Origin of the sequence: Pontibacterium sp., from assembly GCF_964228735.1 — a bacterium.
In the GTDB taxonomy this organism is placed as follows: domain Bacteria; phylum Pseudomonadota; class Gammaproteobacteria; order Pseudomonadales; family Balneatricaceae; genus Pontibacterium.
On sequence record NZ_CAXRBQ010000106.1, the window covers coordinates 1 to 57671 of the forward strand.

49 protein-coding genes and 2 riboswitches (1 of these 51 running past the window's edge) are annotated in these 57671 nt (G+C 53.7%); of the genes, 36 read left to right on the forward strand and 13 right to left on the reverse strand.

The window, feature by feature from the left end; genetic code table 11:
- Positions 1-192: 192 nt before the first annotated feature.
- Positions 193-1371, reverse strand: coding sequence for an NnrS family protein (locus tag ACEQ15_RS11915; protein ID WP_370279412.1), 1179 nt, complete (start codon positions 1369-1371; stop codon positions 193-195).
- 158 nt (positions 1372-1529) lie between these two features.
- Between ACEQ15_RS11915 and ACEQ15_RS11920 the strand changes: the two genes are divergently transcribed.
- From ACEQ15_RS11920 to ACEQ15_RS11940, 5 genes are read left to right on the forward strand one after another with little or no spacing between them, the layout of a single operon-like run.
- Positions 1530-2429, forward strand: a complete 900-nt coding sequence (locus ACEQ15_RS11920; protein ID WP_370279413.1) for a cobalamin-binding protein — start codon at positions 1530-1532, stop codon at positions 2427-2429.
- A 9-nt stretch (positions 2430-2438) separates the two neighbouring features.
- Positions 2439-2954, forward strand: a complete 516-nt coding sequence (gene cobU, locus ACEQ15_RS11925) for a bifunctional adenosylcobinamide kinase/adenosylcobinamide-phosphate guanylyltransferase (RefSeq protein ID WP_370279414.1) — start codon at positions 2439-2441, stop codon at positions 2952-2954.
- A complete protein-coding gene (gene cobT / locus ACEQ15_RS11930) occupies positions 2951-4024 on the forward strand; it encodes a nicotinate-nucleotide--dimethylbenzimidazole phosphoribosyltransferase (protein WP_370279415.1) in 1074 nt (357 codons plus the stop codon). Before cobU ends, cobT begins: the two co-directional genes overlap by 4 nt.
- A 3-nt stretch (positions 4025-4027) precedes the next feature.
- A complete protein-coding gene (locus ACEQ15_RS11935) occupies positions 4028-4636 on the forward strand; it encodes a histidine phosphatase family protein (protein ID WP_370279416.1) in 609 nt (202 codons plus the stop codon).
- Positions 4637-4666: 30 nt separating this feature from the next.
- Positions 4667-6181, forward strand: coding sequence for an HDOD domain-containing protein (locus ACEQ15_RS11940; RefSeq protein WP_370279417.1), 1515 nt, complete (start codon positions 4667-4669; stop codon positions 6179-6181).
- Between the two features lie 18 nt (positions 6182-6199).
- Here ACEQ15_RS11940 and ACEQ15_RS11945 read toward each other — a convergent pair whose 3' ends face one another.
- From ACEQ15_RS11945 to ACEQ15_RS11960, 4 genes are all read right to left on the reverse strand, one after another.
- The gene (locus tag ACEQ15_RS11945) at positions 6200-6490 is read right to left on the reverse strand and encodes a hypothetical protein (protein ID WP_370279418.1); all 291 of its coding nucleotides are present in this window, start codon (positions 6488-6490) and stop codon (positions 6200-6202) included.
- A 105-nt stretch (positions 6491-6595) separates the two neighbouring features.
- On the reverse strand, positions 6596-7168 hold the full coding sequence (locus ACEQ15_RS11950; protein ID WP_370279419.1) for a cob(I)yrinic acid a,c-diamide adenosyltransferase: 573 nt from the start codon (positions 7166-7168) through the stop codon (positions 6596-6598).
- A gap of 53 nt (positions 7169-7221) precedes the next feature.
- The gene (locus ACEQ15_RS11955) at positions 7222-9036 is read right to left on the reverse strand and encodes a TonB-dependent receptor domain-containing protein (protein WP_370279420.1); all 1815 of its coding nucleotides are present in this window, start codon (positions 9034-9036) and stop codon (positions 7222-7224) included.
- A gap of 32 nt (positions 9037-9068) precedes the next feature.
- A riboswitch (cobalamin riboswitch) is annotated at positions 9069-9281 on the reverse strand.
- A 73-nt stretch (positions 9282-9354) separates the two neighbouring features.
- Positions 9355-10266 (reverse strand): 2-dehydropantoate 2-reductase, encoded by a 912-nt coding sequence (locus ACEQ15_RS11960; RefSeq protein WP_370279421.1) that lies wholly within the window; start codon positions 10264-10266, stop codon positions 9355-9357.
- Between the two features lie 126 nt (positions 10267-10392).
- Between ACEQ15_RS11960 and ACEQ15_RS11965 the strand changes: the two genes are divergently transcribed.
- Positions 10393-10878, forward strand: a complete 486-nt coding sequence (locus ACEQ15_RS11965) for a YajQ family cyclic di-GMP-binding protein (protein ID WP_282350551.1) — start codon at positions 10393-10395, stop codon at positions 10876-10878.
- Between the two features lie 50 nt (positions 10879-10928).
- Positions 10929-12512 carry an MFS transporter gene (locus ACEQ15_RS11970; protein ID WP_370279422.1) on the forward strand — a complete coding sequence of 528 codons (1584 nt, stop codon included), beginning with the start codon at positions 10929-10931 and terminating at the stop codon, positions 12510-12512.
- Between the two features lie 140 nt (positions 12513-12652).
- Here ACEQ15_RS11970 and ACEQ15_RS11975 read toward each other — a convergent pair whose 3' ends face one another.
- Entirely contained in the window at positions 12653-13420 is a 768-nt protein-coding gene (locus ACEQ15_RS11975; protein ID WP_370279423.1) for an SDR family oxidoreductase, read from the reverse strand.
- Positions 13421-13852: 432 nt separating this feature from the next.
- Here ACEQ15_RS11975 and ACEQ15_RS11980 point away from each other — a divergent pair, with 432 nt between their 5' ends.
- From ACEQ15_RS11980 to ACEQ15_RS12060, 17 genes are all read left to right on the forward strand, one after another.
- Entirely contained in the window at positions 13853-14404 is a 552-nt protein-coding gene (locus tag ACEQ15_RS11980) for an FxsA family protein (RefSeq protein ID WP_370279424.1), read from the forward strand.
- Between the two features lie 151 nt (positions 14405-14555).
- Entirely contained in the window at positions 14556-14849 is a 294-nt protein-coding gene (locus ACEQ15_RS11985) for a co-chaperone GroES (RefSeq protein ID WP_370279425.1), read from the forward strand.
- 61 nt (positions 14850-14910) lie between these two features.
- The gene (groL, locus tag ACEQ15_RS11990; RefSeq protein WP_370279426.1) at positions 14911-16560 is read left to right on the forward strand and encodes a chaperonin GroEL; all 1650 of its coding nucleotides are present in this window, start codon (positions 14911-14913) and stop codon (positions 16558-16560) included.
- A gap of 256 nt (positions 16561-16816) precedes the next feature.
- A complete protein-coding gene (locus ACEQ15_RS11995; protein ID WP_370279427.1) occupies positions 16817-18373 on the forward strand; it encodes an ABC transporter substrate-binding protein in 1557 nt (518 codons plus the stop codon).
- Between the two features lie 196 nt (positions 18374-18569).
- Positions 18570-19547: an ABC transporter permease gene (locus ACEQ15_RS12000; RefSeq protein ID WP_370279428.1), complete on the forward strand. Its 978-nt coding sequence runs from the start codon at positions 18570-18572 to the stop codon at positions 19545-19547.
- Positions 19547-20506 carry an ABC transporter permease gene (locus ACEQ15_RS12005; protein WP_370279429.1) on the forward strand — a complete coding sequence of 320 codons (960 nt, stop codon included), beginning with the start codon at positions 19547-19549 and terminating at the stop codon, positions 20504-20506. The genes ACEQ15_RS12000 and ACEQ15_RS12005 overlap by 1 nt, the downstream gene beginning before the upstream one ends.
- Positions 20507-20511: 5 nt before the next feature.
- A complete protein-coding gene (locus ACEQ15_RS12010) occupies positions 20512-21516 on the forward strand; it encodes an ABC transporter ATP-binding protein (RefSeq protein WP_370279430.1) in 1005 nt (334 codons plus the stop codon).
- A 78-nt stretch (positions 21517-21594) separates the two neighbouring features.
- Positions 21595-22593: an ABC transporter ATP-binding protein gene (locus ACEQ15_RS12015; RefSeq protein WP_370279471.1), complete on the forward strand. Its 999-nt coding sequence runs from the start codon at positions 21595-21597 to the stop codon at positions 22591-22593.
- 64 nt (positions 22594-22657) lie between these two features.
- A complete protein-coding gene (locus ACEQ15_RS12020; RefSeq protein WP_370279431.1) occupies positions 22658-23797 on the forward strand; it encodes a M14-type cytosolic carboxypeptidase in 1140 nt (379 codons plus the stop codon).
- Positions 23798-23856: 59 nt separating this feature from the next.
- The gene (locus ACEQ15_RS12025) at positions 23857-24807 is read left to right on the forward strand and encodes a LysR family transcriptional regulator (RefSeq protein WP_370279432.1); all 951 of its coding nucleotides are present in this window, start codon (positions 23857-23859) and stop codon (positions 24805-24807) included.
- A gap of 9 nt (positions 24808-24816) precedes the next feature.
- A complete protein-coding gene (gene pepQ, locus ACEQ15_RS12030) occupies positions 24817-26142 on the forward strand; it encodes a Xaa-Pro dipeptidase (protein ID WP_370279433.1) in 1326 nt (441 codons plus the stop codon).
- Between the two features lie 141 nt (positions 26143-26283).
- Positions 26284-27228 (forward strand): hypothetical protein, encoded by a 945-nt coding sequence (locus ACEQ15_RS12035; protein WP_370279434.1) that lies wholly within the window; start codon positions 26284-26286, stop codon positions 27226-27228.
- Positions 27229-27256: 28 nt separating this feature from the next.
- A complete protein-coding gene (locus ACEQ15_RS12040; protein WP_370279435.1) occupies positions 27257-27874 on the forward strand; it encodes a glutathione S-transferase family protein in 618 nt (205 codons plus the stop codon).
- 106 nt (positions 27875-27980) lie between these two features.
- Positions 27981-28544, forward strand: coding sequence for an RNA 2',3'-cyclic phosphodiesterase (gene thpR, locus ACEQ15_RS12045; RefSeq protein ID WP_370279436.1), 564 nt, complete (start codon positions 27981-27983; stop codon positions 28542-28544).
- Positions 28545-28605: 61 nt separating this feature from the next.
- Positions 28606-29985, forward strand: a complete 1380-nt coding sequence (gene yegQ / locus ACEQ15_RS12050; RefSeq protein ID WP_370279437.1) for a tRNA 5-hydroxyuridine modification protein YegQ — start codon at positions 28606-28608, stop codon at positions 29983-29985.
- Positions 29986-30002: 17 nt separating this feature from the next.
- Positions 30003-30899: a prenyltransferase gene (locus ACEQ15_RS12055; protein WP_370279438.1), complete on the forward strand. Its 897-nt coding sequence runs from the start codon at positions 30003-30005 to the stop codon at positions 30897-30899.
- A gap of 218 nt (positions 30900-31117) precedes the next feature.
- The gene (locus tag ACEQ15_RS12060) at positions 31118-32626 is read left to right on the forward strand and encodes a fumarate hydratase (protein ID WP_370279439.1); all 1509 of its coding nucleotides are present in this window, start codon (positions 31118-31120) and stop codon (positions 32624-32626) included.
- Positions 32627-32802: 176 nt separating this feature from the next.
- Here the strand turns inward: ACEQ15_RS12060 and ACEQ15_RS12065 are convergent, their stop codons facing one another.
- Positions 32803-33594: an ABC transporter substrate-binding protein gene (locus ACEQ15_RS12065; protein WP_370279440.1), complete on the reverse strand. Its 792-nt coding sequence runs from the start codon at positions 33592-33594 to the stop codon at positions 32803-32805.
- Positions 33595-33886: 292 nt separating this feature from the next.
- On the opposite strand from ACEQ15_RS12065, the gene ACEQ15_RS12070 reads away from it, so the two are divergent.
- The 5 genes from ACEQ15_RS12070 (at position 33887) to ACEQ15_RS12090 (ending at position 42697) form a co-directional block, all read left to right on the forward strand.
- A complete protein-coding gene (locus ACEQ15_RS12070; protein ID WP_370279441.1) occupies positions 33887-37288 on the forward strand; it encodes an EAL domain-containing protein in 3402 nt (1133 codons plus the stop codon).
- Positions 37289-37431: 143 nt separating this feature from the next.
- Complete coding sequence (locus tag ACEQ15_RS12075; protein ID WP_370279442.1) at positions 37432-38823, forward strand: MFS transporter; 1392 nt, start codon at positions 37432-37434, stop codon at positions 38821-38823.
- Positions 38824-38902: 79 nt separating this feature from the next.
- Entirely contained in the window at positions 38903-40243 is a 1341-nt protein-coding gene (locus tag ACEQ15_RS12080; RefSeq protein WP_370279443.1) for an ATP-binding protein, read from the forward strand.
- The gene (locus ACEQ15_RS12085; protein WP_370279444.1) at positions 40236-41231 is read left to right on the forward strand and encodes a HupU protein; all 996 of its coding nucleotides are present in this window, start codon (positions 40236-40238) and stop codon (positions 41229-41231) included. The genes ACEQ15_RS12080 and ACEQ15_RS12085 overlap by 8 nt, the downstream gene beginning before the upstream one ends.
- A gap of 14 nt (positions 41232-41245) precedes the next feature.
- A complete protein-coding gene (locus ACEQ15_RS12090) occupies positions 41246-42697 on the forward strand; it encodes a nickel-dependent hydrogenase large subunit (protein ID WP_370279445.1) in 1452 nt (483 codons plus the stop codon).
- 58 nt (positions 42698-42755) lie between these two features.
- Here ACEQ15_RS12090 and ACEQ15_RS12095 read toward each other — a convergent pair whose 3' ends face one another.
- Entirely contained in the window at positions 42756-43010 is a 255-nt protein-coding gene (locus ACEQ15_RS12095) for a zinc ribbon domain-containing protein (RefSeq protein ID WP_370279446.1), read from the reverse strand.
- Positions 43011-43520: 510 nt separating this feature from the next.
- On the opposite strand from ACEQ15_RS12095, the gene ACEQ15_RS12100 reads away from it, so the two are divergent.
- On the forward strand, positions 43521-45581 hold the full coding sequence (locus tag ACEQ15_RS12100; protein WP_370279447.1) for a TonB-dependent receptor plug domain-containing protein: 2061 nt from the start codon (positions 43521-43523) through the stop codon (positions 45579-45581).
- Between the two features lie 57 nt (positions 45582-45638).
- Here the strand turns inward: ACEQ15_RS12100 and ACEQ15_RS12105 are convergent, their stop codons facing one another.
- A complete protein-coding gene (locus tag ACEQ15_RS12105) occupies positions 45639-45950 on the reverse strand; it encodes a hypothetical protein (protein WP_370279448.1) in 312 nt (103 codons plus the stop codon).
- Positions 45951-45989: 39 nt separating this feature from the next.
- A riboswitch (SAM-I-IV-variant riboswitch) is annotated at positions 45990-46096 on the reverse strand.
- 63 nt (positions 46097-46159) lie between these two features.
- Here ACEQ15_RS12105 and ACEQ15_RS12110 point away from each other — a divergent pair.
- On the forward strand, positions 46160-46993 hold the full coding sequence (locus ACEQ15_RS12110; protein WP_370279449.1) for an AraC family transcriptional regulator: 834 nt from the start codon (positions 46160-46162) through the stop codon (positions 46991-46993).
- Positions 46994-47047: 54 nt separating this feature from the next.
- Positions 47048-47683, forward strand: coding sequence for a LysE family translocator (locus ACEQ15_RS12115; protein ID WP_370279450.1), 636 nt, complete (start codon positions 47048-47050; stop codon positions 47681-47683).
- An 11-nt stretch (positions 47684-47694) separates the two neighbouring features.
- Here ACEQ15_RS12115 and ACEQ15_RS12120 read toward each other — a convergent pair whose 3' ends face one another.
- The 4 genes from ACEQ15_RS12120 to ACEQ15_RS12135 form a co-directional block, all read right to left on the reverse strand.
- Positions 47695-48237, reverse strand: coding sequence for a hypothetical protein (locus ACEQ15_RS12120; protein ID WP_370279451.1), 543 nt, complete (start codon positions 48235-48237; stop codon positions 47695-47697).
- A gap of 6 nt (positions 48238-48243) precedes the next feature.
- Positions 48244-49311 carry a cache domain-containing protein gene (locus ACEQ15_RS12125; RefSeq protein ID WP_370279452.1) on the reverse strand — a complete coding sequence of 356 codons (1068 nt, stop codon included), beginning with the start codon at positions 49309-49311 and terminating at the stop codon, positions 48244-48246.
- A 358-nt stretch (positions 49312-49669) separates the two neighbouring features.
- The gene (locus tag ACEQ15_RS12130) at positions 49670-51184 is read right to left on the reverse strand and encodes a diguanylate cyclase domain-containing protein (protein ID WP_370279453.1); all 1515 of its coding nucleotides are present in this window, start codon (positions 51182-51184) and stop codon (positions 49670-49672) included.
- A 208-nt stretch (positions 51185-51392) separates the two neighbouring features.
- Complete coding sequence (locus ACEQ15_RS12135; RefSeq protein ID WP_370279454.1) at positions 51393-52859, reverse strand: HD-GYP domain-containing protein; 1467 nt, start codon at positions 52857-52859, stop codon at positions 51393-51395.
- A gap of 253 nt (positions 52860-53112) precedes the next feature.
- Here ACEQ15_RS12135 and ACEQ15_RS12140 point away from each other — a divergent pair, with 253 nt between their 5' ends.
- The 4 genes from ACEQ15_RS12140 to ACEQ15_RS12155 all read left to right on the forward strand — a co-directional run.
- Positions 53113-54732, forward strand: coding sequence for a diguanylate cyclase (locus tag ACEQ15_RS12140; protein WP_370279455.1), 1620 nt, complete (start codon positions 53113-53115; stop codon positions 54730-54732).
- A 328-nt stretch (positions 54733-55060) separates the two neighbouring features.
- Positions 55061-56632 (forward strand): diguanylate cyclase, encoded by a 1572-nt coding sequence (locus ACEQ15_RS12145; protein WP_372530380.1) that lies wholly within the window; start codon positions 55061-55063, stop codon positions 56630-56632.
- 70 nt (positions 56633-56702) lie between these two features.
- The gene (locus ACEQ15_RS12150) at positions 56703-57443 is read left to right on the forward strand and encodes a response regulator (RefSeq protein ID WP_370279457.1); all 741 of its coding nucleotides are present in this window, start codon (positions 56703-56705) and stop codon (positions 57441-57443) included.
- 143 nt (positions 57444-57586) lie between these two features.
- Positions 57587-57671, forward strand: partial view of an ATP-binding protein gene (locus tag ACEQ15_RS12155; protein WP_370279458.1) — the beginning only. It continues 1217 nt past the right edge of the window; only the first 85 of its 1302 coding nucleotides appear in the window; its start codon is at positions 57587-57589; its stop codon lies off the right edge, out of view.

The window sequence follows — 57671 nt, forward strand, 5'->3', positions numbered from 1 at the left end:
AGGCAACTGGGAGAGCAGGGCTGCCTATGAGGGCCGGAAACGCACATTCATCGTTAAGGCTTCACTGATCGCTGGAAACCGTGCGATAAGCCTTTAAAAGAGAGAACCCCGCTAAAAAGCGGGGTTCGTCAGCAACCTGAAAGCCTGTCTTTATGACAGGCTTTTTTGTGTCTGAAATGGATGCATGCTGCGTTAGCCAAACAATCCATCGGCGCGTGGTTTAACCAGTATCGGCAGGTAACGGACCAGGAACAAAATCCACGCCAGCATCCACAGGGTGCCAGACAGGTGCAGACCAGCCAGATACGGGATCGGCAGATGAGTGATTGATACCCGGATCACTGCAGCCAGGGTCATCAATACAAACGCGGCCACGATCATTGGGGTAACTGCCAGCGGACGGCCCGTATGGCCGAGGGAAACACGAGCCATCATGCCCAATGTAATCAGCCCAATCGCACCTGCCGCGAAGCTGTGGATTGCAATTGAGCCACTGGTCTGTCCTGCCGCAGCCAGCGCGGTCAGGGCATAACCCAGCGGGATAAAGAGGTAACCCAGCTGCAGAATCCACACCAGAGGTACTTTGAAAATTGCCGGACTGAACCAGCCGTACAGGCGAATTGCGCTTATCAAAGCCAGCACAGCAGAGGTTGCGATCTGCAAAGTAGCGTAGCTGGTCAGCATTGAGATCAGCCAGAGGGCTGTTGCGGGCAGGATTGTCTTTTCAACCCAGCTGTATCGGCTACAGGAAACCCCTGCAACACCCCGTTCGGTGAAGAACGGGATCACGCGACCTCCAATCACAGTAATAACCATCACAACCAGGTACAGTGCCAGATGCAGGCCGCTCATCGCGGTATTGCTGGTTACCCCCAGAGTCTCGAGATGCACCATCAGGTTGGCAGCGAAAAATGCAGCCAGGATAGGGATAAACATCAGGTTGCGGTAATTACCCGAACGAATGATCGGAATGCCGATGCCGACGGCAACTACCGGGGCAAATGCCAGATCGATAACCGCAACGACCTCGCCAGGCATGTCGGGTATAAAAGGCAGGATACGGGCAGCCAGCCAGAGTAGGAAAATTCCCGCCAGGGTGTTACCGAATGGGGTCTGGACGTTGGTCCAGTTACGCACGGCGGTCAGCAGGAAACCAGCGACAATCGCCATGCTGAAACCAAACAGCATCTCATGGGCATGCCAGTACATGGTGTTGCTGTAATAACCCACGCCAAGGCCGCTGCTGTAAAACACCAGCCAAAGGCCAAGCAGAATCACGGCGGCAACAGCGCCAAACAGGAAGAAAGGGCGGAACCCTAAATTAAACAGGGCAAAAGGCGAACTTTTGCGGGGCTCACCGATCGGGATCATCAATGCGGTCTCCGGGAAGATAAATGCGATGGTATACTGCGGGCAATCCTGCCGTCTGAATCATGTGTACCTGTATGTTTACGATCCTGTGCAACCAACATCATTATGCTGTTTTTCAGGTACGGTGAGCATTGTTTCATAATATGCATAAAAAATACATGTTAAATCTTATCGTGTTTGCCTGGTTGTCGCTGCTTTCTGCAACTGTATTGAGCGAAGTCAGGGTTGTGGATGATCTGGGCCGGCCTCTGGTGTTGCCTCAGGCCGCCAAAAGGGTGATCAGCTTGGCGCCCCATATCACGGAAAACCTTTATAGCGTTGGTGCGGGTGAACAGGTAGTGGCTGCGGTCAGCTACAGTGATTACCCGGAAGCTGCCAAGGTGCTGCCGCGGGTGGGCGACTTTGCCAACCTGAATATTGAACGGATCTTGTCCCTAAAACCGGATCTGGTGGTCGCCTGGATTGATGGCAGCTCCTCCGCCCAACTGGAGCGCCTGGAGCAACTGGGTATTCCCGTGTTGCGGGAGTCTCCGGATAGTTTTGCCGAGATTGCGAACAGCCTGCGCCGTCTGGGGGCCGTCACTGGGCATGACCTCGAAGCGGAAGAGGTGGCGGCCGATTTGGAAGCTCGGGTCGGCCATCTGCGTGAGCGCTTCCAGGAGCAAACAGTGCTGACCGTGTTTTATCAGCTTTGGCACCAGCCGCTGATTACCAGCAACAGCAGCCAGTTGATCGATCGCATCGTGCGCTTGTGTGGCGGCCGGAACATCTTTGCTGAGCGTCCTGAGATTGCGCCCCGGGTGAATATTGAAGCGGTGATCGCCGCCGATCCGGATGTAATTCTCTCAGGAGTTGAGAAACACGATCCCCAATGGCGTGAACACTGGCAGCGCTGGACGCAGATGAAAGCCGTAAAGCATGGCTTGCTGTTCGCCACCGACGCCGATCAGATACACCGTGCTACTCTGCGTGCCGTTGCCGGGGCGGAAGCCGTGTGTGAACAGATTGATCAGGCCAGACAAACGCTCACCGCTAAGCAGCAATCAAATCAGGATTAGAAGCCGTTTATGAAGCAGTTGATATTGGGTGGTGCCCGCTCCGGAAAAAGTCGTCTTGCGGAAACACGTGCTGAAGCCTCTGGCAAGCGTGTGATATATGTCGCCACCGCTCAGGCTTGGGATAAGGAGATGGAGGAGCGCATCCTACGTCACCGGGAACAGCGTCCATCCCAGTGGCAATTGATTGAAGAACCGGTTGCTTTGGCCGATGTAATGCGCACACATGCTACAGCAGACACCTGCTTGCTGGTGGATTGCCTAACTTTGTGGGTGACAAACCTGCTGTTGGCAGAGCCAGGGACGCTGGAGCGTGAGTTGGAGGCACTTTATAAGGTGCTGGGAGATTTGCCGGGCGAACTCATTCTTGTCAGCAATGAGGTCGGTTGGGGCATCGTTCCGATGGGTGAGCTGAGCCGGCAGTTCCAAGATCAGGCGGGCTGGCTGCATCAACGCTTGGGCGAGATCTGTGAGCGGGTGACGTTGACCGTTGCCGGAATACCGATGGAGATTAAACAACCCTCATGAGTACAGATGCCGATATGCAGTGGCTGGATCAGCCGATAAAGCCGATCTGTAAGCAAAGTATGCAAACTGCGGCTCAGCACCAGACGCAACTGACCAAACCGCTGGGGGCGTTGGGTGAGCTTGAAACTGTTGTGGTGCGTCTTGCTGGCATGCAGGGCAGAGTTAAGCCGGATATCGATGGCGTGCAGATCTCGGTTTTTGCGGCCGATCACGGCATTGCCGCGTCCGGTGTATCTGCCTATCCGCAGGAAGTGACTGCGCAGATGGTGATGAACTTCGCCATGGGTGGGGCGGCGGTGTCGGTGCTGGCGCGACATCTGCAGGCGGAGTTTGAAGTGGTTAACTTGGGTACGTTAACCGAGTTACCACCACATGATGCAGTGGTGTCCCGCGTTATCGCTGCAGGCACCCTGGACTTCTCTAGTGAAGCGGCTATGTCAGACGCGCAGGTACACCAGGCACTTGCGGTGGGGTGTGAACGTATCGATGCTTGTGCGGAGAAGCATCCTGACCTGTTCATCGCTGGGGAGATGGGTATTGGCAACACCTCTGCAGCCAGTGCAATCGCAGCTGCCTTGCTGCAGTTACCCGCAGCACAGCTGGTGGGACCGGGCACCGGCCTGGATCCTGAACAGGTGGCCCTGAAAGCGGCAAGAATTCAGCAGGCTCTGGATTTTCATACACTTCGTGCGGATCAACCGCTGGAGATTCTGCGTTGTGTGGGCGGCTTTGAGATTGCCGCGATGACCGGTGCCTATATCCGTGCCACACAGCAGGGCATTCCGGTGCTGATTGATGGTTTTATCAGTACGGCTGCGGCGATGGTTGCTGTGGCGCTTAAACCTGACGTGAAAGACTGGTTGCTCTATGGGCACTGTTCGGAAGAACCTGCCCATCGGCTGCTTCTGGATCACCTGGAGGGCACACCTTTGTTGTCGTTAGGCATGCGCCTGGGTGAGGGCAGTGGCGCCGCGTTGGCTGTAGATATCCTGCGCTCCGCGTGTCGCTTACATGCAGAAATGGCGACCTTTGCTGACGCGGGTGTCAGCGATAAAGAGACTGAGGCCTGAGTAATGCGCACCCTGACGCTGGACCTATTGCGCCACGGTGAAACCACTGCATCGGGCATTTATCAGGGACGAACCGATGTGCCGCTGTCTGAAAAGGGCAGTCAACAGATGCGGCAAGCGCTGAGTAAAGGAGTGAGCTGGCAACGGATATTGTGCTCGCCGTTACAGCGCTGCCGTTGTCCTGCAGAAGACGCTATCGGCAGATCAGGGTTGGCATTGCAGTCGGAGGATTGGCTGCAGGAATATGATTTTGGTGACTGGGATGGGCGGGCATTGGCTGATGTTTATAACGAGCAGCCCGAGCAGGTTGATGCTTTCTGGCGCGATCCTCAAACTAATCCGGCATCCGGCGGTGAACGGATTGATGACTTCAGTAAGCGTGTATTGATCGGGCGGGATCGTTTGCTGGACGCGGGAGATAGTCACCTTTTGCTGGTCACCCATGGTGGTGTCATTCGCGCCTTAATTGGCGATTGTTTAGGGATGAAACCGGCACAGTGGAGCCGTTTAAAGCTGGATCATGCCCATTTTACCCGCCTGAACTACTACACTGACCGGGATCAGGTTTGGCCTGAGCTGGTATGCTGCAATACGGCTACACTTCCTGATTAAACGTTGTAACAGATTGATGGAATACCTCTGGTGAAGTTCTCAGATACGCTGCGCATTATTTATGAAAAACTCGACAAGCTCGGAGACCTGCCGGTATTCAGCGCGACCGTCAACCGTATTCAGCAGGTCAGCAGCTCGGAAGAGAGTGATGCCATGGCGTTGGCGATGGCAATCATGAAGGACGCTAACCTCTCAGCCAAAATTCTGAAGATCGCCAACTCCTCGACCTATCACCGCGGCGGTCCAGCCATTACAGTGGTATCCCGTGCGGTGGTCCTGATTGGCTTCGCTAAGATCAAAAATATCTGTCTCACATTGAAGCTGATCGAAGGGTTCCACCAAAGTCACCCCGACCTGAATGTGCCGGGGTTGCTGATGCGCTCTTTCCTTAACGCCAATATAGCCAGTGATCTGTCGATGCGCAGCCGCCACCAGGGTGACCCTGAAGAGGCGTACATCAATGCTCTGTTGTTTGGTCTGGGGGAAATTGTCGTGGCCCACACCATGCCAAGCGCCTACCGCAAGATGCTGGTTGAGCGACGCAAGGGCACACATCCCTGGCAGAAGATTCAAAAGGCGATGCTGGGTGGTACCTTCAGTGATATCGGCCAGGACCTGGCGCGCAGCTGGGGCCATCCACCCCAGGTCGTGCAGGCGATGGCCCAGAAAGATGAAGTGACCGAGGGAGAGGAGGCTACGCAGATTGCCGGTTTGAGTTATGAGCTGTTGGAGCAGCTGTACGGCTTGGATGATATGGGGGAGCACAGCTTCGGCGAATCCCTGGACGACCTGGGTACCGTGACCGGGCTGAGCGCTGAGGAGATCACCGAATCCGCCCTGCGTTGCTACCAGCGGGTATCACAAACCGCGTCTGACTATGGATTGAGCTGCGGTAGCATGGTGCGCAACTATGTGCCAACCGGTGATGACGCTAAAGATGAACTGATGCGCCAGATGGCGTTTATTACGGCGCAGAGCGTAGAAGACGAACGAGAGATTGAAGCGCCTCAGGAAAGGGTTAAGGGCAGCCGTTATAACCAGGCGGAGCAGCAGCTGGACTATCTGAATCAGGTCACCGAGATGATCAATCAGGGCGAAGCACTGCCTAAGATCCTGAAAACGATTGTTACCGCAATGGAGAAGTGCTCTCAGCTGGATCGCGCCCAGTTGTGCCTGGTTAACCGTGCTGGGGATCAGCTGGAGGTGAAAATTGCCGAAGGCGAAGCGTTGGATCCGATTCAGTCTTACTTTACCCGCCGCAAGGATGGCAGCCAAAACGATATGTTTTTCCGGGTGATGTCGCGGGGTGCAACCTTGTTGGTGAGTGACCTGGATGAGAACGGTTGGCTGGAGCGTATTCCACCAGAGTTTGTTCAGGAGGTGGAATGCCAGGGCTTCGTGGTGGCACCGGTTGTGGTGAAAGACCGGGTGATTGGGATGTTATACGGTGACCGGCTGAAGGGGCGTGGACCGCTGGATGAACAGGACTTTAAAGTGTTCAGCCAGTTTGCCAGTCAGGCGCGGCTGGCGTTGCTTAACGCCTAGCCGCTACGGCAGGAGCAGTTATTCAGTTGCACCCTTGATAAATGACTTGGTGTTTTCCCAAGCGGACTGGCCCGTTTCAACGACAGCGTCAGCCCCTTTTTTACCCGCTTCCATCACGGTTTCCGCACCGGATTCGGTAGAGCATACTGCGCGCTGAGCGATGCACTTGGATTTGCAGCCTGCGTATGCGGCATCGTCTGTCAGGTGTGCAACTTTGCACTTGGTTTCACAAAAAGTCTGTTCGGTACCGCAATCGGCAAAGGCCGGGCTGGCAACCAGCAGGGCTGCGGACAGCAAAAAATAACGCATGGATTTCCCCTCAAACATGTTCAAAACCGGGTTTATGATCTGACCGGATCTTTTGCCGCCATTATAGGGGGCGGGCCTGAATATGTCCTTAATTTAGGCAACCCGTTAGTTGGCATCGGTGTCACGCTGCTTGCGTGGTTGCCATAATACTTCACCATCTCCTTCACGCGCCAGAATACGAGCCGCCACAAACAGCAGGTCCGACAGGCGGTTGAGGTAGGCGGCCCCCTGTGGATTGATGTATTCCTCGTGCCCCAGTTCGACCATACGGCGTTCCGCACGACGACAGATGCTGCGTGCCAGTTGACAGTTAGCAGCAACCCGGCTGCCACCCGGCAGGATAAACTCCTTCAGTGGTGGCAAGTCTTTGTTCAGTCGATCCAGGACCGCTTCCAGGTCAGCAACCACCTCTTCAGTGATCACCTGATATGACTCGTCGGCGACCGCAAGCTCACCACCGAGGTCAAACAGGTCGTGTTGCAGCGGTTGCAAGTCCTTCAGCAGTGGGTGATCGGGTGTCAGATCGGCAATTAAGACACCCAACAGGGAGTTCAGTTCATCCACCGTACCCAGCGCTTCGATACGAGGGTGGGTTTTGGCGACACGCTGTCCGTTAGCCAGTGCGGTGGTGCCTTTGTCACCGGTACGGGTGTAGATTCGGTTCAGACGATCAGACATTCTCAGCCCCATATGAAACAGGGCCTGATCAGGCCCTGTTATTAATAGTTATGTTAGAAACTATAGCCTAACGTCAACATGAGCTGACGATCAGGTGCATTGAAACCCTGATTGCTTTGGTATTGTTTGTTCAATACGTTATCTACACGTACGCCCAGTTCCAATTTTGGATAAGGCGTATAGCTCAAGTAAAGGTTGACCAATGTGTTTGATGGTAATGACGTGGTGTTTGCAGCGTCTGTAAAGCGCTTACCTTGATATAGCAAGTCACCACCTACAGAAAAGTTTTGCTTTACAGCGTATGCCATCTGCCACTTCAATTGCCGCTCAGGGCGATTGACCAAATCTTTGCCAGTTTGGTCATCGGTTGGATCTAACAAATCTAGTGCGACAGTGTGATCAACAGATGCAAAGTTGAAGCTTGTCGAGACTTCGAGGCCCTTTATGTTGGCGTCATTAACGTTGGAGGGTTTCCAGAAACCCGGTGGATCTTCAGTCCAGACAATCAGATTGTGAATATCAGTCTCATATAGACTTATGGCCCAACGCACTTGCTCTCCGCCGCTAAGAGACAGTTCTGTAGATTTGGATTCTTCAGGCTTAAGGTCTGGATTACCTGCGCCGAAAGCGTTCGCAGGGAAGTATAAGTCGTTGAATGTGGGTGCTTTGAAACCAATGCCCCGACTAAGGCCCAACTGCACTCCATTATCAAAATTCCAAGAGCCAGCAAGGCTCCAGGTATTCTTGAATCCAAACTGCTCGTCTTTTGTGCGACGTACGCTGCTTTCCAGATCAAACGGCCCGACAGAGTGAATGACGCCTGCAAAAACACTAGTCGTATCGCGTTCTTCGACATCGTAAGTCTGAGAGCTGTTACTAACATCATCCTGTTTGAAGTCAATCCCTGCGGTCAGGTCGGTATAGTCTCCTACAGTGATATTATTCAGCCAGTTCACTTCTTTATGCTGCGTAACGAACTTTGAGCCATTGGCTTTAGTTGTACCATTACCAAAAGTGAGCGAATCATCCTGACTGATACCCAAGGACAGGCTGCTGGCCAGATTTGATCTCAAATATGATAGCTTCAGGCCATGCGCATAGTTATTAAACTCCGTTTCATCGCCTCCAAAGTTTGGATCAAACTCGTAGTCGCCTTTCCATAGGTCGCTATTCGCTTGTATATCGAATTGTGCATTGATCTGGTGATTGATTGAGGCACTGAGGGTGCGTATGGAATAACCGTCGTTGTCTGTGCTCTGGCTATCTCGTACATCGTAACCGCCACTTTGTTCATCCGATACATGAACAGAGTAATAGGTTTGATCATTAATCTGTCTGCGCACAGAACCAGATACTATCTGCGTATTATCACTACCTGCACTTACAGATACCTTCGCGACGTTTTCGGAAGGTTTTTGGTTGGTAAATATTTGCAGAATTCCGCCGATTGCGTCTGAACCATATAGTGTGGAACGAGGACCCCGAACGTACTCGATACGATCAATCTGATCGACAGGGATCAAGTTGAACATTGTTGTTCCGAGAGTCGCAGAATTAATGCGCTGGCCGTTCAGGAGAATAAGTGTATGGGAGCTGTTAGTGCCGCGTGTAAACAGAGAGGTTGATTGTGCCTTACCGCCACTACTAATAATTGATATGCCGGGCAAAGTAGTAAGGGCCTGTTTCAGAGATGTGATATTTTTCTCTTCAATCTCTTCACGCGTTATCACAGAAACCGGTGCGAGCGTTTCTGTGATAGGTTGCTCAATACGGTTTGCCGATACAATTACCGTATCCAGTTCGGTTTCCTGCGCATACGCAGGCAGAGCCGCCAGCAGGGCTGCTGACAGAGACAGAGTAGTTTTCATTATTCCCCTCGAGATGTGCCCACCGCACATGGTCTGAATATGAGGTTACTGGTCGGTCTCCGGGCTTACGACCTGCATCAATGGATGCAGGCAACAGCACCTTCCCAGATCCGAAAATCCAGTGGTATCCAGCTGTTGTTATGGTCGTTTACCGTTGCGGGGGCAGCGTTGGACTTGCACCAACTTCCCGATTCTCCCAACTGTTGGTCCGTCAATGTGCGGGCACCAGTAACAGGCGGCGCTAGTGTAGGCATTGCGGCGCTGGCGAGCAATTGAAACTGGATCAGTTAACTATGAAGTTTATTCAAGAACTAGCAATTACTTGGTTGTTTCTTTCAAGTGTTCGTACAGTTTCTGGTTTTCTGGCAGCGTCAGTCCGGCCTGTTTGGCCTTCTGGAGAAGGTAACCGGTGATGTAGTCCAACTCCGTTTTTCGCTGATGCCGTACATCCTGCAGCATTGAGGAGAAGTTGGCGCCGGTTGCACGGGCCACCGATTCAGCCTGTTGGATCGCCGGGCCATCAAACAGCTGCAGATTGAGCTGCTGGCACAGTTGGTCGATCTCAGCGCAGACACGGCTCATATGCTGAAACTTTTCCGGATCTTCCGTCAGTTCACCGTTTCGGCAGTCGTAGAAGGCGGTCAACGGGTTGATCGCGCAGTTGATGGCCAGCTTACGCCACAGGCTCAGTTCGATCTGCTCGTCAGCAACCAGCGTCAGGTCTGAGGGGGTTAACTCTGGCGGGATGGCCGGTAACGCTGTCGTTGCCTGCGAAAGTGGACCTGCCTTGGTTTCACCGCTGCCGGCAAACACCACATGGAAGGGGGCTTTCAGCCAGGCACCGTCGGTGGTGGACGCCGCCCAGACGTTGATGGGTGCAAGGCGGGTTGCTGCTTCCTGTTGGGCGCCCATACCGTTCTGCATCACTACAACACAGGCATCCTGTCTTATCTGACTGGCAACGGGCTCGAGGGCGGGCAGGGTGTCGTAGGCCTTGGTGGTTATCAACAGGTTGCTGATCGGGCCGCAGTTGTCGGGTAGGCATGCGTCTACTGGATAATAATGATGCGTATCTTCGCTTTCCAGTACGACCGCACCTTTAGCATTAAAGGTATCCAAACGTTCAGGGCTACGGAGGATCAGGGTTACCTGGTGACCTGCTTTGGCCAGGTGTGCTGCCCACAGGCAACCAATCGAACCTGCGCCAAGAATATGCCAGTGTGCTGCCATTGATCTGATCCTTTCTAGATGTGGAGAGTAAACAGTCGCTAATGATAACTATCTGAGTCTTTGGGTGAAATGGCTTGTGGCCTCATATAAAATTCATGCATTACACAAGAATTTCAGGAGCAATCGATGCCATCTTTTGACGTTGTATCCGAGCTGGATACCCACGAACTGACCAACGCTGTAGACCAGGCCAACCGCGAAATCGACAAGCGTTACGACTTCAAAGGTGTTGATGCCAAGTTTGAACTGAATGACGACTCCATCGTGATGACCGCTGAGGTGGACTTTCAGCTGCAGCAGATGATGGATGTTCTGCGTACCAAAATGGTGGCGCGTAAGATTGATGTGCGCTGCATGGACGTGAAAGACCCGGAAATGGCAAATATGCGTGCCCGCCAGACCATTGTTCTGAAGCAGGGCCTGGACCAGCCAACGGCGAAAAAGATCACCAAGATGATCAAGGAAGATAAAAAGCTGAAGGTACAGACCCAGGTACAGGGTGAGCAGGTACGTGTAACCGGTAAGAAGCGTGATGATCTGCAGGCGGTTATCGCAATGCTGCGTGAAGCCGAACTGGAAATTCCACTGCAGTTCAACAACTTCCGCGACTGATTGTGGTCACATCACAAGAACCTGTCATTGATTGAATCAGGGAGCTACCTATGCAGGGGCCTCAAGCCAGCTGGCGTGAATCGCTTGGGGCTTTTTTTCACCCTCGGGTGATTGTGATGTTGTTGTTGGGATTCTCCGCCGGAATCCCAATCCTTCTTATATTCTCCTCCCTTTCCCTGTGGCTGCGAGAAGCGGGTATTGAGCGTGCCGCGATCACCTTCTTCAGTTGGGCCGCACTGGGTTACTCTTTTAAGTTTGTTTGGGCGCCGTTGGTGGATCAGCTTCCCGTGCCCTGGCTCTCCCGCGCTCTGGGTCGTCGACGCAGTTGGTTGCTGCTGGCACAGCTAGCGATCATTGCTGCGATTGGGGGGATGGCGAGCATTGATCCAGCGCTTGGGGAGGGCAGCCAGACTGCCATGGCGTTGGCGGCAGTTGCGCTGGGTTTTTCGTCGGCCACGCAGGATATCGTGATCGACGCCTACCGTATCGAGGCGGCTGATACCCGATTGCAGAGTATGATGTCGGCGGCCTATATCGCCGGTTACCGCGTGGCAATGGTGGTGGCGGGTGCCGGAGCTTTGGTGTTGGCTGCTGGTTTTGGTACCGAATTGGGTAACTATCAGTACGCTGCCTGGAGCAGCACCTACTGGATTATGGCTGCAGTGATGCTGGTGGGGGTGTTCACCACCCTCAATATCCGGGAACCTGAAGTCAGTGCACAGCGCAGCTATAACCACAGCGCCGTCGAATATGGCCGCTTTGTTGTACTGTTTGCCTTGGCGCTGGTCGGTTTTATCCTCTGCTTCTACTTCACCTCTGAGCCCGCACGCGAACTGAAAAAGGCACTGGCTGAGCTATTGGGTAACCATGCGTTGGGTTCTTTCCTGATTGAAGCGTTGCGCCTTGGTTTGGCTGCGTGTGTGAGTTTTATCCTGGCCCGGGCGTTGTTAAAAACCGGACTGGTTGAACGCTCGATGGTGGATGAAACTTACGTCGCGCCGGTACGTGATTTCTTTGATCGTTATGGTGTAAAAGCGGCCCTGTATCTGTTGTTGCTGGTGGGCAGTTACCGTATATCCGATATCGTCTTGGGTGTGATCTCCAACGTGTTTTATCTGGATATGGGCTTCAGCAAAGAGGAGATCGCTACCGCGGTTAAAACCTTTGGTGTAGTGATGGCGATTGTGGGTGGCTTTCTGGGCGGTCTGTTGGCCATGCGCTGGGGGGTGTTGCGTATTCTCTTCCTAGGAGCGCTGCTGTCGGCGGCAACCAATCTGCTGTTTATGATTCTGGCGGATAAAGGTGCTGACCTACTCTGGCTGTATATTGTGGTGGCAGCGGATAACCTGTCGGCAGGGCTTGCTGGCGCGGCCTTCGTGGCATTCCTCTCCAGCCTGACCAGTATCTCGTTTACAGCGATGCAATACGCAATTTTCAGCTCGTTAATGACGCTGCTGCCCAAGGTTCTGGGTGGTTACTCCGGCTCCATCGTGGATAGCGTCGGTTACGACTGGTTCTTTATCTTTACCGCACTGATTGGTTTGCCGGTGTTGGTGCTGATTGTGATGGCGCAGCGTTGGCTGGGGTTTGAAGAGCCAGAAGCCGTTAGTACTGAAAAGGCTGATTCTGTGTAGGTTGGGTCGAGGCGTAGCCGACACCCAACACCACTGCGTGATCGAAGAATTGCTGGGTGTCGCTTTACTCGACCCAACCTACCTAAAACAAAAAAACCGGCCAATTGGCCGGTTTTTTTAGAAGGAGACAGTTCGAAGGATTAGATGCGCAGTGCGCCGTCTACTTCGATGCAGCGACCGTTTACGTAGTCGTTTTCCAGGATAAAGGAAACGGTACGTGCGATCTCTTCAGGTTTACCCAGACGCTTAGCAGGAATGCCCGCAGCGATCTTGTCCAGTGCTTCCGGTTTCATGCTCATTACCATCTCGGTACCGATGTAGCCCGGTGCGATGGATGCTGCACGGATACCGTAGCGCGCCAGTTCTTTCGCCCAGGTTACAGCCATCGCTTCTACGCCTGCTTTAGTCGCGGTGTAGTTGGTCTGGCCCATGTTGCCGTGACGGGAGATGGAAGAGATGTTGATGATGCAACCTTCAACACCCAGGTCGATCATCTGAGCTGCGGCTTCACGAGCACACAGGAAGGTACCGGTCAGGTTAACATCCATCACCAGGTTCCACTGGTCCATGCTCATCTTGCTTTTAACTTTGCCAGTCTCACGGTCAACCTTCAGGAACAGGCCATCGCGGGTAACACCGGCGTTGTTTACAACACCGTTAAGTGTGCCGAAGTCGGCAACCACATCCTGGAACAGTTTTTCTACATCTGCTTCGTCCGCAACGTTACAGATATAGCCGCGTGCTTCCACGCCTTTTTCCATGCAAAGACCGACAGTCTCGTCGATAGCTTCCTGACTCAGGTCAGCCAGTGCCAGCTTTACACCCTTACCAGCGAGTTCCAGTGCCATTGCGCGACCCAGACCGCGACCACCGCCAGTAATAACAATAACTTTATCTTTCAGTTCCATCGTGGGGTTACCTTATTCTCGGTTAACTCTTTTTTATTGTGCGTTGCGTCATTTTGCGTACGGAAACGTTATATCGCTTTTGCACAAAAGTCTAGAATCTGCACAGTTAAAATTAGGCGCTTTCCCGTATTTTTCAATCGCAAAGCCGCATGGTGTCGTTTGTTGCGGCTGCTAAGATTATGAAATTAATGGCTTTTTGCAGTTGCGTGAATTTTTTGTGCAGGTGCAGCGTGCATGAATTTTTATCCCAAAGTAGGGGGTGAAAAATGGGCATTTAACCCCATATAAAAGTACTAATGGCGGGGGAGAACAAAACGTTGCCGGACTGGGGTAGGAGGCTTGGTCTACAGGTTTCTATAGTACTGCCCGATAAGGGTGAAACCCGTTATAGTCTGGTGGTCCCGTCTATCTGATTGTATCCAGAGGTTATGAATGCGGTTTCTTTTTCTTCTCTTCATCATTGTCCCGATCATTGAGATCACACTGCTGATTCAGGTAGGTCAGGCGATTGGCGCCTGGTATACCGTTGGTTTGGTGCTGCTGTCTGCGTTTATTGGTGTAAATATGCTGCGCTATCAGAGTGTATCTACCTTGGCGCGAGCCCAGCAGCGCGCTAATCAGGGGGAAATCCCAGGGCGGGAGATGGTCGAAGGGATTGTGCTGGCGGTCGGTGGTGCCCTGCTTGTAACGCCGGGTTTTGTGACCGACGTGATCGGTTTCTGTTGTCTGATCCCTTATACGCGCCAGGCATTTGCAAATGCGATGATCAGTCGATTTACAGTTGTAGCGATGAACAGCCGTCAGGCTTCGTTTGAGAGCACGTTCGGCGGCCCGGGTTTTGATCCGTCGTCTCCGGAAGGGTTTGAGTCTAAAGAGCAATCCCAGCAGGAAGGTGCCCACTACGCGGATTCTCCGTTCCGTAAAGATAAGCCGCAGTCACACGGTGGTGATGTGATCGACGGTGAATATCAGCGCAAAGAGTAATAGAAAAAAATCAAAAAATTTTGCGGTGGGGTGTTGAAAACAGTTTTGACGGCCCCATCTTTGAAACAACCGATACGGAACGGTATTCCGTTTCGATACAAAACAACTAATTCAATTGTTTTTCGATCAGTTAGATCAGGAGAATGAACTAATGAAAATCCGTCCACTTCACGACCGTGTTGTTATCCGTCGTAGCGAGGAAGAAGCGACCACAGCGGGTGGCATCGTACTGCCAGGTGCAGCAGCAGAGAAGCCTAACCAGGGTGAAGTTGTTGCAGTAGGTACAGGCCGTGTCCTGAATAGCGGTGACGTACAGCCACTGACCGTTAAAGTGGGTGACAAAGTTCTGTTCGGTGCTTACGCAGGCTCCAATACCATCAAAGTTGAAGGTGAAGAGCTGCTGATCATGACCGAAGGCGAAATCTACGGCGTACTGGAAGACTAATCGTCTCCATCTTTATTTGTCGTTTTTTTAAGAATTTATCGATTACAGGATTATTTGAATCATGGCTAAAGACGTACGTTTTGGTGATGACGCTCGTCAGCGCATGCTGGCTGGTGTGAACATTCTGGCTGACGCTGTAAAAACTACCCTGGGTCCTAAGGGCCGTAACGTTGTACTGGACAAAGCGTTCGGTGCTCCAACCGTAACTAAAGACGGTGTATCTGTAGCGAAAGAGATCGAGCTGGAAGACAAGTTCGAGAACATGGGCGCGCAGATGGTTAAAGAAGTAGCGTCCCAGGCTAACGATGTAGCAGGTGACGGTACTACGACTGCAACTGTACTGGCTCAGGCGATCGTTAACGAAGGTCTGAAATCCGTTGCGGCTGGCATGAACCCAATGGACCTGAAACGTGGTATCGACAAAGCAACTGCTGCTGTTGTTGAGCAGCTGCAGGGTATGGCTGTGCCATGTGCTGATTCCAAAGCGATCGCTCAGGTAGGTACTATCTCCGCTAACTCTGACACTCAGGTTGGTGAGATTATCGCAGAAGCGATGGAAAAAGTAGGTAAGGAAGGTGTTATCACCGTTGAGGAAGGTTCCGGTCTGGAAAACGAACTGGACGTTGTAGAAGGTATGCAGTTCGACCGCGGTTACCTGTCTCCTTACTTCATCAACAACCAGGACAACATGAGCGCAGAGCTGGAACAGCCGTTCATCCTGCTGGTTGACAAGAAAATCTCCAACATCCGTGATCTGCTGCCAGTACTGGAGCAGGTTGCTAAGTCTTCCCGTCCACTGCTGATCATCGCAGAAGACGTTGAAGGTGAAGCGCTGGCTACTCTGGTAGTAAACAACATGCGCGGTATCGTGAAAGTTGCAGCTGTTAAAGCTCCAGGCTTCGGTGATCGTCGTAAGGCTATGCTGGAAGACATCGCGATCCTGACGGGCGGTACTGTGATCTCTGAAGAAGTGGGTCTGAACCTGGAAGGTGCGACCCTGGAGCAGCTGGGTCAGGCGAAGCGTGTTTCTATCACTAAAGAAAACACCACTGTTGTTGACGGTGTTGGCGCGCCAGAAGCTATCGAAGCTCGCGTTAACCAGATCCGTGCACAGATGGAAGAAACGTCTTCTGACTACGACCGTGAAAAACTGCAGGAGCGTGTTGCTAAGCTGGCAGGCGGTGTTGCAGTAATCAAGGTTGGTGCTGCGACTGAAGTAGAGATGAAAGAGAAGAAAGCACGCGTAGAAGACGCTCTGCACGCAACCCGTGCGGCAGTAGAGGAAGGCGTGGTTCCTGGTGGTGGTACTGCTCTGATCCGTGCCCTGGACGCTGTTCAGGACCTGGAAGGTTCTAACCACGACCAGCGCGTAGGTATCGAGCTGGCGTTCCGTGCTCTGGAAGCGCCTCTGCGTCAGATCGTTGGTAACTGCGGTGAAGAAGGTTCCGTAATCGTATCCAACATCCGCGAGAAGGGTGAAGGCAACTACGGTTACAACGCTGCTACCGGTGAATACGGCGACATGCTGGAAATGGGTATCCTGGATCCAGCTAAAGTAACCCGTTCCGCACTGCAGGCTGCTGCTTCCGTAGCAGGTCTGATGATCACTACCGAAGCGATGGTTGCTGATAAGCCATCTGAAGGTGGTGCTGCAGGCATGCCAGACATGGGTGGCATGGGTGGTATGGGTGGCATGGGCGGCATGATGTAATCATCCCCCACGACACTTATGTCAGAAAAAGCCCGGCTTGTGCCGGGCTTTTTTGTGTCTGGAGGAAATGTAGAAACTCAGCGCTGATAGGGGGTGTAGCCTGATACGTATCGTGTATACAGATTCTCTATACGCGATACGTATAGCCCTTTCCGTAATTCCGATTGGTGTCGTATTGGCCATCATTTAGTCTGTTTCTTGAACCTTAATTGAGTAATCACTCAACCCTAAGAAGAACAAACAAGGGACACACAAAATGAAAAAGACCGCTTCGATTCTCGCCGGAGCCATGTTGAGCTTGGGTCTTATGACCGGGGCACAGGCCGCAACCCTGAAAATGGCATACGATGCCGATCCGGTTTCCCTCGATCCTCACGAACAGTTGTCCGGTGGTACCCTGCAGCTGTCCCACATGACGTTTGACCCGCTGGTACGCTGGACCCGTGATCTGGGCTTCGAGCCACGCCTGGCTGAAAAGTGGGAGCGTGTTGATGATCTGACGATGCGTTTCCACCTGCGTAAAGGTGTGAAATTCCACAGCGGTAACGACTTTACCGCACAAGACGTTGCCTTCACTTTCGAGCGTCTGCGCAACTCTGCTGACTTCAAGGCGGTTTTCTCGCCGTTCAAAGAGATCAAGGTTGTTGATGAACACACCATTGATCTGGTGACCAATCAGCCGTTTCCGCTGGTGCTGAACAACGCAACTTACCTGTTCCCAATGGATAGCAAGTTCTACACCGGTACCGATGAAAACGGTAACGCCAAGGACATGCTGGTGAAGCACGGTAACTCCTTTGCATCCCGCAACATCTCCGGTACCGGTCCTTACACTGTGAGCTACCGCGAGCAGGGTGTGAAAGTTGAATTCGCACGTAACATGGATTACTGGGATAAGTCCTCCCCAGGTAACGTTGAAAAGATCGTGCTGACGCCGATCAAAGAAGCCCCAACCCGTGTCGCTGCACTGCTGTCCGGTGACGTGGACTTCATCGCACCGGTACCACCAACCGACCACAAGCGTATCGGTAGTTCCAAGAAAGTGGACCTGGTAACCATGGGCGGGACCCGTGTAATCACCTTCCAGATGAACCAGGAGCGCGTTGAAGCGTTCAAGGATGCACGTGTACGCCAGGCGATCGCTTACGCGATCAACCAGGAAGGTATCGTGAAGAAGATCATGAAAGGCTTCGCGACCCCGGCGGCACAGTTCTCTCCTAAGGGTTACCTGGGTTACAACGAAGCGCTGACTCCACGTTACGATGTGAAGAAAGCGAAACAGCTGATGAAAGAAGCCGGTTACGAGAAAGGCTTCAGCATCACCATGATGGCGCCAAACAACCGCTACGTGAACGATGCGAAGATCGCTCAGGCTGTGGCTTCCATGCTGTCTAAGATCAACATCAAGGTTGACCTGAAGACCATGCCTAAAGCGCAATACTGGCCGGAGTTCGATGCTCGTGCGGCTGACATGATGATGATCGGCTGGCATGCGGATACCGAAGACTCCAACAACTTCTTCGAATTCCTGTCTACTTGCCCGAACAAGGACAGCGGTGCTGGCCAGTACAACAGCGGCAACTACTGTAACCCTAAAGTAGATGCGATGGTTGCACAGGCAAACGCTGAAACTGATCCGGCAAAACGTGCTGAGATCATGCAGGGCATCGAGAAGATCATTTACGACGAAGCGGGTTTCATCCCTCTGCACTGGCAGAACCTGGCGTGGGCTGCGAACAAAAACGTAGACCTGGAGCCTGTTCTGAACGTGATGAACTTCCCATACCTGGGTGACCTGGTCGTAAAAGACTGATTGCAGGTAGACCGAGTCTTCGGTCATGGTGACAACCCCCGTGCGGGGGTTGTCCTCTTTTTCCAAGCTTCTGCCTGTGGTTGGGGGATAGCGACCCTGACCGCCTGTGGATACACTCCACACATTGCATTCGCTACATAACTCAAAGAATAAAAGTCCGTTCAGGGAAGTGCGGGCGCATCAAGGCTGAAATACCATGATTGCTTTTCTGATTAAACGGTTGGTTCAGGCCGTAGTCGTAATGTTTGTTATAAGCCTGATCAGCTTTTCCATTCAGGATAACCTGGGTGACCCGTTGCGTGAGCTGGTGGGCCAGTCCGTTTCCGAAGAGGAACGACAGGCGCTGCGTGACGAGATGGGCCTGAATGATCCTTTCCTGGTGCAGTATGCGCGCTTTGCCACGAATGCCCTGCAGGGCGATCTGGGCACCTCCTACTTCTTCAAGGAGCCGGCGCTGGAGGTCATACTGAAGAAACTACCAGCCACGCTTGAGCTGGTGTTTGGCGCCACCCTGATTATCGTGTTTGTGTCGGTGCCATTGGGTGTTTACTCGGCCATCAATCCCCAAAGTCTATTCTCGCGGGCGGTCATGGGGATGAGTATTGTCGGGATCTCCATCCCGGTATTCCTGACCGCGATCGGTCTGATTTATCTGTTTTCGATTGAGCTGGGCTGGATGCCATCCTACGGCCGCGGTGAGACCGTGTCGGTATTCGGCGGCTGGGAAACCGGTTTTGCCACTGGCGATGGCCTGGCACACCTGGTGCTGCCGTGTTTCACCCTGGCATCAATCATGCTGCCGCTGTTTATCCGTCTGATCCGCGCCGAGATGATGGAAGTACTGCAGTCCGAATACGTACGTTTTGCTTGGGCCAAGGGCCTGCAGGCGCGTCGCATCTATTTCCTGCACGCACTGAAAAACACCATGCTACCGGTTATCACTGTTGGTGGTGTGCAGATCGGCACCATGGTGGCGTACACCATTCTGACCGAAACCGTATTCCAGTGGCCGGGCATGGGTTTCCTTTTCCTGGAAGCCGTCAACCGCGTGGACACGCCGCTGATCGTGGCATACCTGATTGTGGTGGGTGCGATCTTCGTGATCACCAACACCATCGTGGACCTGATCTACGGCCTGGTTAACCCGACTGTAAAACTGGCAGGTAAGAAATAATGAACGATCAATCTCAGATTCTTGAAGCCGCGCCAGCTGCACCTTCTGCCTGGGAGCGCATGAAGGACAGTCACCTGTGGCACAGTTTTAGCCGTGACCGTGTTGCTCAGCTGAGCTTTGCGATCTTTATGACCTACGCCATCCTGGCGTTGTTCGCGCCACTGTTGGCGCCGTTTGATCCGTATGATGTGGCCTCTATCGACATCATGGATTCGGAAATTGCACCAAGCTGGGCAGAAGAGGGTGATGAGCGCTTCTGGCTTGGCACCGATGCCCAAGGCCGTGATCTCTGGTCTACGATTCTCTACGGTACCCGCGTCTCTCTGACTATCGGCCTTTGCGCGGTTGCGTTGCAGGCTGTGTTGGGGATCTGTATCGGCCTCTGTGCAGGTTATTTCGGTGGCCGTATCGACAGCATTCTGATGCGCGTGGCTGATGTGCAGCTGTCTTTCTCTACCATGATGGTTGCGATCGTTGTGCTGGCGGTATTTCAAGCGGCCTTTGGTACCGAGCTGTATCAGCAGTTGGCGATGATCATGCTGATACTGGTGATCGGTATCGCCGAGTGGCCACAGTATGCCCGTACCATCCGTGCCTCTGTATTGGCTGAGAAGAAAAAGGAATACGTGGATGCGGCCCGTGTCATTGGCCTGCGCTCGCCACGTATCATGTTCCGTCACATTCTGCCCAATACCCTCTCACCGATCCTGGTTATCTCTACAGTGCAGGTGGCAAACGCCATCATCTCGGAAGCGTCTCTGTCCTTCCTGGGGCTGGGGATGCCAGTATCCGAGCCGTCGCTGGGTTCCCTGATCTCCAGTGGTTTTGAATACATCTTCTCCGGTTCCTGGTGGATCACCGTGATTCCGGGCGTGATTCTGGTAGGCCTGGTACTGGTGATGAACCTGCTGGGTGACTGGTTGCGCGATGTACTTAACCCGAAACTGTACAAGGGGTAATCAAGATGACGACGCTGTTAGAAGTAAAAAATCTCGAAGTACGCTTCGGGCTGCGCAGCGGCGAAGTGAAAGCCCTGCGCAACATCAATTTCACTTTGGAGCGGGGCGAACGCCTCGGTCTGGTGGGAGAGTCCGGCGCCGGTAAATCGGTACTGGGTTTCTCCATCCTCAACCTGATCTCCAAGCCGGGTTATATCGCCGACGGTGAGGTCCTGTTTGAAGGCCGTAACCTGGCGGACCTGTCTGCTGAAGAGCTGCGCAACATTCGTGGCAACCGTATCTCGATGATCTTCCAGGATCCGATGATGACCCTGAACCCGGTGTTGACCATCGGTGAGCAGATGATCGAGTGTCTGATGACCCATCGCAAGATCAGCAAGCAGGATGCGCGTAAGATCGCCCTGCAGAAACTGCAGCAGGTGTACATTCCGTCACCAGAAGCGCGTCTGGATCAGTATCCGCACGAGCTGTCCGGTGGTATGCGTCAGCGTGTAGTCATTGCGATTGGTCTGCTGATGGACCCGGATATCATCATTGCCGATGAACCGACCACCGCACTGGACGTAACCATCCAGGCGGAGATTATGGAGCTGATGCTGGAACTGTGTGAGCGTAACAACGTAGCACTGATCCTGATCACCCACGACCTGGGTGTGGTCTCTCAGGTAACCCAGAAAACCATCGTGATGTACGCCGGTCGTGTCATTGAACAGGGTCCGACCAAAGAGATCATCAACGATGCTCAGCATCCTTACACCCAGGGCCTGATGAACGCACTGCCGCAGATGGCGGTGCCGGGCCAGCGGCTGAACCAGATTCAGGGGTCGATGCCTCCGCTACAGCGGATCCCTACCGGTTGTGCCTTTAACCCACGCTGCAACTATGTGCTGGAGATCTGTAAGCACAACCTGCCGGAATTTACGCAGTCAGGTGGTTGCCAGGTGGCCTGCCACATGGTGGCGGAGATGAAGCGCGAAGAAAAGTCCGCGCGCATGCAGGAGGAGGTTTAAGCAGCCATGACCAATTTGAAACAACAGGCTGCTGTTACCAGTCAGCAAGCCGCAGAAGCACCGCAGTCCCAGGAAACGATGGTACGGGTGGAAAATCTGTACAAGAAGTTCTCTATCTCCGGTGACTTCCTGGATCAGCTCAAGTTCAAGGGTGGTAAGTTTGTCCGCGAACAGGAGTTCGTGCACGCGATCAACGGTGTAAGTCTGGACGTTAAACGTGGCGAAGCACTCTGCGTGGTGGGTGAGTCCGGTTGTGGTAAGTCCACCGTGGCACGCACCGTGATGGGCCTGTTGAGCCCAACTGCCGGTTCGATCCATTACCAGGGACAGCGTATCGATAATCTGAGCGACCGTCAGCTGATGCCGTACCGTCGCAAGATGCAGATGATCTTCCAGAACCCGTATGCGTCCCTCAACCCACGTATGACCATCGCCGAAACCCTGATGGAGCCGGTGGCGCTGCACAACCCGCAGTGGAATGCAGCAGAACTGCGCGACAAGGTGCACGAGGTGATGTTCTCTGTGGGTATCGATCCAAGCTGGGGCGAACGTTATCCACACGAATTCTCCGGTGGTCAGCGCCAGCGTATCAGTATCGCCCGTGCCCTGGCGGTAGATCCGGAGTTTATCGTGGCGGATGAACCGATCTCCGCATTGGACGTATCGATCCAGGCACAGGTACTGAACCTGATGATGGACGCGCAGGAGAGCCGCAACCTAACCTACCTGTTCATCACCCACGACCTGTCGGTGGTTGAGCACTTCGGTACCCGTGTGGCGGTGATGTACCTGGGTACCCTTTGTGAGCTGGCGCCAACCAAAGCGCTGTTTGCCACACCGCGCCACCCGTACACCAAGGCACTGCTGTCGGCAATTCCACGTCTGGAAGATGACCGCCCGCAGCACATCAAGTTAAAGGGTGAGGTGCCGACACCGGTTAACCTGCCGTCCGGTTGTGTGTTCCATGGACGTTGCCCGCATGCCAACGAGCGCTGCAAACGGGAGATCCCGCAGCTGATTGCTACCTCCGACGGTGGTCAGGTTGCCTGTCACGCAGTCGAAGAAGGTCGCATCTAAGGCGGACGTTGAACGAATTCACGGAATCCGGCGTGGTCGGGTTCCGCACACCTGTGAGGTTTACATGCTGAAGATCAGCAGCGGTTTCGATGCCGGCAATATCGACGTAGTCAGCCTGGAACGGGCCGACGATATTCAACTGAAGATCCGTAAAGACAACAATTCGGAGTTTTTTCAGTGGTTCCACTACCGTGTCCAGGGCGCGGCTGACCGTGCCTTGCGTATGCGTTTGACCAACGCCCACGAAGCGGCGTACGTGGATGGCTGGGATGACTACCAAACCGTGGCATCCTATGACCGCCAGCAGTGGTTCCGTGTACCGACCCGTTACGAAAACGGTGAGCTGGTAATCGAACACCAGCCGGAGCAGGACAGCATCTATTACGCCTACTTTGCACCCTACAGCTACGAGCGTCACCTGGACCTGATCGGTTGGGCGCAGCAGTCGCCGCTGGTGAAGGTAGAAGCGCTGGGCGAAACCCTGGATGGTCGCGATCTGGATATGTTGCAGATTGGTCAGCCTGCGTCTGACAAAAAGGTGATCTGGGTGATTGCCCGCCAGCATCCGGGCGAAACCATGGCCGAGTGGTACATGGAAGGGTTCCTGGATCGACTGCTGGATATGGATGATGCCCAGGCCGGCAATCTGCTGGAACAGGCGGTGTTCTACGTGGTACCCAACATGAACCCGGATGGCTCCGTGCGTGGTCACCTGCGTACCAACGCAGCGGGTGCCAACCTGAACCGCGAATGGCAGACGCCGACTGCAGAAAGCAGCCCGGAAGTCCTGCTGGTGCGCAGCCGTATGGAACAGACCGGCGTGGATCTGTTCCTCGACATTCACGGTGACGAAGCACTGCCGTGCAACTTTATCGCCGGTCAGGCGGGGGCGCCGGATGTGACCGACGAGATCCTCAAGCAGGAGCGAGAGTTTGAAGAGGATCTGCTGCTGGCGAACCCTGATTTTCAGCTGGAACGTGGTTACGAGCCGGGTAAGTTTGGTCCTGAGACCATGACCATCGCTGCCTTCTGGGTGGGTGATCAGTTCAGCTGTCCGGCGATGACACTGGAAATGCCGTTCAAAGACTACGACCTGCGTCCGAATCCTGATACGGGCTGGTCACCGGAGCGTTCCGCCAAGCTGGGTGAAAGCACCCTGTACCCGCTGGCGCGCTGGTTGCAACGTCGGGATGAGGAGGCCTGAGTTGGCTAATCATCCGATCTTCGTCTAGTGATATAAGTCATAAGAGCTAAGAGAACACTATGGAACTCAGATGGCTGGATGACTTTATCGCTTTGGCGAAAACCCGGCATTTCTCCCGTGCTGCTGACGACCGCAACGTCACGCAGCCCACCCTCAGTCGCCGCATCAAACTGCTGGAAGACGAGATGGGTGTGACCCTGATCGATCGTAACAGCCTGCCGTTGTCCCTGACCCCTGCCGGAGAGGTATTTCTGGCCGGGGCAGAGCAGATCTCGCGTATTGCACGCGAAACCAAGGCACGTTGTGGCGAGATCCGGGAGCAGGAAGCCAACCGTCTGATCTTTGCCACCACCCAGACGCTATACCTCAGCCTTTATAAGTCCTGGTTGCTGCCGCTGTCGGCCGAGCATGGCATCGATATCGATCTGAATCTTAAATCCACCGCCTGGGTAGGCACAGACTTTGTCAGTGCCCTGGCGCAGGGGGAGTGTGATCTGATGCTCTGTTTCTGGCATCCGACTATCGACTTTATCCATGCGCTGGATGATGAGCGCTACGAGCATCTGGTGATCGGCAATGAACAGCTGGTGCCGGTCACTGCGGTAGATGAGGATGGGAAACCACTGCATCAGCTGCCGGGTGACCGCAAGGATCCGTTACCCTATATCGGTTATAACGACCGCTCCTTCCTGCGACCGGTGATCCAGCAGATGCTCAGTCAGCAGCTGGAGCAACCGCAACTGATCACCATGAATGAAAACGTCCACTCGGTCAGCGTTAAAGCGATGATCAAAGAGGGCTTTGGGTTGGGGTGGGTGCCACAGCGATTGGTGGCGGATAACCTCAAATACAACCGCCTGGCGCTGGCGGGCGGCGAGCAGTGGAATATCCCGTTGCAGATCCGGCTGTACCGCTTACGCAACAACCCCAATTCACAACTGTTGGCATTGTGGACTGTTTTGGCGGATACCCTGAGTCAGGGGCAGATACCCGCACTGAGTACAGAATAAGGAAAAATCATGCAGGCATCGTTCTTTCAACATATCGAAGCGCTTCAGCAGCGTACCCTGAGTGCCCTGGAAAGCCATGGATTCAGCGGGTTGCTGATCGGCTCCGGCGTACTTCACAAACGTTTCCGCGACGATAACTACTACCCGTTTCGTGCTAATCCACAGTTCCTGCAGTGGCTGCCGTTTCTGAGTGAACAGCCCGATTGCTGGCTGCTGGTCCGTGCGGGCAGCAAGCCCAAGCTGTTTTACTACCTGCCAACCGATTTCTGGCATCTGACGCCGGCGCTGCCTAGCGAATGGTGGTGTGAGGTCTTTGAGATCGTTGCCTACAGCGATATGGTCGAGTTGCGTACAGCAATGGCAGGCAGTGCCAATCTAGCGGTGAACGCCGAACGCCAGCCGGATTTTGCGCAGGATAGCTGGGCGCTGAATCCTGACGGGCTGAATACCGAACTGGATTTTCACCGTGCGGTTAAATCCGAGTGGGAACTGCACTGTCTGCGTGAAGCGAACCGTACCGCCGTCAAAGGCCATATCGCCGCAGAGAGCTGCTTCCGTAGCAGCGGCAGCGAGTACGAGATCCATCAGACCTATCTGCAGGCCGTTGCCCACAACGAACGGGATATGCCCTACGACAACATTGTGGCTTTGAACGAACATGCGGCGGTGTTGCATTACCAGTTCCAGCAGCGTCAGGCGCCGCAAACGAGCCGAACCTTGTTGCTGGATGCGGGCGCCAACCACTTAGGTTATGCGGCCGATATTACGCGTACCTTCACTGCTCCCGGTTCGGTATTTGCCGATCTGGTGCATGCACTGGATCTGAAGCAGAAGCAGCTGCTGAAAGCGATTGGGCCGGGTAAAGATTTTGTGGTGCTGCACCGCCTGATGCACACCCTGATTGCTGAAGTCCTGCAGGCATTTGATCTGGTTAAGCTGGATCCTGAAGCCCAGATCGAACGGGGCATCACCTCCGTGTTCTTCCCGCACGGACTGGGTCATCTGTTGGGTCTGCAGGTGCACGATGTGGGTGGCTGGCAGCAGGATGCTGAGGGTAACTTGCGCGAACCACCAAAGGAACACCCGTTCCTGCGTCTGACCCGCACCCTGGAGCCGGGGCAGGTGGTGACCATCGAACCTGGACTGTACTTTATCCCGTCACTGCTGGAGCCATTACGCAACAGCGGCACAGGCAGTGCGGTCAACTGGTCGTTGGTGGATGAACTGACGCCCTACGGCGGTATCCGTATTGAAGACAACGTAGCGATCACCCCCGCGGGGATCGCAAACTACACCCGTGACGCTTTTGCCGCAGAGCAGCGTCCGGATCTCTGATTTTGCACGCAATAATCTCCTAAACCTCACTTCTTGTGCGGCCCGTTTCATCCCATGATTCGGGCTTTTTTTGCTGCGATTGAACGTAATCTGCGCTAGGGTAGGCGCTGGACGAGGTGTATGCAGAGGACCTAATACAGTATGAGCCGTGACGACGATTTTGATCTGCCCGATTTTGGCCCGGCAGAGCCGGAGCGCGTAAGCACGAACAATCGGCATGTCGATGTGGTGAACCCACCTGCACAGACTGTGAAGCGCAGTGGTGGCTGGTTTACCTCCCTGATGTTGATCCTGCTGGTGGCCTCCTGCTCCGGTCTTGGCTACTGGGGCCTGACCATGTTTGAACAACTGCAGGCGGAACGCAAAGCGGTGGCTGAACTGCAGCAGCAGATGAAAGAGATGCGCGAGCTGCTCAATCTGGCCGAAAGCAGCGCCCAGAAATCCGGTGATACGCTGCTGGATCAGCTGACCAGCATGGGTAAGGCGGCGCAGGACAAGTACAAGCATTTTGATTCTGAGATTGCCAAGCTCTGGACGGTGGCGTACCAGACGAACAAGCCGGAGCTGGAAAAGCAGGCCAAGCAACTGGCAGAGCAGAAAAAGCAGCTGGCCGAACAGGGCAAGCAGCTGAAAGCACAGAGTGACAAGCAGGCGGGCTATGTTCAGCAGATTGCAGCGCAAAAGAAAGCGTTGGATGAGGCGAAGAAATCCCTGGCTGCGCAGGATAAGAAGCTGAGCACGATCGCTGGCAAGCTGGATCAGAGCCAGTCCACGGTTAAGTCGTTGGTGGATGCCGAACTGAAGAAAAGCCGTTCCGATCTGGCCGCTACACAGACGGCGATTCGCCTGAGCGAAGAGGCGCTGACCGAAGAGGTGGCTACGCTGACCGCCTCCATGCGTAAGCTGACCGATCGGATTGCCGCGTTGGAGAGCGCACAGCGTCAGAACGGCCTCGAGCGTCGTGTGAAGAACAACGAAGATGCGGTGAAATCCTACGACGCCACCCGTCGAGAACTGAACCGCAGCCTGTTGCAGATCAAGAAGAAGATCAACGAGTTGCAATTGAAACTGGAAAGCCGGGCATAAGCCGGACAACGGAAGGACGCGGGCGACAATGATTAAGGTATACGGTGGTGTATTTTCCCGCGGCAGCATGGTGATGTGTGCGCTGGAGACGCTGGGTGTTGAGTACGAAATGGTGTCGATGACGGCACGGGACGAAAACACCAAAACAGCAGAATACAGGGCGCTGAACCCAACCGGGAAAATTCCAACCATTATCGACGGCGACCTGGTGCTGTTCGAGACTCAGGCGATCCTGTTTTACCTGGCGCAGAAGTACGGCGACAACCTGCTGTGGGCTGACACCCCGGAGGAGATCGCCGAGATCTACCGCTGGTCACTCTATGTGAGCAACCAGATGGAGGTACCTGCGCTGGATCTGTTGCTACAGTTTAAGTACAGCCCGGATGGTAAAGGTGATGCTGACAAGATCGCCACTGCCAGTGCCGAGCTGGATCGGTTCCTGCCGGTACTGGAACAGCACTTGGAAGGACGTGACTTTGTGGCCGGTGGCAAACGCACGGTTGCGGATATCCACGGTGCAAGTGTGCTGGCATGGGCTAAACTGTCGGGGTTCGACTATGATCGTTACCCGAACGTGCATGCCTGGATCAAGCGTCAGCTGAAATCTAATGCTGCCCAGCGGGTGATGGCAAAAGCGCACGGCTGAGTAAGGCATTCCGATGGGAATAACCACCGGAATCACTCGGATTTGATCATGGCCTGTGGAACAGGCAAAATACACGGTTTCTCTGAACACACATTGAACTGACTCCATGAAAATACGTGCGTTTTTTGCACTGACACTTCCGGACTCCGTTGTGCGCTGGCTTGCCGACCACGCGGATACCCTATGTGAATATGACAAACAGGTAGAAGTGGAGTGGGTCGATTCAGACACCTACCATCTTACGCTCTGTTTCCTGGGTGATATCACTCTGGAACAGGTCGACCAGCTGGAAGCGCTGGCGCGCAAGCGTTTGAAGGATTTCACTTCCTTTCAGGTACACCTCAATGCCACCGATTACTATCGGGTCAGCAAGAAGCTGGCGATTGTGGCGGCGATGCCTGATGGTGGTGAAGAGATCATGAACCTGCATGAGTTGATGGAGCAGGTTGCCGAAGAGGCGGGTATCCAGCAGGAGGATAAGGGCTTTAAAGCCCACGTGACACTGGGTCGTCTGCCGGGCAAGAAAAACGGATTTAAGCCACCTCAAGAGTGGCCTGAGGTCGATCTGATCAGCCTGGCTGATTCGGTGGTCCTCTTTCAGAGTAAACCGGGGGAACGTGGTTCTATCTACACGCCACTATTCGAAATCCCCCTGCAAGATCTGGCTTAAACGCGTTATCCACTGCGGTTTGTTAAGTCACCCAGCCATCTCAAACAGATACTTTTAATTTATGCGTGCTCCTGAACTTTTGTCCCCAGCCGGGACACTGAAAAACATGAAATACGCCTTCGCTTACGGTGCGGACGCGGTCTACGCAGGTCAGCCTCGTTACAGCCTGCGAGTGCGTGAAAACGACTTCAACATGGATAACCTGCAAACAGGTATCGACCTGGCTCACAGCCTGGGCAAGAAATTCCTGGTTGCCAGCAACATCATGCCGCACAACGGCAAACTGAAGACCTATCTCAAAGATATGGCACCGGTTGTGGACATGAAGCCGGATGCGCTGATTATGTCCGACCCGGGCCTGATCATGATGGTCAAAGAGAGTTTCCCGGATATGCCGATTCACCTGTCGGTACAGTCCAACACCATGAACTGGGCGACCGTTAAGTTCTGGGAACAGATGGGCATCGAGCGTGTGATCCTGTCCCGTGAGTTGTCACTGGACGAAGTGGAAGAGATCCGCCAGAAGTGTCCGGATATGGAGCTGGAAGTGTTCGTACACGGTTCACTGTGTATCGCATACTCCGGTCGTTGCCTGTTGTCCGGTTACATCAACCACCGTGATCCGAACCAGGGCACCTGCACCAACGCATGCCGTTGGAAGTACGACGCTCACGAAGCCAAGCAGGATGAAACCGGTGACCTGATCCCTGTGACTCAGGAAGGTAAAGACGCGGTTGCCGCAGCGTCTGCACAGCAGTTCGACCCAACCACTGACCTGGGTCTGGGTGGTCATACTGATGCTGCATACCTGCTGCAGGAACGTTCCCGTCCGGGCGAATACATGCCAGCGTACGAAGACGAGCATGGCACCTACATCATGAACTCCAAGGACCTGCGTGCGATCCAGCACGTACACCGTCTGGCGGAGATCGGTGTTGACTGTCTGAAGATAGAAGGCCGTACCAAGTCCTACTACTACGTGGCGCGTACTGCGCAGGCGTACCGTAAGGCGATCGATGATGCGGTTGCCGGTCGTCCGTTCGACATGAACCTGATGGACGAACTGGAAAACCTGGCGCACCGTGGTTACACCGAAGGTTTCTACCGCCGTCACGTGCACGACGAGTACCAGAACTACGAAACCGGTAACTCCATCGGTTATCACCAGCAGTTCGTTGGTGAAATTCTGGGTCGTGAAGGTGACATGCTGAAAGTGGACGTGAAAAACCGCTTCCAGAAAGGCGACACCCTGGAGCTGATGACCCCGCAGGGCAACCAGAAGTTTGTGCTGGAAACCATGCAGAACAAGAAAGGCCAGGCTATCGACGTGGCACCGGGTTCCGGTCACATCGTAGATATCCCGGTGGGTGGTGATTTCGATCCAACCCATGCGCTGCTGATGCGCGATCTGCGCGACACCGAGAACACCCGCACTAAATAAATAGAGTGATGCGCGCGATGGAGTGTAAAGGGGAGCTGAAAGAAGATCTGCAACTCGATCTGAGCAAGTACAGCTTCTGGCGTGCACTCCGTCCTTTCTCCTTTACCGTGGCGCTGGTGATCTGCCTGACCGGCATCACCAGCGCAGCGGTATCCACGTCCTACAATCTCCTTTCCGCCATATTGGTGCTCGCCGGTGGTTTGCTTTTGCAGGCCGGTGTAAACCTGATCAACGACTATGCCGACCGGCAGCAGTTACGGCAGGAGTCCGACAGTGCTGCCCATCTGATGGCCCTGAACCGGGTGGAACAGAACTTCCGTGTCGGGATGATCTGTTTTCTGCTGGCTTCCGTGATCGCCTTTTATCTGGTGAGCCAGGTAGGCATCGGTCTACTCTGGTTGGCACTGATCGGCCTTGTCGGTGCGCTCGGCTATACGCTGGAACCGATCAACTACAAACGCCGTGGTCTCGGTGTGGTGTTGGTGTTCTGGTTTATGGGCGTGCTGATGGTGGCGGGCAGCTACTTTGCAGTAAGCGGTGAACTAACAACACAGGCATTGTGGCAGTCGTTGCCGGTCAGCCTGCTGACAGCCCTGTTGCTGCTTTCCAACGAACTGCGTGACTACGAAGCGGATCAGCGCGACGGGATTAACACCTTGAGTGTGCGGATCGGTTTTGCACCTGCCGTAAAACTCTATATGACGATGGTGTTGCTCACCTATCTGAGTGCAGTGCTGTTGTGGGCAAACGGTGCGCTGCAGTCCCTCTGGCCACTTTTACCTGGTCTGCTATGCCTTCCAGCCCCGTATCGCCTATTACAGGCGGAAGAGGGGCAACGTAAACCGCTCACGCCACTCACCGGGCGTCTGTTTCTGATCTTTGGACTGGGTTACTGCCTGGCCCTGGCGGTCTGATATCCATACTTTTCCGCGCTGCCGCAATTAAGACTAATGCCGAGCACCGAAAGCGGGGTGAATTGGTGTATAATCGCGCCACTACTAAAAACGGTCCTGCGGTGGTTGTCTGAAAACGAAGCCAATTTGGCTGCTTTGAATGTCGACCCCGCGTGCCCCATTAGAGGTGGGAGCAAGCCGTTACCTTAATGACAAAGAGCCTATTGGAGTGTCGCCGAATGAGTGTTATTCGCCAAGACGACTTGATCAGCAGTGTTGCTGATGCCTTGCAGTTTATCTCCTACTACCACCCGATCGATTTCGTTCAGGGCGTTCACGAAGCGTATCAGAAAGAGCAGAACCCAGCGGCGAAAGACGCGATGGCTCAGATTCTGATCAACTCCCGCATGTGTGCTGAAGGTCAGCGTCCAATCTGTCAAGACACCGGTATCGTTACCGTGTTTGTGAAAGTGGGCATGAACGTGACCTGGGATGCGACCATGAGCGTCACTGACATGGTGAACGAAGGTGTTCGTCGTGCATACACTCACCCGGACAACGTACTGCGTGCATCCGTACTGGCCGATCCTGCCGGTGCGCGTAAAAACACCAAAGACAACACTCCAGCGGTCATCCACTACGAAATCGTAGAAGGTGACGAAGTGGAAGTTCACGTTGCGGCTAAAGGCGGCGGCTCCGAGAACAAATCCAAGATGGTTATGCTGAACCCATCCGACAGCATCGTTGAGTGGGTTAAGAAAACTGTACCAACCATGGGTGCTGGCTGGTGTCCGCCGGGCATGCTGGGTATAGGTATCGGTGGTACTGCAGAGAAAGCGGCGGTACTGGCGAAAGAATCCCTGATGGATCCAATCGACATCCACGAACTGCGTGAGCGTGGTCCTCAGAACCGTATCGAAGAGCTGCGTCTGGAGATCATGGATGCGGTGAACGAGCTGGGTATCGGTGCACAGGGTCTGGGCGGTCTGACCACTGTTCTGGACGTTAAGATCAAGGATTACCCAACCCACGCGGCCTCTCTGCCGGTCTGCATGATCCCTAACTGTGCAGCGACTCGTCACACCCACTTCACCCTGAAAGGTGATGGTCCAGCAGTGCTGACTCCTCCAAGCCTGGAAGAGTGGCCAGAAGTAACCTTCGAGGTTGGCGCAAACACCCGTCGCGTAAACCTGGATGAGATCACTCCGGAAGCGGTTAAAGAGTGGAAAGTCGGCGAAACCGTTCTGCTGAACGGTAAGATGCTGACCGGTCGTGACGCAGCTCACAAGAAGATGGTTGAGATGCTGAACAACGGCGAAGAGCTGCCGGTAGACCTGAAAGGTCGCTTCATCTACTACGTAGGCCCGGTTGATCCGGTACGTGACGAAGTTGTAGGTCCTGCAGGCCCAACTACGTCTACCCGTATGGACAAGTTCACCCGTCAGGTTATCGAAAGCACTGGCCTGCTGGGTATGATCGGTAAGTCTGAACGTGGTCCGGTTGCGATCGAAGCGATCAAGGACAACGGCGCAGTTTACCTCATGGCTGTAGGTGGCGCGGCGTACCTTGTATCCAAGGCGATCACCAACGCCGAAGTTCTGGCATTCCCAGAGCTGGGTATGGAAGCGATCTACGAGTTTGAAGTGAAAGACATGCCGGTAACTGTTGCAGTAGACGTAAACGGCGAGTCTGTTCACAACACTGGCCCAGCCAAGTGGAAGAAGATCATCGCGGAAGAGCTGGCATAAGCCCGCTTTGAGTTGATCTGAAAAAGCCCCGCATTGCGGGGCTTTTTTGTGTCTGTGGGATATTTGCTTTTTTATGCTTGGTGCTATTGTAGGGTAGGCTTCAGCCTACCGGCAGCCTAAAGGCTGCCCTACATTCGATGTTGTTGTTAAAGCGGTGTTGCCCAACATGACAGGCCTTACTTCAACAAAATCGGCGTAAGGCCATTCTTCTCGGCGTATTCGGCCAGCTTGCCGCTTTCCTTCATCGCGGCAACAAAACGGTTTACCTCTGCCAGCCATACCTTGTCACCCTTTGGCACGGCATAAGCGTAAGGCGTCGGCGCCAGCGGATTTTCCGGAATCAACAGGCGTGCCCAGCGGGTCAGCTCGGCCATACGTTTGCCGTACGGGAAGTCAGTCATAAACACGTCCGCACGGCCGCTCTGTACTTCCTGCTCGCGCGCTTTAAAACTGTCTACCACACTCAGTTCCGCCTGTTTCAGGTAGTCACGCATCACCGGTTCCATATAGGTGCCTTTCTGCACCACCACCACGTTGCCGGTCTGGTCGATGTCGTCCCAGCTTTTAATATCGCCAGACTTCATAGAGATCGCGTAGATACCGCTGGCCAGGTGCGGGTCAGAGAAATCCATATGTGGTTTGCGGCTCTCACGCACGCCTACGCCGTGCATGGCGATATCGCAGGCATCGTTTTTCATATTTTTGACCAGCGCACCAAACGAGCTTTCCACGTAGGTCAGCTGTACATCCAGCCAGTTAGCGAAGGCGTTGGCCATGTCGATATCGATACCTTCCAGCTGGTTAGTACGGGGATTGCGGTAGGTGATGGTGAAATAGTCGGGCCAGATGCAGACTTTCAGCTCGCCACGGGCTTTGATCTGGTCGAGACGTGAGTCCGCTTGTGCGACTGGCATCAGCAGGCTCAGGCCGAGAAAGAGATAGGTCAATCGTTGTACTACGCGTTTCATGTTGTGCTTCCTGACTCAACGAAAGGGGAATAGCCGCTATAAATATCATGAAATTTCTACCATGAGCTACTTCGTGGATACACCGCTTCTGTGGTATTTTGCCTTCTCTTGAGCTGGGCCAAGATTTCTTGCAGTTCTGTTTTTTGTAGTCTGGCTCTGTGATCTGCGACAGTTTTGGCTGTGTGTATTGAGATGCGCCTGAATGAACGTTCAGTATAATCAGGCGGGTTGGCGGGCGTTTTTCAGGGAAAAACATGGGCCGGCGTGGTTTATCTATTGAGTTGTATTGATAATGTCTAGCCCTAGGGACCTGAACATCGGTGTAAGCAAGAAGCCCTTTATTGCCTGGGTCGGGGTGATTGCGTCTGCTGTATTGGTGCTGTTTACCGCCGTACTCTGGTTTAGCTTCACCCAGGCGGTGCACTCACGCAATGTGTCAGCCGAACTCTATACCCGCATGGTAGAGGGCTCGGTTACCCGCACCATTGAATCGCTCGAAATCAGCCTGATCTCAATCGTCGACGAGTTGTCCGATCAGGCGGAATACCAAACACAACACAACCAAGCGCAGGAGCGTATCGAACAGATCCTGCGCTTTGCGCCTCATATCCGCCAGATTACTGTCGTGAAGAACGGTGAGGTTTGGCTGGATTCCGCAGGCCGCCTGCCAGGTCAGCTCAACATGGCCCTGATTGGCTGTGATACCGAACAGAAGGGGAATTTTGATTCAGACCTGAAGATCGGTTTTCCTGTTGCAGGGCGTTTCCTGCCCCTGATTGGCAAACCCGAACCGGCCAGCAGACGCAGCTTGATACCCTTTGGTCTCAACTACACCAATATCGAATCCGGTGACGCGTATAAGGTCATCGCCGCACTGAATCCCGCCTACCTGAAAAACTTTATTACCGAGCTGGATCTGGGGATCAATGACGACCTCTACCTGCTGAACTTCGATGCGGATGCGTTGCTGGTTCACGGCGAATACGAAGCTCACCGGGCGCAGGTGTCGTCGCTTCTGCAGCAACTGGTTACCCAGGGGCAGGATGAAACCGCCTTGGCGACCTATGCCGATTATGTCCCGCAGGCTTACACAACAGTGCGATTGTCAGAGAAGTATTCGCTGGCCGTGGCGCTGAATATAGACCACTACAACACCTTTGTGATGTGGCGTTCTGAAAACTCCGCCCTGTTCTCCGGCCTTTTACTGGCTGGGCTGGTGATCCTGCTGTCGGCGATCGGACTGATCATCAGCTATCGCCGTTCCTTGACGATGCGCGAGCAGGTCCATCTGCTGTCTGCCGCTATTCAACAGTCCTCGATTGCTACGGTGATTACAAACGAGCAGCGTGAAATCCAGTACGTTAACGAGGCCTTTACCCGCCTGTTTGGCTACAAGCTCGGTGAACTGATCGGTAAGACCCCCGCGGTGTTGCAGTCGGAACTGACCGATGAATCGGTATATGCGGCGCTGGAAGAGAGACTGATCGACGCCAAACCCTGGCAGGGGGAGTTTATCAACCGGGATAAACAGGGCGACCTGATTACGGTGGAATCCAATATCTTCCCGGTTCAGCACCTGCATGGCGAGGATATCCACTATATCTGCATGCTGAACGATATCCGTGAGCGTAAGGATGCAGAGGAGCATATCCGTCTGCTGTCGCGGGTGGTGGAGCACTCGCCAACCATTGTGGTGATTACAGATCCCGACGGTTGCATCGAGTACGTGAACCCGATGTTTGAAGAGGTGACTGGTTACAGCAAAGAGGAAGTGCTGGGCGAAAATCCGCGCATCCTGAAGTCAGGGGAGACCGAGCAGGAGGAATACGAACACCTCTGGCAGGTGATCTCCAGCGGCGGTGTCTGGGTGGGTGAACTGCACAACAAACGCAAGGACGGCAGCTTGTACTGGGAGCGCGCCAACATCGGCTCGATCAAGGATGATAAGGGTGAGGTGATTCACTATGTGGCGATCAAGGAGATCATCACCCAGCTGAAAGAGGACGAGAAACAGCTGCGACTGGCCTCCGCCGTTTTCCAGACCGCAGCTGAAGCGATCATGGTGACTGACGCCAACAACAAGATCCAGATGGTAAACCCGTCCTTCACCAAGATTACCGGATTTGAAGAGGCAGAGGCGCTGGGCTGTGACCCGAGCATCCTTAAGTCCGGCAAACACGGTATCCATTTCTACGAGAATATCCACAATGCACTGGCGGCGCGTGGTTTCTGGGAAGGGGAGATCTGGAACAAGCGCAAGAATGGCGAGGTCTATCCGAAGTGGCTGACGATCTCTACGATGCTGGATGCGGAAGGGCAGGTGGAAGGTTATGTTTCGCTCTTCAACGACATCACCCAACGCAAGAAGAATGAAGAGCTGATCCTGCAACAGGCCAATTTTGATGCCCTGACCGGTCTGCCCAACCGTAACCTGTTCGCTGACCGCCTCTCTCAGGCGCTCAGCCGTGCCGGTCGTCTGCACCAGCGCGGAGCGTTACTGTTTATCGACCTGGACCGCTTTAAGCTCGTCAACGATACCCTGGGGCACTCCGCAGGTGATCTGTTGCTGCAGGAAACCTCCATACGTATAAAGGACTGCCTGCGCCGCAGCGATACCGCTGCCCGGCTGGGAGGCGATGAGTTTGCGATCATCATTCCTGAAATCCAGGATCCAAGCGACGTGGAAGGGGTGGCGCATAAGATTCTGGAGAGCCTGGCACAGCCGTTTAACCTGGATGAGCATGAAGCTTTTGTTTCCGGCAGTATCGGTATCACCATCTACCCCGATGACGGGCGCGACGCCGAGTTATTGGTGCGTAACGCCGATAGCGCCATGTACAAGGCTAAAGAGCACGGGCGCAACACCTATCAGTTCTACACCGCCGAGATGAACGAAGCGGCGCTGCGCAAACGCGAGCTGGAAAATGCCTTGCACCAGGCCCTGCGTGAACAGGAGTTCAGGCTGCTTTATCAGCCGATCTGGAATATTCAAACCGACACCCTGGAAGCCGTAGAGGCCCTGATTCGCTGGCATCACCCGGAGCGCGGATTGATCTCACCATCCGTCTTTATTCCGGTGGCGGAAGAGGTGGGGCTGATCAACCGGATTGGTGAGTGGGTATTGAATGAGGCCTGCCAGTTTGGTGCCCAGTTGGCACAGTTCTCGGAGACACCACCGAAGATCAGTGTGAATGTCTCCAGCCGTCAGATACAGCGCGTGGATGTGGCGGAACTGACCCGAGACATACTGCAGAAGACCGGTATGCCGGGTGATCAACTGATTGTGGAGATCACCGAAAGCATCCTGATCGACGATGAGCGTAATACCCACCGACAGCTGGAACGCTTGAGGGATATGGGTGTGGATATCGCCATTGATGACTTTGGAACCGGGTACTCCTCGTTGAGTTACCTGAAGAAGTACCCGATCACCCGCCTGAAGATCGACCGCTCCTTTGTGCAGGATGTGGGTAAGGATATCGAGGATCATGCCCTGGTAAGCGGGATTATCTCGATGGCTGAGTCTCTCTCTTTGGACGTGATCGCCGAAGGGGTGGAAACCCGCGAACAGGTAGAGTTGATCCGCGAGATGGGGTGCTACTCGATTCAGGGTTATTACTTCGACCGACCGCTGGAAGCCGAAGCGCTGAAATCCTTGCTGATCAGCCAGAAGGATCCGGAAACACTCTGCTGAGCGGGCATTGAGGACTTGGCTGCAACAGAGTGTTCGTTAACCTGTTAAGCAATTCTCTGGTATAGTCCTACTCAGTTTGGGTATCGTACCGGTGCCCGTGATCTCTTCCGTCGTCCCTGACGGCCGTTTCTATACGTTTCTGAATGTCTGACTATTACACACAAAATCCGGCAGCCCGTTGGCTGGCGCTGGCCAGTATCTGTATTGCTACGTTTCTGGTCCCGCTGTCGATGTCAGCGATCAACATTGCCCTGCCTGCTATTGCCGATGAGCTGCAGGCCGATGCGGTGCTGCTCAGCTGGGTACCAACCTCCAACCTGCTGGGCAGCATGATGCTGATGCTGCCTGCCGCGCGTGTGGCAGACATTATCGGGCGCAAGAAGGTGTACATCGTTGGTGTGCTGATGTTCTGCGTCACCTCGCTGATGGTGATCTGGATCGAAACCATCGAGTGGTTGCTGGTGTCCCGTTTTCTGCAGGGCCTGGCGAGTGCGATGGTGTTTGGCACCGGTATGGCGATTGTGACCTCGGTGTTTGCCAACGGTAAACGGGGTACCGCGCTGGGCCTGACCGCAACTTCGGTCTACCTCGGCCTGACCTGCGGTCCGATGATCGGTGGCTGGCTCACCGAGGTGTTGGGCTGGCGTTCGGTGTTCTGGGCGCCGGTACCCTTTGCGCTGATCTCGGTATTGCTGGTGGTCATGAACGTGAAAGGGGAATACAAAGCCGAAGGCAAACAGAAACTCGACTGGGTGGGCAGTGGTTTGTTTGCGCTTTGGATCAGTGCGTTTTTCTTTGGCCTCTCCGGTTTGCCCGATCCAAGCTACTTCATCTGCCTGCTGGCCGGTGTTGCGCTGTTCTTCCTGTTTCTGCGTCAGCAGGGGAGTGCGGAATATCCACTAGTTCGGTTAAAGGTGCTGGCCAACAACAAGGTGTTCAGCCGCTCGATGATCTCCAGCGTGTTTATGTACGGCGCGCACTATCCGGTGCTGTTTCTGATGAGCCTGTATCTGCAGTACCTGAAGGGGATGTCTCCGAGTGAATCGGGGCAGCTGATCCTGCTGCAGGCGCTGGTGATGGCCTGTCTGGCACCGTTTGCCGGGCGCCTGTCTGATCAGTTTGAACCACGCATTATCGCTACCACCGGTTGTCTGATATATGGCAGCGGTTTTGCCATGTTGCTGTGGATTGATGCCAGCAGTTCGCAGGCTTATATCGCCGCGGCATTGCTGGCGCTGGGGATGGGCTTTGGGCTGTTCTCCACGCCCAACAACAACGCCGCGATGGGCTCGGTACCGCCGGATCGTCTCAGTATTGGTTCTGCGCTGATGAACCTGTCCCGTACCATGGGCAATATGTTCAGTATGACGCTGGTGGTGTTGCTGGTGAACCTGGTGATGGGGGAGGCCGAGATTACACCGGAGCAGTACCCGGATCTGTTGCGGGTGATCAAGGTGGCCTTTGCGCTGGCGCTGGCCTATACCCTGGTGGCGGCCTACGCATCCTATTCCCGTGGTAACGTGCGCAGCGCGTAAATAGGCACAATATACGGCGGCTACCGGTTCGGGCTAATATAGAGGGCAGTATTAGCCTTGATCGAGTAGTGCTGCCTTCATGTCCCGAAAGCAAGATCTGACATCCCCAACCCACATCGATACCGATGATGCCTGGGTCAGCGTTATCCAGAAGATGGATGAAGCGTACGCTGAGCTGGTGCATTCACAGGTTGAAGTGGAGGAGAAAAACGCCGAACTGGAGGAAGCCCGAAGCTTTTTCCACAGCATTCAGAGTTCAATGAGTGATGTGCTGATCGTCTGTGATCAGAACGGTGTGATCGAAGGGGTGAACAAAGCGCTGGAAGCGCTGACCGGACGCGGTGAAGAGGAGCTGATCGGTACCCGCTTTACCGATCTGGTGGTGCAAAAATACCACGCCAAGATCAACACCTTTATGGGACAACTGCGTATCCAACCGGTGCGGGACTGTGAAGTCGAGCTCATCGGGCGTGAGGGCGAAGTTCCGCTCTCCATGAACTGCTCCCCACGCAATAACCACCGTGGCCGCCTGATTGGCATGGTGATGCTGGGGCGACCGTTGGGTGAATTGCAGAAAGCCTACAAGGAACTTAACGCTGCTCACGCCGAGCTGAAACTGGCGCAGGAACGCCTGGTGCAGTCGGAAAAGATGGCTTCACTGGGTCGCCTGGTGGCGGGTGTGGCCCATGAGCTGAACAACCCGATCAGCTTTGTGTACGGCAACATGCATGCCCTGCAGCGCTACACCGACCGTCTCTGCACCTACTTTGATGCAATCAACGAGGGCAACAGCCGCGAACAGCTGCGTGCGATGCGCGAGAAGCTGCGCCTTGATAAAGCGATCCGGGATCTGAACTCGCTGGTGGAAGGTACCATGGAGGGGGCTGATCGGGTCAAAGAGATCGTCAACGATCTGCGCCAGTTCTCCTCCACCCAGGAATCAGAGAAGGCGCAGTTTGATCTCTCCCACGTGATCAAGACCGCGCTGCACTGGATCATCAAAGAGAGCAAAACACCGATCGATCTGGTGGATAACGTACCCGATGATCTGACCGCCTTTGGCCACTCCGGCCAGATCCACCAGGTGGTGGTCAACCTGATCCAGAATGCCGTGGATGCGATGGAGGGCTGTGATCCCAAACACCTTGAGCTGAGCACCCAGCAGCACGATGGCAAGGTGATCTTTGAGGTGCGTGATAGCGGCAGCGGCATCCCAGACGACTTTCTCTCCCGCCTGTTTGACCCGTTCTTTACCACCAAACCGGTAGGGCAGGGCACGGGGCTGGGGCTCTCGATCAGCTACGGTATAGTGTCCGAGCACGGTGGCGAGCTGGAGATTCTGAATCATCCTGAAGGCGGTGCACTTGCACGCCTGACCCTGCTGGCCGAAGAAGACCTGACGGAGGCCAATCATGCCTAATCTGCTCTGGCTGCAGTCCGGTGGTTGTGGTGGCTGCACCATGTCACTGCTCAATGCCGAATCCCCTGATTTGATGACCCTGCTGGAAGCGGCCGGGATTGACCTGCTCTGGCATCCTTCATTGAGTGAACAAACCGGACGGGAAGTGGCGCAACTGCTGGAAGCGATTGTCAGTGGTGAACAACCGCTGGATCTGCTCTGCATTGAGGGCTCGATGATGATGGGGCCGCAGGGCACGGGGCGTTTTCATATGCTCGGTGGAACCGGCAAGCCGATGATCGAGTGGGTACGTGAACTCTCCGCAAAAGCGAAGTACACACTGGCAGTGGGTTCCTGTGCCGCCTACGGCGGTATTACCGCGGCAGGTAACAATCACACCGAAGCGACCGGATTGCAGTTTGATGGCGAACTACCCGGCGGTCTTTTAGGCGATGACTATTTATCTGACAGCGGCTTTCGGGTGGTGAATATCGCCGGTTGTCCAACCCATCCCGATTGGGTGACTGAAACACTGATCAGCATCGCCCTGGGTGAACACAGCGAAGAGAATCTGGATACATTGGGACGTCCGCGTATGTATGCGGACCAACTGGTGCACCACGGCTGCAACCGCAACGAATACTACGAGTACAAAGCCAGCGCCACGGCACCGGGTGAGCGTGGCTGCATGATGGAGAACATGGGCTGCTTGGGTACCCAGGCCCATGCTGACTGCAATATTCGCGACTGGAACGGTCACGGCTCCTGTACCAGCGGTGGTTACGCCTGTATCAATTGCACGGCACCCGAGTTTGAAGAGCCCGGCCACAGCTTTGGCAAAACACCGAAGATTGCCGGAATCCCGGTGGGGCTGCCAACCGATATGCCCAAAGCCTGGTTTGTGGCATTGGCTTCGCTTTCAAAAGCCGCTACGCCTGATCGCCTGAAGGAGAATGCCACCTCCGAGCAATTGATCTATCCACCCACCATCCACAAACGCAAAGGTTAAGCAGGGGCAGCAGTATGAGTCGTATTTTGGTTGGTCCCTTCAACCGTGTGGAAGGGGACCTGGAAGTCTCACTGGATATCGACGGTAACCAGGTGCGCAGTGCGCGGGTGAATTCACCCCTGTACCGTGGTTTCGAGCAGATCATGCTCGGTCACGATCCGATGGATGCGCTGGTTTATACACCACGTATCTGCGGAATCTGCTCGGTCAGCCAGTCCGTTGCCTGCGCCCAGGCGCTTGCCAACTTGATGCAGCTGGAGATGCCGGCGAACGGCCAGCACTGTACCAATCTGGTCCTCGCCAACGAGAATATGACCGACCTGCTCACCCACTTCTATCTGTTCTTTATGCCGGACTTTGCCCGCCCGGTGTATGCCGGTGAAGACTGGTTTGAAAAAGTGGAACAGCGCTTTAAAGCCACCAAGGGTGATGCCAGCCGTGTCATGCTGCCTGCCCGTGCTGAGTTCCTGCACCTGATGGGGCTGCTGGCGGGTAAGTGGCCACACACTCTCAGTTTGCAGCCCGGTGGCACGACCAAGCCGGTTGAACCGCAGGAGCGCATCCGCCTACTGACTATCACCGCGGCCTTCCGGCGTTTTCTGGAAACGGAGCTGTTTGGTGATGATCTGAATGTGATCGCCAGCCTGAAATCCGTGGCTGAGCTGGAACAATGGCGTCAGCAAAAGCCTTGGTACAGCAGTGACTTCCGCACCTTTCTGCACCTGAACGAATCGCTGGAACTGCATAACCTGGGGCGAGCTACTGACCAGTTCCTCAGTTATGGGACCTATCCTCAGGGGGAGCAGAGAGTCTTTAAATCCGGCATCTACGTAGGAGGTGAACACTTACCCCTCAACAGTGCGGACATCTCTGAAGACGTATCCCATACCTGGATGGAAAACGGCGACCAGCCCCGTCATCCTTCCCAGGGAAAAACCATCCCGTCCCTGGAAAACGAAGAAGGCTACAGCTGGTGTAAGTCGCCTCGTCTGAATCACCAGGTAGTCGAAGTCGGTGCTTTGGCCCGTCAACTTATCAACGGCCACCCACTGGCACAGGATCTCGTTACGCAACAGGGCGGTAACGTTCACAGCCGTATCGTTGCACGCCTGCTGGAGCTGGCGATCATCATTCCTCAGATGCAGGAGTGGGTAAAAGCGATCGATCCAAAAGCACCGTTCTGCAATCACACAGAACTGCCTAACAGTGGCTCATCCTTCGGCATGATTGAAGCAGCGCGGGGTTCGCTTGGTCACTGGCTGGAAGTAAAGAAAGGCAAGATCCACAACTACCAGATCATCGCCCCAACCACCTGGAATTTTTCACCAAGGGATCAGCAAGCAGTGCCGGGAGCTTTGGAACAAGCGTTGGAAGGTACACCGGTTAGGGAAGGGGAGAGTGAACCGGTTGCGGTTCAGCACGTGGTGCGGTCATTTGATCCGTGCATGGCCTGTACAGTTCACTGATCGAAAGCTGACAGTTGGAAACGTGCCGTCGATCAGAAAGTAAAGGGTAGGAGTGGGATTAGATCCCACAGCCTCCACCTGAACAACCGCCACCTGTCATGCATGGTGGGAGGTTCTGGCTCTTCAGGGGATTGCTTTTCACCACGCCACCGGTTGTCAGCAGTTTAGTGATTGGGGAATCCGGTGGTGTATCACCAGGCTCCATCCCGGTTACGTCGCACAGGTCCTGCCAATTGGACAGCTTAAGCGCCATCGGATGGCGAGCTTCGTAGATGTTACCTGTCAGTTCGCAACGGTAATCGTAAGTTGGCATTTGTTTCTCCAGATGTCTTTCGTCCCTGATTGTGGGGCTACCACGCGTAGCGGCTGATTATACACGGGAATCTGCTTTGTAGCAGATTTCTATGAATGATTCTGATTCTTATTAATCCAGCCGTTACTTGCCATAATCTTTTCGTAGGTGATTCCGCTTGGGTTAGCGCTGTATGCCTCCTTTCGCAAACGGGCTGTGTGGCCGTATGTAGAGGGTGTTACATTTTGTTTGAATTTCAACTTTGGCTTAGGCTGATTAAGCAGAGGTTTTAGCGTATTATCAACGCCTTGCATTGTGCCTTGTAATCAGCAACTTAGACCTGCTGTTTGTTGTAGTTTTTGGTGCGCGAAGCCGTTTAAACGTACTTGTATTCTTGTTTGAACTTTCAATACTAAACGGAGTGGAAGTCTGTACGTAAATAGCGTTTAACCCGTGTTGGCTGTTAAAGATGTTATGAATTTTCCCTTTTTGATACTCGCTTCAATACTGATTCTCGCCTCACGGAGTGTCGTGGCAGAGGTGTCTCCTGTGGATGAGGTGGATTATTCATTGGAAGAGGCTTATTTCTCCACCATCGCATCTGGCCATCTGGAAGCTGTGCGCAAAGCGCCTGGTGTTATCAGTGTTATCTCTTCCTCTGATATGGAAGCGATGGGTGCGACCCATCTGGATGAGGTATTGGAAGCAGTATCCGGTTTGCACGTGGTGCGCTCTGATCTCAACCGTCTGGAACCGGTTTACAGTATTCGGGGCATCCACAGTGGTTTTTCTGCACAGGTCCTGGTTTTGTTTAACGGTATGGAACTGAAGAACCCATTTAATGGCGGCCTTCCTTCCGCCTTTCGGTTGCCCCTGAATGCCATTGAACGTATCGAAGTGATCAAAGGTGCAAGCTCTGCGTTGTATGGTGCAGATGCTTACTCGGGTGTGATCAACATTGTGCCTAAAAGGGTAAGGGATTATGCACCTGCGATTGCTCAGATGCGTTTAGGCAGTTTTGATAGCCGGGATTTCACTGTGCAGTATCAACATCAGGATGCGCTGGGGGCAGGCTACTTTTTCTCACTGGAGCACCAGGAGAGTGGAGGCGATCCTTCTCGTACACTTTCACAGGATCTGCAAACCCTGAATGATCTGGCGTATGGAACCAGTGCCTCATTGGCGCCGGGTGAGCTGAATACGAACTATTCAGTGACCAACATGATGCTGAATGTGGAAAATGATACCTGGAGCTGGAACAACTGGTACTGGAGTAATCTGGATGCAGGCACCGGGCAGGGGGTTGCCCGTGCATTGGATAAAGACGGATTTGTAGACTCCACGTCGTTTATCTCCCATCTGCAGTATCGCAGTATTGTCGATCATGGTTTGTCGGTAGAGAGCAATCTGAAATATCACTTTTCTGATGCCGACAGTCTGTTCAAACTGTTTCCTGACAACAGCCGTCTGCCTATCGGCAGTGATGGTAATCCCTTCACGGCTCCGGGTAATTTGGTGACATTCACCAATGGTGTAATAGGATCGCCAGCCTATAAAGCACATAAGGGCTACTTTGATACCAGTTTTCAGTTTATTGGATTGGAGAACCATATAGTTCGGGTTCAGTTGGGCGGACAATATGTTGCTCTGCGCACCGGTGAACGCAAAAACTACGGGCCAGGTGTTTTGGACGGCAGTGAGACTGTGGTGGATGGATCTTTGACCGACGTAAGCGATCAGTCCGAGGTATTTCTGGCAGATCAGGAGCGTCACAATGTATTTGTTGCATTGCAGGATCAGTGGGATATTCAGGATTACTGGACGCTGACATTGGGCGGTCGGTTGGATCAATACTCTGACTTTGGTCGGGTCTTTAATCCAAGAATGGGATTGGTATGGGAGCCTGGTCACAACTTTACGGGCAAGCTGTTATACGGTGAGGCTTTCCGGGCGCCTTCATTTAGTGAGCTTTATCTAAAGAACAATCCGAGTGGTCTGGGTTCTGAAACCCTGAAGCCAGAACGTATAAAAACCTACGAGCTGGTCGCAGATTACCAGGCTGCGCCGTCGCTTAGGCTGATTAACACGCTTTACTTCTACAAAGCAGAAGACCTGATTGCCAACCGGTTGGTCGGCAGTGTTTTTCAGTTCCAGAATGCGGTGCAACAGGAAGGCTACGGTTTCGAAGTTGAGAGTCACTGGCGTGCCAACGATGCGCTGAACCTGAAAGCGCAGTACAGCTACCAACATAGTGAGAACAGCGATACGGGTGAGGCGGTGGCGGACGTGCCCAACCACACAGCCTATTTGGCGGTGGATTACCGCTTATCGGATCAGTGGCGGTTGCACCTGAACAACCACTGGATCGGCTCCAGCTTCAGGGCGTCAGGTGACAGCCGTGACAAACTGAGCGGTTATTCCTGGACCACGCTTAAGCTCACCAAAGCGTTTGAGCCTGAAGGTTTGAGTGTTGCCTTGATCGTTAAAAACCTGCTGGATGAAAACGCCCGCGCACCTGCCTCCTCCATTATTCCGAATGACTACCCACTGGAAGGGCGCAGTATTTGGGGTGAGCTGACCTATCATTTCTGATTCGTATTCCACAGGGGCTGAGTGTTTTGCCCCTGTGTGGTCTATCTGGCGACTCTATCAGCCATTCAGTTCAGAAATCTCGATGGCAGTGGCTTCAGCCAATAGCTGCTCGACCGTTTGTCCTTCTTGTGTGCGTTCCAGACAGGCAAAGCGGTTCTCGCCCTGGTTGGTGCGGTATTCCACATAGATAAACCAAACATCCTGCGGGTTTTGTTGCCTGTCTTTGCGTTTGCCGTCGGCTAGCCAGATCTTGAGTGGGCGCAGGCTTGCCTTATGGCTGCGGGTAAAGGTGCGTTGCCAGTGGTTATCGGTCACCGGTTCCAGGTTCAGTTCGGAATCGTGTGCAGAAAGAGTGTGTGCTTCAAACATGATGGGCTCCCATAGTGTTTATGAGAGCTGACGTGTGGGGCGTACCTGATTGGTTGTCGGTCGACCACATCGCTGTTTCACAGCAAACCACCTTGCCCAGGTTTGGCAGGTTGGCGAGGACGTCAGCCCTTCTCTTGATGTATAAGATGAAGACGTTACTCTACTTCGAGTGTGGTTGAATGGCAAGCGTGCAGAGGAAAGTCAGGGCGATGCAGATTAAAGAGATCGAACAGCAGTTTCTGCGAGTCGCGGATTTGCCGCAAGTAGAGTTGCGTTCAACCCGCTGCAGTACACAGGGTTACAAATCACATAGCCATGCAGAGTTTTCCATTGGCTACCTGCATTCAGGTAGCACCTGCCTGACCAGTGATGGAAGGGAGCAGCAGATCACGCAAGGTGATCTGGTAATCATTGAGCCGGGCAAAGTGCACGCCTGTAATCCGATCGACGGCGGATCTCGTGGTTACCATATGCTCTATATCGATGCGCTGTGGTGTCTGGAATGGTTATCTACCCTTTATGAAAAGTCGGTCTCTAAATTCTGTTGTGAGCAGACGGTTATTCGTGATCCAAAGGTGACCGAGCCGTTTCTGACGCTGGTGGATCTGCTGCAACGGGGTCATGTAAGTGAGGCTTCGGCAAAGCTGGATCATCTGGCTGTTGCGTTGCTGGCGCCTTATTGTGCACCGATAGATACTGCCGGCATATCAGATGAACGCGCGGTCAGAGTCAAACAGCAGCTGTTAAGTGAATTGAGCAATCCTCCGGCCTTGGAGCAGCTCGCTGAGGCCGAAGGTTGCACTCGGGAAGCATTGATCCGCTTGTTTAAACGTCATTACGGCATTACACCCATCGCTTTTGCAAACAATGCCCGCATCGAGCATGCCAAGTTATTGCTGCGGCAGGGTAGAGCCATTGTGGATGTCGCGCAGGACATTGGTTTTGCCGATCAGAGCCAGTTTCACCGTACCTTCGTGAACTACACCGCCTCCACCCCTCGCCAGTATCAGCAGGCAGGATCAATTTCCGACAATAACGGCTAATCTCTCAGGCGTAAGCTCCTCGTGGTTGATGTTATCCGTACGAAGGAGTTTGTGATGTCGCTGGAGTTATTGTTTCCTACCGCCTTTCCTGCGCTGGTTTTAGCGCACTTTATCGCGTTGTTGAGTCCGGGTCAGGACTTCTTTCTGATTACCGCTAACGCGATCCGTCATGGCTTGCGTGGCAGTCGATTTATCTGTGTTGGTGTCGCCCTGGGCAATGCGGTTTATATCGCCGTGGCGATTCTGGGTTGGACCGGTATCCGCGACAATCCTGTGATTTTTACCGTGATTGAATTTGCCGGAGCGCTTTATCTATTGTGGATAGGGCTGCAGCTGCTGCGCAGTAAACCTCAGGCAATGGCAGAAGGGCAGGGGGAAATTGAGGCCCCTGGAGTGCTGAAACAGCTGTTGCTTGGCTTCAATTCCGCCTTGCTCAATCCCAAGAATGCGCTGTTTTATATGAGCCTGATGGCGGTGATTTTGGGGTCGGATGTAACCCTGATACAGCAGGTCAGTTGTGGGATTTGGATGATGCTGGCAGTACTGCTGTGGGATCTGTTGGTCGCCCGCTTGATCGGTTTGTCGCGGATCAGAGAGGCGCTCAACCAGCGTATTCATCTGGTTGAGCGCGGAGCCGGAGCAGTGTTGGCCAGTTTGGGCGTTGGGATCTTCCTACAGACCAGCCGCTGACCAATACACAATTATCCCAGCTGTGCCTGAACCTCTTTTAGAAACTGGCGGGCTTCCTCTTCAGAGGGAATCTCTTCTGCCAGCTTGCTCAGGGCAGCATCCAGGTTGAGTGCTGATTTTAAGATGTCATCGCAGATGATGGGGGCGACCGGGCCGATGTACTCCGCCAGGCATGTCTCAATGACGCTACGTTGCTCATCTGAGCATTCGAACACCGGTGCCGGTACACAATCATCATCCTGACTAGCGGTTTGTGTTTTGATCTCCGCCAGGGTGTTCAGAATCTCTCCGGTGGGCGGTAGCGGGGTGCGCTGATCGGTGATCATGCCCTCCTGAAAATGATGACGGGCGTTGGCGATCTCACCCATAGCATCAAGTGCTTCAATGCCGTGCAGGTTGAAGTAGTAGATAAATACAATTTCGCCTTCGGTGAGGATCATATGCGCAGACCGGTTGCAGTCGGTGGAGATAAACAGGCTGCCCGTCGCCTCCTTGCGACAGAGCTGTCTGATCTCTTCTACAACCTGCGCAAACGGCAGATAGTTTCCGGACATCGTGGTTTACCTCTCGCGCAGGCGATCAATGGTGATCTGCAAACTGGTATCCATCCGCTTGATCGCTTTGGCCAGTGCGCCGATCTCATCTTTACGATCGGTGCCCTCGATTTCGGCGTCGGTCTGCCCGCGGCTGATCCCTTCTGCAATCCCGGTCAGGCGAGCAACCGGATTCAACACCAGATGCCCCATCATGATGTACAGCACCAACGAGGCGACAATGGCGCTGGCGATGGCACCGAGAATGGCGTTGCGGCTCAGGGTGTAGGCCTCGGCCATCACTTTCTCTTTCTCCAGAACAACGCCGATCATCCAGTTACTGCCAAACAGGCCTCGCAGACGGCGGTAGCTGGTCATTACCGTGGTGCCATCAAGCTCTAGCTCCTGCAGTTCAGAACTCAGGCGTGGCTGCTTGCCGGTAAACAGAGCGCTGATCGGTTTGCCGTTAAAGTGGGTGTCCGGATGGCTGATGATCTCGCCCTTGGAGTTCAGCAGGAAGGCGTATCCGGTACCGTTGAAGTTCAGTGTGTTTACGGCATCAGACACGGTCTTCAGGCTCAGGTCACCACCAAAGGCACCTTTAAATTCACGGCCATCGTAGATACTGGCAACGGCGGAGATAAGGATATCGTTGGTGGCGGAGTCGGCGTAAGGATCGGTCAGGATCGCCCGGTTATGGTTGCGGGCGCGGTCGTACCAGGGACGCACACGGGCGTCCCAGCCTTCGCCTGGGTTCCAGTCCGGGTTATTGGAGATTGGCTGGCCGTTATGATCCAGGCCGCCAAACATCAGGATGAATTCCTGCTCAAGCAGGGGGCGATCCATGGTGGTCTGGATCGCTTCTTCGCTGAAATCGTCGGAGATGGTTTGCGCCATCATATCGATGATTGCCAGTTTGCCGTTCAGCCAGTTGGTGATTTGGTGTGAGAGGGCAACCGTGGCTTCGTTAATGCGGTTTTCGGTACGTTCGTACAGGGCGTTTTGCACAGTGTGGTATTGGGTCCAGGCGAAAAGCGAGAACGCAAGGACGATCACGGCAGAGGTTGCCAGTGGTACTTTGTGTGAGATTTTCACGGTGGTATGCCTTTATCGGAAACCAGTCCGAGGTGTCGGTGGTTTCAGTTTTTATTTTTGTTTTCAGGCCGCTGTCTAATTAATTCAGGCCGCGTTTTTTCGGAGACTAAATTTAATTCTCTGAAAAGATATAGGGTGGGTATTACAGTCGGTGCGGGTATTTATCTGGTCCATTACTACATCCCAGTCAGTAATCAAATTAGCCAAAGTATTAACCGGTCGAACAGTTTGCCTAAAATATAAGCAGATATGTCGGCTCATTAGTGCCAATTTTTGATGCTGTATTGGGCCAGGTGAAAGGCTGTAAGATATTTCAGTATTAAAACTTTTTATCTTTGCAGTGGGATACTGGAGTGCTCTAAATCGTTTCAGTTATTACCTGTTTTGGTTTTTTTTCCGTCGCACTGTTCATTGCGTAACAATAAGATGTGCCGGACTGCTTGGCTCGATACATGGCCGCATCGGCTTCGGTAATGAGCTCTTCAGAACTGCTGCATGGATTTGGATAGACCGCAATTCCGATGCTGGCGCTTACGTTAATCCCCAGATCATTAATGACGACCGGTTTTTGGATCAGCTTCTGCAGGTGGGTAACGATTTTGCCAATGTCGGTTGCCCCGTTGACAGCAGGGGCGATTATCACAAATTCGTCTCCGCCATAACGCGCGATGGTGTCGGTAGAACGCATGCCATCTCTTAATCGTGCGGCCAGGGTGACCAGCAACTTGTCGCCGACCTCATGGCCATGGGTATCATTCACCGGTTTAAAGCCGTTCAGGTCAATAAAGAACAGAGCAAGTGGGGTACCGTTGCGGTCTGCATGGGCGACCTCCAGCTCCAGGCGGTCATAGAAGACTCGCCGGTTGACCAGGCCGGTCAAGGCATCGTGATTGGCAAGCTCTGCCAGCTGCCGCTCTTTGTCGCGGTGATGACTGATATCGATGACGGTCGTCAGATGCAGTACCTGGCCATCCAGCTGAAATTGTTTGTCATGCAGCTCTACGGCAAAGCGTTTTCCATCGGCTTGCAGACCAAACCAGCCACTTTCAGACAGTTTAAAGAGTGCCTGGCGGGTTAGTGACGTGATATCTGCATTTTCATAACCAAAGGTTTCTCGTGCCAGGGCATTCGCCATACGGATTCTGCCACGTCGGTCGCTGATCAACAGGCAGGAAGAGGTGTTGTCCAGTAGCTCGGAGAGGTGGCTGATTAGTTGTGACGAGGCGAGGCTGCTGTGGCGGAAGAGCTGGATTATATGAGCGAAGTTGAACAGCGCCAGTAGAAAAGTTAAAAGCTGCGCAATGCGCAGACGTTCGGTCTTTTCCCGGGACATCTCCTCGATGCGGGTTGTCAGACGGTTCATCAGCTTCAGTAGCGAGTTGTTTCGCGCCTCCAGCACCTGCTTCAGTGATTCAACCGTTGCCATAGAGTGGTCCCCCTGAATAAAGCGCCGAGCGAGCGGGATCAGGGGAGAAAGTTCCAGCTCTGTAATCGACAGTATCTCTGCAAGCTGTAAGTCGTGACGTACAGAGAATCTGACCACTTCTCCACGGCTGTCTATGACATCGCCACCATGATTAAAGCTATCCAAGGTTGAGGAGAACAGCAGAAATACGCTGGTGAACTCTTGGCTGTATCGCTTAAATTCATCTGTGCCAGGCTGCGTGTGGTGTAGTTGCAGAGCGGACTTGGTCAGCTGCTGCGACAACATACGTTGGCGACCGGCTATGTTGATCGCGAGGGCGTCCGACTCGACTTCCTGGGTGATCTTTACGTTGATACCCAGGATTGCAAAGTCCAGAACAAGGAAAATGCAGATCGCGATAAACAGCGAACGGCGGTTATTGGGCTGGTGGGAGCTGAACAGACTCATCCTGATACCGGGGTAGTGGTTCTACGACATTCCTTCGACGCGATAAACCTAGCCCCGGACTACAAATTTTTCCATGGTTGTGGGCTGAATCTGTTCATAAATTGACACCGCTCACACTTTGTTTGGATTTTGCCTTAGTGGGTTGATACCCCTCCCGTAAATACAGCTCCTTTCCGTTACTACGTACTTCCAAATCTGTTTAATTATTTTATGCCGCAGCCGATTCCTGGTCGACATAAGTGGCGGCGATATCGATAAAGGTTTGTTCCAACGCCAGGAAAGCATCAACCACCATGGGGTCAAAGTGGCTACCACGACCCTCAACGATAATGTCGCGGGCTTTTTCGTGTGGGAAGGCCGGTTTGTAGACACGCTTTGAGGTCAGCGCGTCATAGACATCTGCCAGCGCCATCAGGCGACCAGAGATCGGAATTTCTTCACCCTTGAGCCCCTTTGGATAGCCACGGCCATCCCACTTTTCATGATGGGTCAGGCTGATCTCCCGGGCGATCTGCAGGAAGGAGTTGCTGCCCAATTGTTCTTCTGCAACCGCCAGTGCATCGGCACCGATCTGGGCATGGCCTTTCATGATCTCGAACTCTTCGTCGGTGAGTTTGCCCGGCTTGAGCAGGATATTATCGGGGATACCCACCTTGCCCACATCGTGCAGCGGCGCGGACTTGTAGAGCAGGTCAATGGTCTCGGGATCCAGCTGATCGCGGTACTTGTCCTGTCTGGCTAACTCTTCAGCCAGTACGCGCACGTAGTTCTGGGTGCGCAGGATATGCCCGCCAGTCTCGTTGTCACGGGTTTCCGCCAGGCTCGCCAGGCCGAGAATACTGGCATCACGGGTGATGCTCAGCTCTTGCGTACGGGCTGCCAGGGCCTTGATCATCTGATTGGTGTGCACCGCCATCAGACCAAATTCGTCATTACTGGTCACCGGTACCTGTATGTCCAGTTCACCGTTGCTGACACGGGCGAGGGTGGCGTTTTCGGCGCCTATGAATAGCTTCAGATTGCGGGAGTAACCGACAATTATCGCCAGTATGTACACCATCATGGCGCCAATCACGAAGACGATCTCACCCAGGATGTAACGCTGAGAGGTTTGCAAAGGGATGCTGTCGCCGGTGTGGATCAGCCACTCCAAATCCTTGTTGATCACCAGGAATACCACGCCAATCACGGAGACGGCGCAGACCGCTGCAAACCATACGAATTTCTGGGTAAGTGGATAGGGATTGTCGTCCGGCTGTAGTTGTTCGTCAGATGCGGTGAGTTTTTGGGCCAGCAGATATTCGCGAAACAGGGCCAGTTCACAGGCGATCAGGAAGCCAAGTACGGACATCCCTACAATCACCTTACCGGCACTTTCCATCGGAAAGCCGTAGTTAAGCCAGTTATAAAGTCCGAGGCCGGCGCCAAAGGTTAGAAACAGCCCCAAGTCTATTTTGAACTGCTGTTTGACTTGCTGTTTGTAGGCGCGTTGTTCCAGCCCTGCTTCAAGCTTCATACGTATAGCCCATTGCACGCAGAATGCGATCAGTATGGGGACCAGAAGCTGTGCTGTGGTCAGTGAATCAAGAAAAGGGCATACCTGAACGCCATAAAGTGCGAACAGTAGCATTGCTGTCAAATAATGGAGCGTGGTGCGCTTGGTAATCGACTGCATGATGGCGGTTAATCCTCTGCGGTGTACTTCAGCCCTTATCCCAGGGAAACACAATTAAATTGCAGGTTCTAATCCTCTGAGCCCAGAAACAATTTATAGGTTCAAATTCCAAAAAGTAAAATTTGTTGTATTAAAGACAAATCACTTTCGTGGCTTTAATCATATAAAACGTTGTTACGGTGAACTGCGGTAGAACTCCTGATCAATATTGGCTATGTTCTTAGCACATGCCGCACCCTTGAGAAGTAATTGAATGACCATCGCATCAGTATTCTCTCAGTTAAATCAGGCCTATCTTCTTATTTCACTTTCTGACTGGTCACTGGTTGTCGTCAACGAAAGTGCATCTCGTATGCTTCGGCTGAATGCTGATACTCTTGAACAGGGTGCTTTATGGAATAAAACCCTTAAACCGTTGTTGCAGGAACGCGGACAGGAGGGTGATCTGGTATTTCACTGCGGTCAGTCATTATTTCAGGCGCGCTGTTCTCAAATCGAAACCGATAATGGCGCCTATCTTGCGGTCAGTGTGGTGCCTTTTCTGTCCACCTCTAGCCAGCAGCAGGATGTATTTGCCCTGCTGGATAATCTGGGTGCGTACGTGTACTGCAAGGATGTGAATTTCCGCTACACCTATGTCAATCAGCAGGTGTGCCAGCTTTTTGGTTATCCACTGGATGAGGTCATTGGCCACAGCGATGTGCGCTTCTTCGGAGAGGAGACCGCTCAGCGTCTGGTGGAGGAGAGCGACCGCTATGTAGTGGAAGAGGGGCAGGTGGTGGAGCGTGAGGAGGTGAACTATGTGCCGGAGTTTGATGAATACCGCCACTACATCACTGTGAAGAAGCCGCTGCACAACGAGTTGGGTGAGATTGTTGGTTTGTTTGGCATATCCACAGACATCACCGAGATGCGCCTTGCTGAAAAGAAGCTGCGCGATAGCGAGACCAAGCTCAGTACCATACTGGATAACGTTGGGGCTTACATTTACATCAAAGATGCCGAGCGCCGTTTCCGCTACATCAACAAAAAAACCGAGGAGTTGTTTGGTCGCGGTAGCGATGAAATCCTCGGTATGAACAATTATGAACTGCTGGGAGAGGTACAAGGGGAAGAATTTGATCGTACCGACCGCCTCGTTTTTGAAACCAAGCAACGTCTCACCTGCATTGAATCCTTTCATGCGGGGGAGGACACCTATTATTACTGGTCGGTAAAAATCCCACTGGCGAGCGCAAACGGTGAGATCGATCAGTACATCGGTATGTCGATGGATATCACCGAGCAGAAGCAACTCGAATATCAGGTACGCGAGGCTAATAAGGCACTTAACGACAAGATCGAAGAGATCAGCCAGCTCAAGGATAAATTGCACGAGCAGGCGGTTCGGGATGCCCTGACCGGGCTATACAACCGCCGTTATCTGGAAGACCGGGTCGAGGAGCTGTTTAGCGATCGCCGTCAGAGTCACTGCTCCCTGCTGATGATCGATGTGGACCACTTCAAGCAGGTTAACGATAAGTTGGGACACAAGAAGGGCGATCAGATACTGCAATTGTTGGCGAAGCTGTTGGAAGAGGAATGCCGTGCCGATGACCTTGTGTGTCGCTACGGCGGCGAAGAGTTTTTGATTGTGCTGCCCGGCAGCGACGCCCCAACTGCGTATCAGAAAGCCGAGTGGATTCGACAACGCTACGCGATGTTAGTTGGGGAAAGCTGTCCCGAGGTTGTTGGCAGTTCGATATCTGTGGGGGTAGCGGCAGCACCGATGCATGGTGCTGACTTTGCCGCGGTCTATCATTGTGCAGACAATGCGCTCTATCAGGCAAAAGCGTTGGGCAGGAACTGTTGCGTTATTGCCGCGGCATCATAAGGCCGCCTGAACTTGACGTAGCTCAAGAACGCTCTCCATATATCCCTGTGGTCGTGTGAGGCTTTGCTACACTGTAGGTTCTTTAATGATCGTTTGTGTATCAGATCGCATGTAAGATGTATCGGCTTTTCATGATTTGACCTGATCATTGTCAAGAAAAGCTGTCACGGCCCTTTTGTGCGTAGGCACGGATGTGCATGCTTAGGGCAATAATAAAAACGAGCGTTATCGTCATGGATCGACTCTGACGGGATCGCCTACCAATGACTGTACTTTGATGGCTTCTATGCTCTGTGCCTGAAAGTCTGGAAAATGAAGTAGAAGTAGTATGATGACCAGACCGCTCCAACGTCTTGATACCGCCTTCAACTGGTTATTAAGAGCCTTTATCCTCGGTGTGCTCGTACTGGCGGCATTCGCGATTGCCCAACCCGGTAACGCCGCCTTGCCTTCCATTCAGAAAGTCTTCAATCAGCACAGCGCTATCATGCTGTTGATTGATCCCGCCAGCGGCGGATTGATTGATGCTAACCCCGCAGCGGCGCGTTTCTACGGTTATTCACAGGATCAGCTGCGAAAAATGAAGATCCAGCAGATCAATACGCTGACCCCGCAAGAGGTGGCTGCCGAGCGACAACGGGCCGCCGAACAGAATCGAAACTTCTTTATCTTCCGCCACCGTCTGGCCAGTGGTGAAGTGCGTACGGTTGAGGTCTCCTCCGTACCTTTTATCTTTGACGACAAAAAACTCCTGTTCTCCATTGTGAATGATGTGTCGGAGCTGCGTGAAACCCAGGAAGCGCTGTGGCATTACCAGTCCCAGCTGGAGGATATGGTCGATCGCCAAACCGAAGCCCTGCGTAAAGGTGATGAGCAACTGATTACGCTGTTGTTGGCAGGTTCGCTGGCATTGCTGCTGGCGGTACTGGTACTGATCCGTTTGCTGATAAAACGCAAGCAGGCTGAGGCGGCGCTGGATCTGGAGCGCAAGCGTCTGGATGAGATCATCCGTGGCACCAACGTGGGTACTTGGGAGTGGCGCATTGATACCGGCGAGATTGTGCTAAATGATCGCTGGGCAGAGGTGCTGGGCTATAAACTGAACGAGCTGCAACCACTCAACATCGATACCCGGCTTGAGCTGATCCATCCGGAGGATCGTGCTCGCTCTGATGCGATGATCAGTGAGCTGTTCCGGAGTGAGATTGACCACTACGAATGTGAAGTGCGCTTGCTCCACAAAGCCGGACATTGGGTGTGGGTCATGGAGCGTGGCAATGTAGTGGAGTGGAGCGATAGTCGCAAACCGCTGCGTATGTCCGGTACCCACCAGGATATCAGCCTGCGTAAACAGCGGGATGAGCTAATCAAATACCAGGCGCGTTATGATGCCCTCACCGGTCTTCTGAACCGTAGTGCCTTTCTTGAACGCTGTCGCCTGATGCTGGACGAGGCGCGGCTCAAGGAGGAACACGTCGCGTTGATGTTTGTGGACCTGAATAAATTCAAACCGGTCAACGATACCCTCGGTCATGAAGCGGGCGACAAGGTGCTGCGCGATGTTGCAATCCGTATCCGATCCGCCGTACGTGAGCAAGATAGTGTGGCCCGCTTTGGTGGGGATGAGTTTGTAGTGTTGCTGTCCGGTTTGCATGATCGCGGCCCGATCAACCGTATTGCGCATGATGTTCTCGAACAGATCTCCGCCCCTTACCAGGTGGACGAGGAAACACGTGTCAGGGTGGGTGCCAGTATCGGTGTGGCGATGTTCCCGGATGACGGTGACTCCATCGAAGCCCTGCTGCGCAACTCCGATTTCGCCATGTATGCTGCCAAACGCGGGGAGAAAGGTATCGTGGTGTATGCCGCGGAAGGAGCCGAATACGCCTGCGAGGTGTAAACAAGCGGTTTGCCTAGCGTTCTCGGTTGGTTATGATCTCTGCCAGAGCAACAGCAAACAGGCGATAAGCGTGAGCACAGAAACCGGCGTTCAGATCCTTCTTATCGAAGACGATGTCAAACTGACCGAACTGCTTGATCTTTATCTGAGCCGCAACGGCTATCAGGTGGCGATCGGGCATTCCGGAAATGATGCGCAGCGCTTGATCGAAGCGGTGAATCCCGACCTGCTGATCCTGGACCTGATGTTGCCGGGCATGGATGGCTTGAGCATCTGCCGTGCGGTGCGTGCTTCTTACCACGGTAAGATCCTGATCCTGACCGCCAGCGATGACGATATGGACCAGGTGGCCGCACTGGAGATGGGCGCAGACGACTACGTGTGTAAACCGCTGCATCCGCGCGTGCTATTGGCCCGTATCCGTATGCTGTTGCGTCGACAGGATGAAGAGCAGCCTGAGAGTGCAGACACCTCAAACAATCAGACTGCAACCGACACCCAAACTCTGAGCTTTGGGCAGTTGGCATTGAACGGTACCACCAAACGGGCGCTGTTGGCGGGTGAAACAGTCAACCTAACGCCGGCTGAATTTGACCTGCTCTGGTTACTGGCGCAGAACCCGGATACACCCCTGTCCCGTGAAGAGCTGGTGCGTGAAACCCGTGGTATCGAGTACGACGGCGTCGACCGGACCATCGATAACCGTATCGTGACCCTGCGGAAAAAACTGCAGGATAACGCCTCCCAACCGCAGCGAATCATCACCGTGCGTGGCAAGGGCTACCTGTTTGTGGCGGACAGCTGGCACTGAGACTGACCGTTCAGCTAAGTGGCCACTTACAAACCCATACATTTCTTCCCATGACCCTGGCACAGCCTGCTGCCACAATAGATTTCAGATTGAGCAATGTCGGGTTTACTATCACCTTTACCGGTTCGTAATCAGGTATCTTCATGGCGCGCTTATTTGTCACCCTCTACGCAGGCATTATTGTCTCCCTTTTTATGTTTCTGGTGTCCGTTGAACTGGTCGCCATCT

Bases quoted from the DNA above. Each gene is read 5' to 3' on its own strand.
- ACEQ15_RS12140 (WP_370279455.1), top strand. From the start codon at position 53,113: ATGACCATCGCATCAGTATTCTCTCAGTTAAATCAGGCCTATCTTCTT.
- ACEQ15_RS12135 (WP_370279454.1), bottom strand. From the start codon at position 52,859: ATGCAGTCGATTACCAAGCGCACCACGCTCCATTATTTGACAGCAATG.
- ACEQ15_RS11960 (WP_370279421.1), bottom strand. From the start codon at position 10,266: ATGGCAGCACACTGGCATATTCTTGGCGCAGGTTCGATTGGTTGCCTG.
- ACEQ15_RS12090 (WP_370279445.1), top strand. From the start codon at position 41,246: ATGAGTCGTATTTTGGTTGGTCCCTTCAACCGTGTGGAAGGGGACCTG.
- ACEQ15_RS12055 (WP_370279438.1), top strand. From the start codon at position 30,003: ATGGAGTGTAAAGGGGAGCTGAAAGAAGATCTGCAACTCGATCTGAGC.
- ACEQ15_RS12035 (WP_370279434.1), top strand. From the start codon at position 26,284: ATGAGCCGTGACGACGATTTTGATCTGCCCGATTTTGGCCCGGCAGAG.
- ACEQ15_RS12145 (WP_372530380.1), top strand. From the start codon at position 55,061: ATGATGACCAGACCGCTCCAACGTCTTGATACCGCCTTCAACTGGTTA.
- ACEQ15_RS12080 (WP_370279443.1), top strand. From the start codon at position 38,903: ATGTCCCGAAAGCAAGATCTGACATCCCCAACCCACATCGATACCGAT.
- yegQ (WP_370279437.1), top strand. From the start codon at position 28,606: ATGCGTGCTCCTGAACTTTTGTCCCCAGCCGGGACACTGAAAAACATG.
- ACEQ15_RS12020 (WP_370279431.1), top strand. From the start codon at position 22,658: ATGCTGAAGATCAGCAGCGGTTTCGATGCCGGCAATATCGACGTAGTC.
- ACEQ15_RS11945 (WP_370279418.1), bottom strand. From the start codon at position 6,490: ATGCGTTATTTTTTGCTGTCCGCAGCCCTGCTGGTTGCCAGCCCGGCC.
- cobT (WP_370279415.1), top strand. From the start codon at position 2,951: ATGAGTACAGATGCCGATATGCAGTGGCTGGATCAGCCGATAAAGCCG.
- ACEQ15_RS12010 (WP_370279430.1), top strand. From the start codon at position 20,512: ATGACGACGCTGTTAGAAGTAAAAAATCTCGAAGTACGCTTCGGGCTG.
- ACEQ15_RS12095 (WP_370279446.1), bottom strand. From the start codon at position 43,010: ATGCCAACTTACGATTACCGTTGCGAACTGACAGGTAACATCTACGAA.
- ACEQ15_RS12105 (WP_370279448.1), bottom strand. From the start codon at position 45,950: ATGTTTGAAGCACACACTCTTTCTGCACACGATTCCGAACTGAACCTG.
- pepQ (WP_370279433.1), top strand. From the start codon at position 24,817: ATGCAGGCATCGTTCTTTCAACATATCGAAGCGCTTCAGCAGCGTACC.
- ACEQ15_RS12070 (WP_370279441.1), top strand. From the start codon at position 33,887: ATGTCTAGCCCTAGGGACCTGAACATCGGTGTAAGCAAGAAGCCCTTT.
- ACEQ15_RS12025 (WP_370279432.1), top strand. From the start codon at position 23,857: ATGGAACTCAGATGGCTGGATGACTTTATCGCTTTGGCGAAAACCCGG.
- ACEQ15_RS11920 (WP_370279413.1), top strand. From the start codon at position 1,530: ATGTTAAATCTTATCGTGTTTGCCTGGTTGTCGCTGCTTTCTGCAACT.
- ACEQ15_RS11975 (WP_370279423.1), bottom strand. From the start codon at position 13,420: ATGGAACTGAAAGATAAAGTTATTGTTATTACTGGCGGTGGTCGCGGT.
- ACEQ15_RS11955 (WP_370279420.1), bottom strand. From the start codon at position 9,036: ATGAAAACTACTCTGTCTCTGTCAGCAGCCCTGCTGGCGGCTCTGCCT.
- ACEQ15_RS11985 (WP_370279425.1), top strand. From the start codon at position 14,556: ATGAAAATCCGTCCACTTCACGACCGTGTTGTTATCCGTCGTAGCGAG.
- ACEQ15_RS12015 (WP_370279471.1), top strand. From the start codon at position 21,595: ATGGTACGGGTGGAAAATCTGTACAAGAAGTTCTCTATCTCCGGTGAC.
- ACEQ15_RS12065 (WP_370279440.1), bottom strand. From the start codon at position 33,594: ATGAAACGCGTAGTACAACGATTGACCTATCTCTTTCTCGGCCTGAGC.
- ACEQ15_RS11995 (WP_370279427.1), top strand. From the start codon at position 16,817: ATGAAAAAGACCGCTTCGATTCTCGCCGGAGCCATGTTGAGCTTGGGT.
- ACEQ15_RS12120 (WP_370279451.1), bottom strand. From the start codon at position 48,237: ATGTCCGGAAACTATCTGCCGTTTGCGCAGGTTGTAGAAGAGATCAGA.
- ACEQ15_RS11970 (WP_370279422.1), top strand. From the start codon at position 10,929: ATGCAGGGGCCTCAAGCCAGCTGGCGTGAATCGCTTGGGGCTTTTTTT.
- ACEQ15_RS11915 (WP_370279412.1), bottom strand. From the start codon at position 1,371: ATGATCCCGATCGGTGAGCCCCGCAAAAGTTCGCCTTTTGCCCTGTTT.
- ACEQ15_RS12000 (WP_370279428.1), top strand. From the start codon at position 18,570: ATGATTGCTTTTCTGATTAAACGGTTGGTTCAGGCCGTAGTCGTAATG.
- ACEQ15_RS12130 (WP_370279453.1), bottom strand. From the start codon at position 51,184: ATGAGTCTGTTCAGCTCCCACCAGCCCAATAACCGCCGTTCGCTGTTT.
- cobU (WP_370279414.1), top strand. From the start codon at position 2,439: ATGAAGCAGTTGATATTGGGTGGTGCCCGCTCCGGAAAAAGTCGTCTT.
- ACEQ15_RS11965 (WP_282350551.1), top strand. From the start codon at position 10,393: ATGCCATCTTTTGACGTTGTATCCGAGCTGGATACCCACGAACTGACC.
- ACEQ15_RS11935 (WP_370279416.1), top strand. From the start codon at position 4,028: ATGCGCACCCTGACGCTGGACCTATTGCGCCACGGTGAAACCACTGCA.
- ACEQ15_RS12115 (WP_370279450.1), top strand. From the start codon at position 47,048: ATGTCGCTGGAGTTATTGTTTCCTACCGCCTTTCCTGCGCTGGTTTTA.
- ACEQ15_RS12005 (WP_370279429.1), top strand. From the start codon at position 19,547: ATGAACGATCAATCTCAGATTCTTGAAGCCGCGCCAGCTGCACCTTCT.
- ACEQ15_RS12040 (WP_370279435.1), top strand. From the start codon at position 27,257: ATGATTAAGGTATACGGTGGTGTATTTTCCCGCGGCAGCATGGTGATG.
- thpR (WP_370279436.1), top strand. From the start codon at position 27,981: ATGAAAATACGTGCGTTTTTTGCACTGACACTTCCGGACTCCGTTGTG.
- ACEQ15_RS12075 (WP_370279442.1), top strand. From the start codon at position 37,432: ATGTCTGACTATTACACACAAAATCCGGCAGCCCGTTGGCTGGCGCTG.
- ACEQ15_RS11950 (WP_370279419.1), bottom strand. From the start codon at position 7,168: ATGTCTGATCGTCTGAACCGAATCTACACCCGTACCGGTGACAAAGGC.
- ACEQ15_RS12110 (WP_370279449.1), top strand. From the start codon at position 46,160: ATGCAGATTAAAGAGATCGAACAGCAGTTTCTGCGAGTCGCGGATTTG.
- groL (WP_370279426.1), top strand. From the start codon at position 14,911: ATGGCTAAAGACGTACGTTTTGGTGATGACGCTCGTCAGCGCATGCTG.
- ACEQ15_RS12085 (WP_370279444.1), top strand. From the start codon at position 40,236: ATGCCTAATCTGCTCTGGCTGCAGTCCGGTGGTTGTGGTGGCTGCACC.
- ACEQ15_RS11980 (WP_370279424.1), top strand. From the start codon at position 13,853: ATGCGGTTTCTTTTTCTTCTCTTCATCATTGTCCCGATCATTGAGATC.
- ACEQ15_RS12060 (WP_370279439.1), top strand. From the start codon at position 31,118: ATGAGTGTTATTCGCCAAGACGACTTGATCAGCAGTGTTGCTGATGCC.